At 66.4% G+C, this 52583-nt stretch carries 50 protein-coding genes, 1 rRNA gene, 1 other RNA gene and 1 pseudogene (1 of these 53 cut by a window edge); 24 read left to right on the forward strand and 29 right to left on the reverse strand.

The genetic code is table 11. The annotated features are described in order from the left end of the window. The 8 genes from NQ038_RS11330 to NQ038_RS11365 all read right to left on the reverse strand — a co-directional run. Positions 1-977: the 5' portion of an OmpA family protein gene (locus NQ038_RS11330; protein ID WP_257062603.1), read on the reverse strand. 202 nt of this gene lie to the left of the window's left edge; the window shows 977 of its 1179 coding nt (coding positions 1-977); the start codon lies at positions 975-977; its stop codon lies off the left edge, out of view. A gap of 123 nt (positions 978-1100) precedes the next feature. After that, positions 1101-2939 (reverse strand): HNH endonuclease signature motif containing protein, encoded by a 1839-nt coding sequence (locus NQ038_RS11335; RefSeq protein WP_257062605.1) that lies wholly within the window; start codon positions 2937-2939, stop codon positions 1101-1103. A gap of 400 nt (positions 2940-3339) precedes the next feature. After that, positions 3340-3711 carry a DUF5655 domain-containing protein gene (locus NQ038_RS11340; RefSeq protein ID WP_257062607.1) on the reverse strand — a complete coding sequence of 124 codons (372 nt, stop codon included), beginning with the start codon at positions 3709-3711 and terminating at the stop codon, positions 3340-3342. Then, positions 3704-4609 (reverse strand): chromosome condensation regulator, encoded by a 906-nt coding sequence (locus NQ038_RS11345; protein WP_257062609.1) that lies wholly within the window; start codon positions 4607-4609, stop codon positions 3704-3706. The genes NQ038_RS11340 and NQ038_RS11345 overlap by 8 nt, the downstream gene beginning before the upstream one ends. 20 nt (positions 4610-4629) lie before the next feature. Then, positions 4630-5412 (reverse strand): enoyl-CoA hydratase/isomerase family protein, encoded by a 783-nt coding sequence (locus NQ038_RS11350; protein ID WP_257048225.1) that lies wholly within the window; start codon positions 5410-5412, stop codon positions 4630-4632. A gap of 168 nt (positions 5413-5580) precedes the next feature. Further along, the gene (locus NQ038_RS11355) at positions 5581-6951 is read right to left on the reverse strand and encodes a sugar porter family MFS transporter (protein WP_257047022.1); all 1371 of its coding nucleotides are present in this window, start codon (positions 6949-6951) and stop codon (positions 5581-5583) included. Between the two features lie 215 nt (positions 6952-7166). Continuing rightward, a complete protein-coding gene (locus NQ038_RS11360; protein ID WP_257047023.1) occupies positions 7167-8231 on the reverse strand; it encodes a LacI family DNA-binding transcriptional regulator in 1065 nt (354 codons plus the stop codon). A 121-nt stretch (positions 8232-8352) separates the two neighbouring features. Next, on the reverse strand, positions 8353-9264 hold the full coding sequence (locus NQ038_RS11365; protein WP_257047024.1) for an aldose 1-epimerase family protein: 912 nt from the start codon (positions 9262-9264) through the stop codon (positions 8353-8355). A gap of 65 nt (positions 9265-9329) precedes the next feature. Between NQ038_RS11365 and NQ038_RS11370 the strand changes: the two genes are divergently transcribed. From NQ038_RS11370 to araA, 3 genes are all read left to right on the forward strand, one after another. Next, positions 9330-10979 (forward strand): FGGY-family carbohydrate kinase, encoded by a 1650-nt coding sequence (locus tag NQ038_RS11370; protein WP_373456816.1) that lies wholly within the window; start codon positions 9330-9332, stop codon positions 10977-10979. Between the two features lie 75 nt (positions 10980-11054). After that, the gene (locus tag NQ038_RS11375; RefSeq protein ID WP_257047025.1) at positions 11055-11783 is read left to right on the forward strand and encodes an L-ribulose-5-phosphate 4-epimerase; all 729 of its coding nucleotides are present in this window, start codon (positions 11055-11057) and stop codon (positions 11781-11783) included. Between the two features lie 51 nt (positions 11784-11834). Next, a complete protein-coding gene (araA, locus tag NQ038_RS11380; RefSeq protein ID WP_257047130.1) occupies positions 11835-13343 on the forward strand; it encodes an L-arabinose isomerase in 1509 nt (502 codons plus the stop codon). Positions 13344-13403: 60 nt separating this feature from the next. Here araA and NQ038_RS11385 read toward each other — a convergent pair whose 3' ends face one another. The 3 genes from NQ038_RS11385 to NQ038_RS11395 all read right to left on the reverse strand — a co-directional run bounded on the left by NQ038_RS11385 (position 13404) and on the right by NQ038_RS11395 (position 19783). Then, on the reverse strand, positions 13404-17171 hold the full coding sequence (locus NQ038_RS11385) for an FtsK/SpoIIIE domain-containing protein (RefSeq protein ID WP_257062611.1): 3768 nt from the start codon (positions 17169-17171) through the stop codon (positions 13404-13406). A gap of 106 nt (positions 17172-17277) precedes the next feature. Then, a complete protein-coding gene (locus NQ038_RS11390; protein WP_257047028.1) occupies positions 17278-18159 on the reverse strand; it encodes a formylglycine-generating enzyme family protein in 882 nt (293 codons plus the stop codon). Further along, positions 18152-19783 carry an arylsulfatase gene (locus NQ038_RS11395; RefSeq protein ID WP_257047029.1) on the reverse strand — a complete coding sequence of 544 codons (1632 nt, stop codon included), beginning with the start codon at positions 19781-19783 and terminating at the stop codon, positions 18152-18154. Before NQ038_RS11395 ends, NQ038_RS11390 begins: the two co-directional genes overlap by 8 nt. Positions 19784-19885: 102 nt before the next feature. On the opposite strand from NQ038_RS11395, the gene NQ038_RS11400 reads away from it, so the two are divergent. Beyond that, positions 19886-20803, forward strand: a complete 918-nt coding sequence (locus NQ038_RS11400) for a bile acid:sodium symporter family protein (protein WP_257047030.1) — start codon at positions 19886-19888, stop codon at positions 20801-20803. A gap of 26 nt (positions 20804-20829) precedes the next feature. On the opposite strand, the gene NQ038_RS11405 is transcribed toward NQ038_RS11400, so the two are convergent. From NQ038_RS11405 to NQ038_RS11435, 7 genes are all read right to left on the reverse strand, one after another. Continuing rightward, positions 20830-21249: a Tad domain-containing protein gene (locus NQ038_RS11405; RefSeq protein ID WP_257047031.1), complete on the reverse strand. Its 420-nt coding sequence runs from the start codon at positions 21247-21249 to the stop codon at positions 20830-20832. Further along, complete coding sequence (locus NQ038_RS11410) at positions 21246-21677, reverse strand: hypothetical protein (RefSeq protein WP_257047032.1); 432 nt, start codon at positions 21675-21677, stop codon at positions 21246-21248. The genes NQ038_RS11405 and NQ038_RS11410 overlap by 4 nt, the downstream gene beginning before the upstream one ends. Beyond that, the gene (locus tag NQ038_RS11415) at positions 21674-22060 is read right to left on the reverse strand and encodes a TadE/TadG family type IV pilus assembly protein (protein ID WP_257047033.1); all 387 of its coding nucleotides are present in this window, start codon (positions 22058-22060) and stop codon (positions 21674-21676) included. The genes NQ038_RS11410 and NQ038_RS11415 overlap by 4 nt, the downstream gene beginning before the upstream one ends. Before the next feature lie 7 nt (positions 22061-22067). Next, positions 22068-22328, reverse strand: a complete 261-nt coding sequence (locus NQ038_RS11420) for a hypothetical protein (protein ID WP_257062612.1) — start codon at positions 22326-22328, stop codon at positions 22068-22070. 65 nt (positions 22329-22393) lie between these two features. Beyond that, a complete protein-coding gene (locus NQ038_RS11425; protein ID WP_257047098.1) occupies positions 22394-23335 on the reverse strand; it encodes a type II secretion system F family protein in 942 nt (313 codons plus the stop codon). A gap of 10 nt (positions 23336-23345) precedes the next feature. Next, a complete protein-coding gene (locus tag NQ038_RS11430) occupies positions 23346-24218 on the reverse strand; it encodes a type II secretion system F family protein (RefSeq protein ID WP_257047099.1) in 873 nt (290 codons plus the stop codon). Continuing rightward, positions 24215-25444: a CpaF family protein gene (locus NQ038_RS11435; protein ID WP_257057295.1), complete on the reverse strand. Its 1230-nt coding sequence runs from the start codon at positions 25442-25444 to the stop codon at positions 24215-24217. The genes NQ038_RS11430 and NQ038_RS11435 overlap by 4 nt, the downstream gene beginning before the upstream one ends. 194 nt (positions 25445-25638) lie before the next feature. Here NQ038_RS11435 and prfB point away from each other — a divergent pair, with 194 nt between their 5' ends. From prfB to ssrA, 3 genes are all read left to right on the forward strand, one after another. After that, on the forward strand, positions 25639-26760 hold the full coding sequence (prfB, locus tag NQ038_RS11440) for a peptide chain release factor 2 (protein ID WP_257047100.1): 1122 nt from the start codon (positions 25639-25641) through the stop codon (positions 26758-26760). A gap of 2 nt (positions 26761-26762) precedes the next feature. Then, positions 26763-27284 (forward strand): SsrA-binding protein SmpB, encoded by a 522-nt coding sequence (smpB, locus tag NQ038_RS11445; RefSeq protein WP_257047101.1) that lies wholly within the window; start codon positions 26763-26765, stop codon positions 27282-27284. 157 nt (positions 27285-27441) lie between these two features. Then, positions 27442-27813: a transfer-messenger RNA gene (gene ssrA / locus NQ038_RS11450) on the forward strand. A 190-nt stretch (positions 27814-28003) separates the two neighbouring features. Here ssrA and NQ038_RS11455 read toward each other — a convergent pair. Next, positions 28004-28756 carry a hypothetical protein gene (locus tag NQ038_RS11455; protein WP_257047102.1) on the reverse strand — a complete coding sequence of 251 codons (753 nt, stop codon included), beginning with the start codon at positions 28754-28756 and terminating at the stop codon, positions 28004-28006. 139 nt (positions 28757-28895) lie between these two features. Between NQ038_RS11455 and NQ038_RS11460 the strand changes: the two genes are divergently transcribed. From NQ038_RS11460 to NQ038_RS11515, 12 genes are all read left to right on the forward strand, one after another. Continuing rightward, entirely contained in the window at positions 28896-29525 is a 630-nt protein-coding gene (locus NQ038_RS11460; RefSeq protein ID WP_257047103.1) for an FMN-dependent NADH-azoreductase, read from the forward strand. Beyond that, complete coding sequence (locus tag NQ038_RS11465; RefSeq protein ID WP_306427954.1) at positions 29518-30573, forward strand: arsenic resistance protein; 1056 nt, start codon at positions 29518-29520, stop codon at positions 30571-30573. Before NQ038_RS11460 ends, NQ038_RS11465 begins: the two co-directional genes overlap by 8 nt. After that, positions 30546-32195: a glycoside hydrolase family 3 N-terminal domain-containing protein gene (locus tag NQ038_RS11470; protein WP_257047104.1), complete on the forward strand. Its 1650-nt coding sequence runs from the start codon at positions 30546-30548 to the stop codon at positions 32193-32195. The genes NQ038_RS11465 and NQ038_RS11470 overlap by 28 nt, the downstream gene beginning before the upstream one ends. 103 nt (positions 32196-32298) lie before the next feature. Further along, positions 32299-33342, forward strand: a complete 1044-nt coding sequence (locus NQ038_RS11475; RefSeq protein WP_257047105.1) for a dipeptidase — start codon at positions 32299-32301, stop codon at positions 33340-33342. Continuing rightward, complete coding sequence (locus NQ038_RS11480; RefSeq protein WP_257047106.1) at positions 33335-34114, forward strand: type 1 glutamine amidotransferase; 780 nt, start codon at positions 33335-33337, stop codon at positions 34112-34114. Before NQ038_RS11475 ends, NQ038_RS11480 begins: the two co-directional genes overlap by 8 nt. Before the next feature lie 462 nt (positions 34115-34576). Then, a complete protein-coding gene (nrdH, locus tag NQ038_RS11485) occupies positions 34577-34825 on the forward strand; it encodes a glutaredoxin-like protein NrdH (protein ID WP_257047133.1) in 249 nt (82 codons plus the stop codon). Position 34826: 1 nt separating this feature from the next. Next, positions 34827-35243, forward strand: a complete 417-nt coding sequence (nrdI, locus tag NQ038_RS11490; protein ID WP_257047107.1) for a class Ib ribonucleoside-diphosphate reductase assembly flavoprotein NrdI — start codon at positions 34827-34829, stop codon at positions 35241-35243. Beyond that, entirely contained in the window at positions 35213-37375 is a 2163-nt protein-coding gene (nrdE, locus tag NQ038_RS11495; RefSeq protein WP_257047108.1) for a class 1b ribonucleoside-diphosphate reductase subunit alpha, read from the forward strand. Before nrdI ends, nrdE begins: the two co-directional genes overlap by 31 nt. A gap of 46 nt (positions 37376-37421) precedes the next feature. Continuing rightward, the gene (nrdF, locus tag NQ038_RS11500) at positions 37422-38402 is read left to right on the forward strand and encodes a class 1b ribonucleoside-diphosphate reductase subunit beta (RefSeq protein ID WP_257047109.1); all 981 of its coding nucleotides are present in this window, start codon (positions 37422-37424) and stop codon (positions 38400-38402) included. 429 nt (positions 38403-38831) lie between these two features. Continuing rightward, positions 38832-39071: a DUF2188 domain-containing protein gene (locus tag NQ038_RS15670; protein ID WP_257047110.1), complete on the forward strand. Its 240-nt coding sequence runs from the start codon at positions 38832-38834 to the stop codon at positions 39069-39071. 128 nt (positions 39072-39199) lie between these two features. After that, the gene (locus NQ038_RS11510) at positions 39200-39658 is read left to right on the forward strand and encodes a hypothetical protein (protein WP_257047111.1); all 459 of its coding nucleotides are present in this window, start codon (positions 39200-39202) and stop codon (positions 39656-39658) included. 466 nt (positions 39659-40124) lie between these two features. Further along, a complete protein-coding gene (locus NQ038_RS11515; protein ID WP_257047112.1) occupies positions 40125-40739 on the forward strand; it encodes a metallophosphoesterase in 615 nt (204 codons plus the stop codon). Between the two features lie 44 nt (positions 40740-40783). Here NQ038_RS11515 and NQ038_RS11520 read toward each other — a convergent pair whose 3' ends face one another. After that, positions 40784-41641, reverse strand: coding sequence for an SDR family NAD(P)-dependent oxidoreductase (locus NQ038_RS11520; protein ID WP_257047113.1), 858 nt, complete (start codon positions 41639-41641; stop codon positions 40784-40786). A gap of 101 nt (positions 41642-41742) precedes the next feature. Here NQ038_RS11520 and NQ038_RS15675 point away from each other — a divergent pair, with 101 nt between their 5' ends. Both NQ038_RS15675 and NQ038_RS15680 read left to right on the forward strand, forming a co-directional pair. After that, on the forward strand, positions 41743-42138 hold the full coding sequence (locus NQ038_RS15675; protein ID WP_373456817.1) for a TetR/AcrR family transcriptional regulator: 396 nt from the start codon (positions 41743-41745) through the stop codon (positions 42136-42138). After that, positions 42092-42436 carry a TetR-like C-terminal domain-containing protein gene (locus tag NQ038_RS15680; protein WP_373456818.1) on the forward strand — a complete coding sequence of 115 codons (345 nt, stop codon included), beginning with the start codon at positions 42092-42094 and terminating at the stop codon, positions 42434-42436. Before NQ038_RS15675 ends, NQ038_RS15680 begins: the two co-directional genes overlap by 47 nt. Here NQ038_RS15680 and NQ038_RS11525 read toward each other — a convergent pair. The 3 genes and pseudogenes from NQ038_RS11525 to NQ038_RS11530 all read right to left on the reverse strand — a co-directional run bounded on the left by NQ038_RS11525 (position 42416) and on the right by NQ038_RS11530 (position 44377). Then, positions 42416-42814 carry a GNAT family N-acetyltransferase gene (locus NQ038_RS11525; protein ID WP_257047114.1) on the reverse strand — a complete coding sequence of 133 codons (399 nt, stop codon included), beginning with the start codon at positions 42812-42814 and terminating at the stop codon, positions 42416-42418. The genes NQ038_RS15680 and NQ038_RS11525 overlap by 21 nt on opposite strands. Then, a pseudogene (locus NQ038_RS15685) lies at positions 42726-43025 on the reverse strand (GNAT family N-acetyltransferase); the annotation flags it as partial. The pseudogene NQ038_RS15685 and the gene NQ038_RS11525, both read right to left, overlap by 89 nt. Further along, positions 43022-44377 carry an MFS transporter gene (locus NQ038_RS11530; RefSeq protein WP_257047115.1) on the reverse strand — a complete coding sequence of 452 codons (1356 nt, stop codon included), beginning with the start codon at positions 44375-44377 and terminating at the stop codon, positions 43022-43024. The pseudogene NQ038_RS15685 and the gene NQ038_RS11530, both read right to left, overlap by 4 nt. 125 nt (positions 44378-44502) lie before the next feature. Here NQ038_RS11530 and NQ038_RS11535 point away from each other — a divergent pair, with 125 nt between their 5' ends. After that, on the forward strand, positions 44503-45396 hold the full coding sequence (locus NQ038_RS11535) for a serine hydrolase (RefSeq protein WP_257047116.1): 894 nt from the start codon (positions 44503-44505) through the stop codon (positions 45394-45396). Positions 45397-45433: 37 nt separating this feature from the next. Here the strand turns inward: NQ038_RS11535 and NQ038_RS11540 are convergent, their stop codons facing one another. The 5 genes from NQ038_RS11540 to NQ038_RS11560 form a co-directional block, all read right to left on the reverse strand. Continuing rightward, positions 45434-46417 carry a nitronate monooxygenase family protein gene (locus NQ038_RS11540; RefSeq protein ID WP_257047117.1) on the reverse strand — a complete coding sequence of 328 codons (984 nt, stop codon included), beginning with the start codon at positions 46415-46417 and terminating at the stop codon, positions 45434-45436. A gap of 156 nt (positions 46418-46573) precedes the next feature. Continuing rightward, the gene (locus tag NQ038_RS11545) at positions 46574-47350 is read right to left on the reverse strand and encodes an enoyl-CoA hydratase (protein WP_257047118.1); all 777 of its coding nucleotides are present in this window, start codon (positions 47348-47350) and stop codon (positions 46574-46576) included. Then, a complete protein-coding gene (locus tag NQ038_RS11550) occupies positions 47347-48399 on the reverse strand; it encodes an enoyl-CoA hydratase/isomerase family protein (protein ID WP_257047119.1) in 1053 nt (350 codons plus the stop codon). Before NQ038_RS11550 ends, NQ038_RS11545 begins: the two co-directional genes overlap by 4 nt. After that, a complete protein-coding gene (locus tag NQ038_RS11555; RefSeq protein ID WP_257047120.1) occupies positions 48399-49565 on the reverse strand; it encodes an acyl-CoA dehydrogenase family protein in 1167 nt (388 codons plus the stop codon). The genes NQ038_RS11550 and NQ038_RS11555 overlap by 1 nt, the downstream gene beginning before the upstream one ends. A gap of 152 nt (positions 49566-49717) precedes the next feature. After that, entirely contained in the window at positions 49718-50218 is a 501-nt protein-coding gene (locus NQ038_RS11560) for a MarR family winged helix-turn-helix transcriptional regulator (RefSeq protein WP_257047121.1), read from the reverse strand. Positions 50219-50351: 133 nt separating this feature from the next. Here NQ038_RS11560 and NQ038_RS11565 point away from each other — a divergent pair, with 133 nt between their 5' ends. Next, on the forward strand, positions 50352-51128 hold the full coding sequence (locus NQ038_RS11565; protein WP_257047122.1) for an SOS response-associated peptidase: 777 nt from the start codon (positions 50352-50354) through the stop codon (positions 51126-51128). Here the strand turns inward: NQ038_RS11565 and mmuM are convergent. Next, entirely contained in the window at positions 51089-52069 is a 981-nt protein-coding gene (mmuM, locus tag NQ038_RS11570) for a homocysteine S-methyltransferase (RefSeq protein ID WP_257047123.1), read from the reverse strand. The genes NQ038_RS11565 and mmuM overlap by 40 nt on opposite strands. 392 nt (positions 52070-52461) lie before the next feature. Here mmuM and NQ038_RS11575 point away from each other — a divergent pair. Next, positions 52462-52583, forward strand: a 16S ribosomal RNA gene (locus NQ038_RS11575); the annotation flags it as partial.

Raw genomic sequence — 52583 nt, forward strand, 5'->3', positions numbered from 1 at the left:
CTGCCCCGATCGTCCGTGTAGCCGGTGACCTGCACCGTTCCAGTGCCTTTGTCCGCCAGCCGCTTGGCCACATCGGCCACCGTCGCCTTTGCATCGGGGCGCAGCGTGGCCTTGTCGGTGTCGAAGAGCACGTCGGAGTTCAGGTCCAACCGGGTCGAGCCGCTGCGTTCGTGTTCGGTCTGCGCCCCGTTGCGACTGTTGCGCACCAGATCCCGGGTGTACTTGCGCGAATCGGCCTTGGCCAGCTGTTGTTGGTCCGGCAGGCGGGGCCAGCCATGACCCAGGGGCACGATGCCTGCGTCGACCGCAGGGGTCGGCGGTGCGGTATCGACGGGCACCCCCGTGATCAGGTTGCCGAAGCCGAACTCGACGGTCACCGTCTTCACGTCCGGCGGCAGGCTGGGCAACACGGCGTAGCCGACCAGGGGCACGGCGGTGCCGTCGTATCTCGACAGATCGCTCTGGTCGGAACAGGCGCAGGTGTTCTTGCCCATGGCCAGCGGCTGATAACGCTTGAGCCCGGCGCTGTCGATGATCGCGACGGATCTGAAGGCGGTGATGTTGTAGTCCTCATCCAGACCCGGTCGGCGATCGACCGCGCCCGCTGTCACGCCGGGACCGCCGACCGAGAAGTACACCGCCGTGCCGCCGGGGATCCGGGACACGGAATGGATCGCCCCATGGATGATGGCCCCGTCGGCGTTGCCGTCGGCATGATAGGTGAAGGTGCCGGCCAGCGGCACGGACGCAGTGCCCGGCGCCGTGGCCGAGGCTCCGGCTTGGTCTTCAGGCCCTACCATGTCTTCGGAGGCTGCTTGATCTTCGGATTCGGCCGGCGCCGCGTTCGCCGGTGGGCCGAGGCCGGGTAGGGTCAGTGCCGACAGCGCCAGCAGACCGACGGCCGACAGGGTCGAGGCCTTTGCGAATTGTCCGGTCCATTTGTGTTCGTCTGTACTTTGGTTCCGTCGTGCGACCACAGAGGTCGCCTCCCCTCGACTCGACATTGAGTGACGGACGCCATACACGGTACTCCGATATCGCAGGAATGGAATGCCTGCGGCCCTGCGACTCCGTATGTGGGCGCAGTGGCTCGCCGTGGTTCAGAAGGGTGGGACGTCGGTGTCGTCAGGGTCGGTGCCTGCATCCGTTGCGTAGGACCCATGAGTGCCCCACGGCATGCCGCCAGAACCCGCAGGGTCTTTGCTCGCAGTACTGGACAGTCCTAAGGAGTTCGGCGGGTCTGGTGGATCGGGTGGGTCCGATTCTGCGTTCCAGTCCGGTGGGGAGAAATCCTCCGGCACCCACACCGGCGGCAAACCCGCAGCGCTCCCCGCAGCACTCACATCCACCAGAGCAGCCGCGAACCGGGAATGGAATAGGGGCCGCTGCTCGATATCGACGTGTCTGGGTGGAATCCACGCCGGCAAACCACCAATCAACTCGGCCCTCCACCCATGCTGGTCATGCCACGTGTGATGGAACCGGCACGCCAAGGTCAGATTCGATACCGTCGTGGGTCCACCAGTGGACCAGGGGATCATATGGTGGGCATCACACCACCCCACCGGCATATCACACCCCGGGAACGTACACCCCCGATCACGAGCAGCAATCAACTCAACCTGCCGCCGCGTAGCAAACCGACTAGCACTGTGCACGGTGACTTCCCGGGTACCCGGCTGGTGGGCCTGGAAATACACAAGCGCACCCGGGGACAAGGACTCCAGATCCTGCAACCCGATGGGACCGGCAGTGGATTCCACCTCCGCCTTCCCCTGCGCATACTCTTCAGCAGTCGCTGTGACGATCAGGGCCATCCCCGCACCCTGCGGACCCGAACCCGCAGCCCGATCAATCAACGTGGCGAACATGTCATGCCGACGTGCCCCATCGGGCCGCTCCCGATACCCAAACGGATGATTCGCCTTCGTGGTGGGCCGGCCATCAACCGTCACCGCCGTCGGTGCTAGATCACCGGGCGGTTCATCAGCGGGTTCCGTGTCCGAGCCACTGGTCTCAGCGGCAGTGCCCGCACCCGCTCCTGTCGCGTCCTCCACCTGCATGCCGGGTTCCTGCCGGTTGGTCAACAAGCCATGCAATTTTCCGCCCGTCACCGGATCCAGTAGACCCGTGAGATTCCACGCACCATTCCTCCGCGGCGTCACGGTCACATGAAACTCATCAACCAACGGTGGGATCTCGGCGAAACGCCCATCGGGATCCAGGTAGGCTCGGATCCGAGAACCCAGCACACGAATCTGGTCCACATCAACACTCGGCACCGTGTCCACGAGCATCCGTTCGGCCGTGGCGTGATGGACATGCCGGACCTGGCGGGGGATCTTCTCGATCTCCCGGATCACCGCCTGCGCCTGATCCACCGACACACCCCCGTCCGCCAACGCGTGGGCAACATGGGGGTAGGCCGGTTCCAGACGCGCACCCGTTAGAGACCGGCCGGCACCGATCGCGTGCGCGAACCGCACCCGCCGCCTCGCGGCCGCCCCATCGATCCTCAACAGGCGAGTCACCAGGGCCGGAAGAGTCTTCGCACCATAGTCGGCCGTGGGCACCTCGTATTCGGCCCGCGCCAGAACAGCAGCTTCCGTTGAGGTGGTCATCCGGGTGACGTGTTCGATTCCCTTGAGCACCAGGAGCAGGTCGGAAGCGTCGAGACTGGGATCCGTGCCCACACCGGCACCCAGACCAGCGAGTGACTCACTGGCGTGAACGAGTTCCGGAGCGATCTCCTGTAGACGCTCCCAATCTTCAGAAGTCAAAAAGGGGTCAGCTGGGCGGGCGAAGGCCTCGGCACCATCGACCGGGTCCTGTTCCTGAGCCGGACCACCTCCCGACAGGCCCTGGCCGTTGCCGGGTGAGCCTGCGGGCTCGTCCGGACCGGGGGAACCAGCGCGTGGGAGGGTGGAATCGATAGTCATGACTTCTTCCCTCCTTCCGTATCCCAACCGAAACGCCGGCCGGACTACACACGTGTGTGCTTGATGAATGTCGGGGAAGACGAGCCGTAAAACCTGACGGGACTTCACTGTCCGATTCGGGTTTCCTGACCTACTTCAAGTGTAGCGCAGGCCACTCATGAAGGGAAGGGTTTAATCGAAAATAGTTTTCGATGTTTGCCGAGTAACGTCCCTCTGTTTCGGTGGTAGCAGATGCGCTGGGTGGCAGGGTATGCGCGCGCATCTGACACGACAGACAAGGCGCGGGAACTCAACCCGACTAGCATCCAACTCGCGAGTGCCACCGAAAAAGCTCGGGCACTCGGCCTGAGGACACATCCGATTCGCGAATACCGCCGACAAGTGATGCCGCCGGCGACGACTAGGAGGATTTCGCGCCGAACTCGTGGCCGTCTTCGATCAGGGAGCGGAGCCAATCGCTGGTCGCGGATTCCTCCGACCTCACGACCACGTGGTGGTTCCACCTGTTCTTGGAGACCTGGGTGACGTCGTGAAAGTGCGAGTCGTCCTTCTTCCGATCCAGTCTCACATTGAGGTACAGCGTCCCGTCCGCTGTCCGCTGATAGGCCCACAGCCATAGGAATTTCCGCTTCACGGAGAAACTCAGTTGCGCCTTGAGCTCGCTCTCCACGCCGCCCTGGGACCTGGCGTACTCCTCGATGGCCGCAGCGAACCCCCGAGTCCTCGGCTTATCGCCGAACTCGCCGATCATCTTGTTCGAGCCCTCAGCCATCGGCCCCCTCCATCGAAGTGGCGCTGCCACCGGGGCCTCGGATCCCAGACCAGCCGGCAACGTCGCCCCTGCCGTTCTCACTGCTTCCCGCACACACTACCGTGCCGTCGGACCGCAGGCCCAGGGTATGAGTTGACCCGGCCGCGACGGCGACAATGTCCTCCCAGCCTCTGACATCACATTGCCCCCGAGTGTTGTCGCCGACAGCCACCACCCTTCCCGAGGCGCACAACCCCACGGTGTGGTAGCTCCCTGCGGCGACGGACACGATTTCCCGCCATAGCTGAACCCCCTCTGTCGCCGAGGCGTCTCCGACTGCATCGACCCGACCAGCACGGTCGAGTCCGACGGAGTGCATATACCCGGCAGCGACTGCGATGAGATCCTTCCAGCCCGCCACCGCACACTGTCCTCTGCGGCTGTTGCCGACGGCTACAGCTCCACCGTCCGAGCGTAGGCCGATCGAATGCCAGTCGCCGCAGGACACCGCGACGATGTCCCGCCAGCCGTTCACCTCGCAGGCCCCTTCGGTGGTTCGCCCGGTCGCGAGGACGGTGCCGTCGGCGAGGACCCCCAGGGTGCAGCGCCAACCCGCAGCCACCTGCTGCACGCCTCGCCAATGCGCGACGTCGCATTGACCGTCGCCGTTCCAACCGGTCGCCAACACCGTGCCGTCGGCGCGCAGACCGATGGTGTGGGACTTTCCAGTGTTCACAGCGGTATGAACATTGCCCGCTGCTACGGAGACGATGTCGGTCCACTGATCGACCGCGCATTCCCCGGCCCGGTTGTCACCGACGGCGACCACCGTACCGTCACCGCGCACGGCAACCGAATGCCGTCGCCCGGCGGCAAGTGTGGCCAATGTGGCCGTGGCACCGCGGCTCCTCGCACTCACACCATCAGGATAGGCCCCCCTCACCCCTGCCAGTGGCTGCGGCGGAATGAGAAGTCGGGACGTTCTTTGGCGAAGAAGGCCGCCTGGCCCTGTTCGATCTCGGTCCGGTAGGCGGCATCGAGCCAGGCCGGCGGCGCGTCCACCTCGTCGAGCTCCCCCGCCAGGATGGCCTTGGCGCCGGTCTGGCTCAGGCTGGACAGTCCGGCGATCCGCTCCGCCAGCTTCCCGGCCGCCTGCAGCGGATCGGCCGCGGTCTCGTGGAAGAAGCCCAGCCGGTCCATCGTGTCGAAGTCGACGATCTTGGCACTGAGCAGTAGGTAACGCGCCCAGGACTCCCCCAGCACCCGGGCCAGGGACCGGGTGGGCCCTGGCGGGTAGACCAGGCCCAGCTTCGCCGCGGTCACCCCGAAGATCGACCCGGGTGCGGCGATGCGGATATCGCAGGCAGCCGCCAGTTCCGTGCCCCCGCCCACGCAATTGCCCTCGATGGCGGCCAGGGTGGGGGTGCGCGCTGCGGCCAGTGCGGCCTCGGCGGCGGAGTTGAGCTCCCAGAAGTCCGCCAGCGGGACGTTCAGGTCCGCGATATCGGACCCCGCGGAGAAGTGCCCGCCGGCACCCGTGATGATGAGCGCCGCGATCGAATCGTCGGCGTCCACCCCGGCCACGATCTCCGGCAGGGCGCGCCACATGGGGCGCGAGAGCGCATTGCGCTTATCGGTGCGGTCGATCGTCAGGGTCGCGACCCCGGCAACAATGTCGAAACCGAAGCCGGGCAGGTCGGTGGGACGGTACGGGCTGCTCATATGGAGATCTCCTGTCTGGTCGGATGCGTGATCGGGCCGAGGCCGGGCCCAGGTCCGGGCGGGCCTGCGCCCGCCGCGCCGGTGAACCGGGGTGAATGGCCCCGGCCCCGGCGGGCCCCCCCACAACGGGGGGCGCCGCGGCGCTGTGCTATCACCGGGCCAGGGGGCTCAGCGCTTGAGCGCGTTCGCCTCGATGTCCTCGAGTGTGCGGCCGCGGGTTTCGGGCACGCGCAGGCTGACGAAGACGACGCCCAAGACGCAGATGACGCCGAAGATCGCGAAGACCGCCTCCTGGCTCATCCGGGCGGTCATGATCGGGAACAGCAGGCCGACGAGGAAGGAGCCGATCCAGTTGAAGGAACTGGCCAGGCCCGAGGCGCGTCCGCGGATCGCCAGGGGGAAGATCTCACCGACGATCACCCAGGTCAACGGAGCCCAGGTGAAGGAGTACAGGGCGACGTAGACGCACAGGAAGACGACGATGAGCATGGGCGAGGAATTCGGGGCCACCGTGTTGATGATGGCCGGCAGCAGGAACGACGCCGCCATGATGATGCCGCCGCCGATGAGCAGGAAGCGACGGTTGAAGCGTTCGGCGATCGCCATGTAGAGCAGGGATCCCAGGACCAGGATGACGCCCTGGATGATCGGCCACATGAGTGCCGATTCGGCGGAGTTGCCGGTGGCCTTCTCGACGATCAGCGGGATGTAGTAGAAGATCGCATTGGCGCCCTGGAACTGCTGGAAGGCGGCCACGCCGATGCCGGCGATCACCAGGTAGCGATAGCGCCCTGACAACAGGGTCGCCCAGCCGGCCTTGGCCTGCGCCGATTCCTCCAGGACCGCGGTGTTCTTGATCAGGGCCAGTTCGGCGTCGATCTCGGCGGGTTTGCGGATGTAGCCGAGTACCCTGGCGGCCTCTTCGTCCTTGCCGTGTTTGACCAGGAAGCGCGGCGATTCCGGCAGGCGGAGCACGCCGAGGAACAGGATGATCGCGGGCACCGCGGCCAGGGACAGCATGAGTCGCCAGGCCCAGGTCTCCGGCAGGTCTTTGAGCAGGAAGTCGACGACATAGGAGATGAGCATGCCGGAGACGATCATCGTCTGGTTCAGCCCCGACAGGCGCCCGCGCAGGCGGGCCGGTGCCAGTTCGGACATATAGGCGGGCACCAGGGCCGAGGCGGCACCGACTGCCAGGCCCAGGAAGATGCGCACGCACACCAGGTAGATCGAGCCGTTGTGCGGGGAGAGTCCGCACAGCACCGAGCCGAGGACGAAGACGAGGGCGGAGGCCAGGATCATATTGCGCCGGCCGAAGCGGTCGGAGAGCTGGCCGGCGATAGCGCCGCCGAAGATAGCGCCGAACATCACGCCCGAGGTGATCCAGCCGATCACCCCGGCGGAATCGCCCAGGCCCCAGTCGTTCTGCAAGAACGGCAGGGCGCCGGTCATCACACCGATGTCATATCCGAAGAGGATGCCGCCGAAGGCGCCGAAGAAGTAGATGAAGGCGCTGGATATTTTCTTGTCGCTGCCCAATTGTGCTCCTCGAGGCGTGTGGGTCGGCGTTTCGCAGAGGCGTCCGCGCTGACTCTCCGCCCAGTGTCTTATGCCCAGTACTGATGGGGATGGGGTGGGACCCACGTCCGGGAGGAGCCCGGAAGTGAGCGCTAACATTCGATCGTGAGGAAGCCTAGACCCGTGTCGGCCGAGGTGTCAAAGGGGTGCGCCGGTGCGGCGCGCCGCCGCGCGGTTCAGTCCTCGACTGTGGACGCGCGCACCACCAGGGTGGGTGCGATCGGGGTGGTGTCCGGCTCCCGGCCGTCGACCAGGTCGAGTACGGCCAGGACCGTGCGGTGGCCCAGTTCCACGAAGTCCTGGTGCACGGTTGTCAGCGCCGGACTGTAGAACCCGGATTCGGGGACGTCGTCGAAGCCCGCGACCGCGATCTGGCGCGGTACCCGGATCCGGGCGCGGTTGAAGGCGGCCAGCAGTCCCAGTGCCATTCCGTCATTGGCGGCGAATACCGCAGTGGGCCGCTGTTGAGGGGCTCGGGTGGCCAGCTGCGAGCCGAGTGCGAAGCCACAAGCCGCCGACCAGTCGCCGGGGAACACTTCGAGCTCGATTCCGAAGCTGGCGCAACAACCGCGGACCGCCCTGGTGCGCGCCTGGGCATCGGTCCAGTGTTCGGGACCGGCCAGCAGGGCGATGTGGCCGTGTCCCCGGTCCCGCAGATGCTCGATCACGGCCTCGGCGCCGGCTGCCTGGTCGACGCTCAGAGTGGTCAGGCGGGGCAGGTCGGCGGCCGCCGGCCCGACGGCCACAATCGGCACGTCGGTGTGTAGGCCGGCCAGGAACTCCACCACCCGGTTACGGGCGGCGATGACGACGATGGCCTCGACGGCGCGGTTCAGGCAGGTGTCGATCGCCGCGGCGAAAGCGGTCCGGTCGGATTCGGGGATGGTCGACAGGAGGGTGGCGAAACCATGGGACCTGGCTGCCTCCTCGATCCCGGAGAGCGTGCGGGTGGGGCCGTAGAGGAAGGACCCGACTGCGATCACGCCGATCAGCCCCGACCGGGAGGTGGCCAGGGTGCGTGCGGCGTTGTTGGGGCGGTAGCCCAATTCGGCGATCGCGGCCATGACGCGCTCACGGGTCGCCGGGCGGACTCCGGGGATGTCGTTGATGACGCGGGAGACCGTCTGGTGGGAGACACCGGCCAGTCCTGCGACATCGGCCATCGAGGGCCGCCGGCCGGCGGCCTTGCGGCGGGGCGCCGGTGGAGTGGGGCGCGGAGTGTCGGCTGGAGGGGTGGGCATTGTGAAATCGGTCCGTTCCGGGGATGAACAACGGGGGGCGAAAGGGATTCGACCCACCGTCAAGACTATTACCGGCCTGCGGGCCGAAGGGTGCCAGGGTGGGTGGGCGGTCCGGTCCTCCTCATCCCGCGGCCAGGTGCCAGAGGGCCCGGTGCTCCTGCCCGGGCTCCAAGACGATGAGGTTCGTGCCCGAGTTGAAGGCGTCGGGCGGACACGTGGACGGTTCGACCGCGAGCCCGCGCCGATCCATCCCTGCGATGCCGAGGTCCGCGGTGAATACCTGCACCCACGGCATCTCCCGGGAATCCCAGCTCAGGGTGACCCGCGGTTCCTGGGCGGCGGCACCGCACAGGGTCAGTGATACCGGCGCGGGTGGCAGACCGGTGTAGGCATGATCGATCCGGGCCGGACCGATTGGGCCGCCGGTGCGCAGATCGAGCTCGCCTGCGACCGGTTCCAGGGCACGCGGCAGCAGGGTCTGCGGATCGGGGACGAGGACCTCTGCGGCGGGCAGGCACAACCGCCACTCGTCGACCCGGCCGGTCGGCAGGGTCAGATAGGGATGGACCGCGACGCCGTAGGGCACGGGACCAGGGCCCACGCCCTGCGCCTCGACCCGCCAGGTCAATCCGGAATCGTCCAGCTGATAGGTGCAGCTGACGTCCAGCGCGCCGGGATACCCCGGCTGGGCCGGCACGCGGATGGTCAGGACGACCGAATCCGAGGTGGCCCGCGCGATCCGCCACTGGGTCCACATGGCCAAGCCGTGGATCGCATTGCCGCGGTCGGGCTCGCTCAGCGGCAGCTGCTGGATGCGGCCGGCGAAGGCGTAGCGCCCGCCGCCGATCCGATTGGGCCACGGTGCCAGCACAGAGCCCTGTGCGCCGCGGCGTTCGGAGCCAGGGGCGAAGGGGAGGATCAGATCGCGCTCGGCGTGGCGCAGGGCGGCCAGGGCGGCTCCGACGGGGTCGATCACCGCGGAATAGTCCCCGTGGGCCAGGTTTACGGACTCCGGTGCGTCGCGCAGTTCCATGCTTCCCTCCCGTCCGGAACACTGGCGGCCCGGACTCCAAGGCATTAATGTTAGCGTTAACAGTCGTGTCTGAACAGAAGCAAGGTGGATCGCCCACGATGGTCGAGAACATCCCCGAAACCGCCCAGCTCATCGCCTCAGGGTCCTGCATCCTGGGCCTCGAACTCGGATCGACGCGCATCAAGGCGTGTTTGACCGCACCGGACGGCCGCCCCCTGGCCACCGGCGGACACACCTGGGAGAACCGGCTGGTCGACGGCCACTGGACCTACGCGCTCGACGCGATCTGGGAGGGCATCGCCGCAGCCTACGCCGACCTGAGCGCCCAGACCACTGCCCGCTACGGCGCGGCCCCGACCAGGCTGCACGCCATGGGCGTGTCGGCCATGATGCACGGCTACCTGGCCTTCGACGCCCAGGGCGAACTCCTGGTGCCGTTCCGCACCTGGCGCGACACCACGACCGCGCGCGCAGCCGGGGAACTGACCTCGGTCCTGGGCGTGAACATCCCCCTGCGCTGGTCGGTCGCCCACTACTACCAGGCGGTCCTCGACGCCGAACCCCATGTGCCACAGGTTGACTTCCTGACGACCCTGTCCGGCTACGTCCACTGGCGCCTGACCGGTGAGAAGGTCCTGGGCATCGGCGATGCCTCGGGGATGTTCCCCATCGACTCCACGAGCTGCGACTACGACCGCGGAATGCTCGACGCCTTCGACGCCCACATCAGGGCCCTGGTGCCCGAGTCCGACCTGTCCCGCCTGCTGCCCCGGGTGCTCACCGCCGGCACCCCGGCAGGCACCCTGAGCGCCGCCGGCGCCCTGCTGCTCGACCCCACCGGGGCTCTGCAGCCCGGAACGGCACTGTGCCCGCCGGAGGGCGACGCCGGCACCGGAATGGTCGCCACCGACTCCGTGCGCCCCCGCACGGGCAATGTCTCCGTTGGCACCTCGATCTTCGCCATGGTCGTGCTGGAGAAACCCCTGCGGGAGATCCACCACGAAATCGACCTGGTCACCACCCCGGCCGGCGAGGCCGTGGCCATGGTCCACTGCAACAACGGGGCCGACGAGCTCAGCCGCTGGGTGGCCCTGTTCGTCCAGGCCGCGCGCCTGTTCGCCCCCGAGACCGAGATCGACCCCGACACCGCCTACGCCGAACTCCTGGCGGCGGCCCTGCGGGCCCAGCCCGACGCCGGCGGGCTGCTGTCGTACAACTACATCTCCGGTGAACCCATCACCGGCCAGGCCGACGGCCGTCCGCTCATGGTGCGCGGACCGGAGACGGCACTGAACCTGGAGAACATCATGCGCTCGCAGATGTTCTCCGTCTTCGCCACCCTGGCCATCGGCCTCGACGTGCTGCGCGCCGAGGACGTCGCCCTGGACTTCCTCAACGCCCACGGCGGCCTGCTCAAAACCGCCGATGTGGCAGCCCGGCTGCTGGCGGCGGCCGCCGGCACCCCGATCGTGGTGACCGAGGGAGCCGGGGAGGGCGGGGCCTGGGGCATCGCCCTGCTGGCCGCCTACCTGGACCACGCGCAGGCGCCCCTGCACACCTTCCTGGCCAATACCGTCTTCGCCGATGCTCCGGCGCAGACCGTGCGGCCAGAGCCCGTGGACGCCAACGGCTTCCGCCGCTTCCTCGACCACTACCGCCGCGGCCTGGACCTGCAGGCCACCGCCGTCGCGGCGACCGATAGGACCGCGCACTGACGAGCTTGCGCCCTGACCAGGTTGCGCACCGACCGGCTGCCGGGAAATCGCAGTATAGAAAGGACCGAATCACCCATGTCCGAGAAGACCACTCCGCACAAGACCGCGCGCCTGTCGACCACGGTGCGCGAACGCGTGGAGATCGCCAAGCACCGGGTCGCCGAACTGCACGCGGAACTGCCCCGCTGGGGCCTGGTCGTGTGGACGGCCGGCAATGTCTCCGAGCGCGTCCCGGTATCCGAGGACGCGACGCCGGGGGCCGATGACCTGCTGGTCATCAAACCCTCCGGCGTGCGCTATGAGACGCTGACCCCCGATGCGATGGTCGTGTGCGATCTGCACGGAAACCTGCTCGAGGGCGACTATGCGCCGTCCTCGGACACCGCGGCCCACGCCTACGTCTACCGGCACATGCCGCAGGTGGGCGGAGTCGTGCACACCCACTCCACCTACGCCACAGCCTGGGCCGCCCGCGGCCAGGAGATCCCCTGCGTGCTCACGATGATGGGCGATGAGTTCGGCGGCCCCGTGCCGGTGGGCCCGCTGGCGATCATCGGCGACGAATCGATCGGCAGGGGCATCGTGGAGACGCTGACGGGCAGCCGCTCGCCGGCCGTGCTGATGCGCAATCACGGCCCGTTCACCATCGGCCGCAACGCGGAATCGGCGGTCAAGGCCGCCGTGATGGTCGAAGAGGTCGCCCGCACCGTGCACATCGCACAGCAGCTGGGCGAGGTGCAGCCGATCGACCAGGAGATCATCGATCGGCTCTACGACCGCTACCAGAACGTCTACGGCCAATAAGCCCCGCCGCCCCACCCATCCCTGCGAAGAAACCTAGGAGCACCCACCATGATGGCCAATCCATTCGAATCCAAGGAGATCTGGTTCCTCACCGGCAGCCAGGGCCTCTACGGTCCAGAGACCCTGGACCAGGTCGCCGCACAGTCCCAGCAGCTGGCCGCCACATTGGACGCCGCATCCGATATCCCCGTCAAGGTCGTTTGGAAACCGGTCCTGACGGACTCCGAATCGATCCTGCGGACCATCCTGGACGCCGGAGCGAACGACGATGTGCTGGGCGTCATCACCTGGATGCACACCTTCAGCCCCGCGAAGATGTGGATCCGCGGCCTCGAGGCGCTGCGCAAGCCACTGCTGCACCTGCACACCCAGGTCCACGAGCGCATGCCGTACGCCGACATCGACATGGACTTCATGAACCTCAACCAGGCCGCCCACGGCGACCGTGAGTTCGGCTACATCCTGACGCGGCTGAACATCCCCAGGGTTACCGTGGTCGGACACGTCACCCACGCCGATGTGACCGGGCGGATCGGCGTGTGGGCCAGGGCCGCCGCCGGCTACGATGCCGCACAGCACATGAAGATGGTGCGCTTCGGTGACAATATGCGCAATGTCGCCGTGACCGAGGGCGATAAGACCGAGGCGGAGATCCGCCTGGGCGTGTCCGTGAACACCTGGGCCGTGAACGACCTGGCCGCTGCGATCGAGGCCGTCGACGAGTCCACGGTCGACGGGCTCATCGCCGAATACCTGGAGGCCTACGATGTGGCAGCCGAGTTGCTGCCAGGGGGAGCGCGGCACGAATCCCTGCGCTACGGGGCCCGGCAGGAGGCCGCGATCCGCGGCTTCCTCGAACAGGAGGGCGCCACCGCCTTCACCGACAGCTTCGAGGACCTGGGCGCCCTCAAGCAGTTGCCCGGCCTGGCCGTGCAGCGGTTGATGGCAGACGGCTACGGCTTCGGTGCCGAGGGCGACTGGAAGACCGGCGTGCTCATCCGCATCGCCAAGGTCATGGGCTACGGGCTGCCGGGCGGGGCCAGCCTGATGGAGGACTACTCCTACAACCTGGAACCGGGCAATGAGAAGATCCTAGGCGCCCATATGCTGGAGGTCTGCCCCTCACTGACCACCGGGCGCCCCAGCCTGGAGATCCACGAACTGGGCATCGGCGACCGCGAGGACCCCGTACGCCTGGTCTTCGACGCGGATCCTGCCCCGGGCGTCGTCGTCGCCCTGTCCGATATCCGCGACCGCTTCAGGCTCACGGCCAATGCCGTGGAAGTGGTGGGACCCGATGAGCCGCTGCCCAAGCTGCCCGTGGCCCGCGCCGTCTGGGAACCCGCTCCGGACTTCAAAACCTCCACGACCTGCTGGCTGTCGGCGGGAGCGGCCCACCACACGGTGATGACCACCGCCGTGGGCATGGACGCCTGGCGCGATCTGGCCACCATGGCCGGCATCGAACTGGCCGTGATCGACCAGGACACGACGGTGGCCGGGTTCCAGGACGCCCTGCGGTGGAACAACGTGTACTACCGCGTCGCGCAGGGGTTCTAGACCCCCGGTGCTGCGGCCCGTGATCCTGCATCCCGGGCTCCGGGCCGGAGCCGATCGGGTTCAGATCACGAGGTCGATGGGCACCGCCCGTGATTCGTCGACGAACCAGCCGTCGGCCCCGTGCAGCCGCGGCAGGCTGCGGCGTCCGTCGACAAACAGGTCCCCGGCTCCGCGCGGCCACAGCAGCAGAGTGGGGCCGAGACCCACGGCGGCCATGAAGTCCGAGCCGAACGGTGGCTGCCAGCCGTGGGCTGTGAGCATCACACGCGGCGAATCCCCGGTGGCGGTCCCCGCGGACCGGGCGGTCGGGCCCGCCTGACCGGCTAAACCAGCCGTTTCCACCGGCGGGCCCAGGGCGCGCAGCCGCTCTCCCAGTTCTGTTACGCGCCCGGGCGGGACCCGGACGTTCAAACACGGGCCCATTCGGTCGGGCCGCCAGACGATGGCCTCGCCCAAGGGCCCGGTGCCCAGCAGGAGGGCGCCGGGTCTGGCGTGCGCGCCCGGTTCGGGCGGGCTCTCCAATCCCAACAATGAGCGCAGTACGGCTGTCGGCGATGTGCCCGGCTGGGTGCCGTTCACGGTCATGACTGCAGCATTGGTCGTCGGATCGTGGACGCCGTCCGCGGGCCTGGCGATCTGTGCATCCCAGCCGGACTCTGGACCATCCGGGGTCAGGAGCACGCCGCGTCCCGGCTCGGACGGGTCCGCGAAGCGCTCGGGTTGCAGACCGTAGTACACGGCCTCGGCCGGCGCCGGGGTGGGGAAGATCAATCGGTGTGGAGCCGAGCTACCCGGGCCCGTCGACAGTGACCGCCGTCCGGCGACGATCCCCATGACCGACCCGGGTACGCCCACGGTCAACAGGTGTTCCAGGCGTTCGACGAGACCGCGGTTCGCCGGGGCCGCGAGGAGGTCCTCCCAATCGTCCAGGGCCAGGACCAGCGGCCCGATGGGGCGTGCTCCGGTCAGCAGTCCCACCAGGTATTCGAGAAGATCAGTGCGCGCCGGATCGATATGCACGGCGCAGGGGACGGCATCGGAACCGCGTGTGGAACCCCGTCCCGGCACGGGGTCGGCGACGATGATCGCCGGCGCCCGTAAGGAGGAGCAGGCCGCCTGGACGAAGGTGCGCAGCGCAGTGCTGCGCCCTCGCCCGTGGCCGCCGGTGATCAGCAGGTCCCCGCCGGCATAGCACCACGGTTCGGCCCCCGGCGAGCGTGGGTCCTCGACCGATCCCAGCTGTAGGGGATCGGTGGCAGGGAGTTCGGCGGGCAGCGGTGGGGGCACGATGCTGTGCGCACCGGCCCGGTCTGCGGAAGTCCTCGCCGCCGGGCCGGTGAGTTGTTCCCACAGGCCGTGTCCTTCTGTCCCCGGCAGGGGGATGCTCGTTTCCTCGCCCGAATGCAGGTCGCGTATGCGCAGCATCTCCGGCCCCGGAACCCGGGTGAAGTCCACATGGGCACTGTGGAATGATCGGACACCGGCTCCGGCGGCGATAACACCCAGGCCGGGACGGTCCGGATCCAGTTCGGCGGCAGCGGGACAGTCGACGACCTCCAGGGAATCCTGCGGATCGCGGACCCGCAGGGCGATGCGCAGGTTGATATTGGCCTTCATCCTGGCGGTCACCACACCGGCGGGACGCTGAGTGGCCAGCACACAGTGGATGCCGAGCGACCGGCCCAGGGCGGTCAGGGACTCCAATAGGGCCACACCTCCCGGGTCGTCGTCGATCAGCGCCTGAAACTCATCGATCATCAGCACCACGCGCGGCAGGTGACCCGGTCCGGAACCATCTGCCGTGTCCACCGCGGCATTGTGTGCGTCGATGTCGGACGCACCGCTGGCGGCGAGTACCGCCTCCCGGCGCGTGACCTCGGCCCTGACCGCGCGCAGTGCCCGCACCGCCAGACGTCCGGACAGATCGCTCGTGACCGAGTCGACGTGCGGCAGCGCGGCCAGGGGCGCGAAGGCCGCGCCGCCCTTGAAATCGACCAGGACCAGGCGCAGTTCCTCCGGGGACAGCGCGGCGGCCAAAGCCGTGGCCCAGGTCTGGAGGAATACCGATTTCCCGCTGCCAGTGGTGCCCGCCACCAGTGCGTGGGGGCCCTGGCCGAACAAGTCGAGGGCGATCGCGCCATCTTTCCCCACCCCGATCGGTACGGCAGCGGTCGGCACCGGGCCGGGTGGCCCGGACAGGACGTCGCCCAACTCGACCGGTTGTTCCCAGGCGGGAGTGCCGGTGGACCAGCGGGGCCAGGAGACGGCGAAGAGTTCGGGGCGGACCAGCCGTAGGTCCACCGGGCCGTCGATCACGATGCTCCAGTCGGCCGGCCCCGGGCGCTCGCCGGTCAGGAGTGACCGGTCCGTGGAACATTCCAACCTCCACAGCTCACCGCCCGCCGGTCCGGCGGTTTCCGTATGACCGGCCTGTCCGGTACCGCGCCACAGGTCGATCCCCGTGCTGCTGAGGAACAGGTGGATTCCCGCAACGGCCGCGCCCACGCAGGAGACTACCCGCCCCGTGCACGGGCACAGGATCGCGTCGACCCCGGCCAAGAAGTCCGGCATTCGCTCGCCGTGGACGTACAGGGCGGTCCGCTGTTCTGACCGGTGGCCGCCGGCTGCAGCCGGGGGTGGCGGAGTGGAGAGGACCCGATCGGCCAGGGACTGTAGAAGCAGTGAGCGGACCAGGGCCGTTACTGTGTCCGCGGGGCCCGTCACCCTGAGGCCATCGGCCAGGTCGATGCGTACGGGCACCTGTTCGAGCAGAGGATGCCAGCGTCCGTCCAGTCGGATGCCGGGGCGTCGGGGTGCCGGGGGCAGCAGCTCGGAGTGTCCGCGCAGGGGCTGCGGCAGGTCCTGCGGATCGGATTCGCCGATCGTCATCCCGTGGGCCGCGGCGACGGTGCCGTAGCCCAGTTCGACGTGTCCGGGCGGGGCGCGGCGGGTTGAGGAGAGCTCGTGCAGTTCGTGGCACAGCCGATCGATGTCGTGCTCGCGTTCGCGCACCCGCCTGCGGTATTCGGCTGCCGCCAGCAGACAGTCGGCGCGGTGCCTGCGTCGTTCGACACACCCGGTGAGCGCTGCCGTCAGCGGTCCCGAGAGGCTGAACAGGAGGAACCACCACATGCCCGTGGTCAGCGCCAGGACGACACCCAACAGGGCGGGTACCAGGTACAGCAGCCAGTGCGCACGGGTGGGCTCCGGGACCGGGCGCAGCACGGGCCAGTCCGCGAGGGCGGGTGGGGTGGGCGCCGAGCCACCACCGGCCGTCGAGCCCGCCCGCAGCAGGACGAGGGAGTGCCCGACGCGGATCCGGGACACACCGTGGTGGTTCGGCAGCTCCACCGGGGTTCCGGCCTCATCGGTCACGGAGAAACCGTGGGAGCTGGGCGAGACCGTCAGCGGCGCGCGGCTCAGGTGCGGGTCCGCCAGGGGCAGATCGGAGGGGCCGCGCGCGATCGTCCACGCACGTGCCGGCAGCGGCAGGATGTGGCCGGAATCGGGGCCGGTGACGACCTCGGCCCGCGGGCCGACAGCCGGCGGGGCGGGTGCGGAGCCCGGGTCCCAGAGGACCGTCGCCGCGGCCCTGCCCACCCAGCGGCCCCAGGTCTCGCCGGTGTCCGGCACGACGGTGCCCGAAGTGGTGTGCCCGGTCGCGGTGTGCCCCGCCCCGGGACGATCGTTGGCCTGTGAGGTTGGAGGTGGGCGGTGGCGGGCCGTCAGCACGTGGGCGAGCACTTCGGCGACGGGACGACCGGCGGGCGCGTCGACGCACAGGGCGCGCAGGGCGAAGGGAGAGCGGAGGAGGACGATCTGTTCCATGCGCGCACCGTAGACCGGGCCGCCGGCGCGGCGGAAGCCCGGAGAGACGGGCTGTGGACAACGTCCGCCCGTCCACAGGCGGATGATGCGCCGGTGGCCGGTGGACTCACACGGCGCAGCGGAAGCCCAGATGGGTGCTTGCGGAGTCCTCCGTCTGCGGTTGTCTGGCCGCCGGCCGGTACCTGTGGCAGTATTCGGGAGCGCACAGGTGGGATCCGCCCTTGACGGTGAAGGTGTGCCGGTCCGGGCCGAGTGCGGCCGGAGCCGTTGCACAGCAGCTCCCACCGGGGACGGCACCGGGCGAGGTGCCGGCCCGGTCGAAGGGACTGGCCGTCCATTCCCAGACATTGCCGATCATGTCGAGCAGGCCGAGGCCGTTGGGAGGATAGCTGCCCACCGGTGAGGTGGTCCGCCAGCGCCCGGTGTTGTGGTGGGGGAATTCGCCCTGCCAGGTGTTGGCCATGATGCGCCCGCCGGGGCGGGGCTCATCGCCCCAGGCGTAGACGGTAGCGGCCCCGGGTCCGCGCGCCGCGTACTCCCATTCGTCCTCACTCGGCAGCCGCCTGCCGGCCCAGGCGGCATAGGCCAGGGCGTCGGCGCGGCTGATGTGCACGACAGGGTGCGAGTCCTTGCCGACAAGGTCGTCGTCGGGACCGTGGGGATGGCGCCAGTCGGCTCCCTGGACCCAGGTCCACCAGCGTTGCCAATCGTCCAGTGGGACCGGCCCGGGGGTTGGGGTGAATACCAGCGAGCCCGGGGTCCGGCCCGGTCCCAGTGCCAGATCCGGGGGCAGGGGGAGTTCGGCCGTCGTCAGGTAGCCGGTGGCGGCGGTGAAGTCCGCGAACTGGGCGTTGGTCACCGGATGGGCCTCGAGGCGGAAGGCGGGGATGTGAACCCGTCTGACCGGTTTTTCCTCAGGATAGAAATCCTCGCTGCCGAGTTGTCCACAGCCGGCCGGTACGTCGATCAGCGCGGTCAGCTCAGACATGGCGGGCATCGTCGATGACCTGTTCGGCGTCGGAGAGCCAGCCGATCTGGTGCCAGTCGCCGTCGGGTCCGGGCCAGTCATTGACCCCGTCGGGTCCCGGTGTGGAACGGCCCCGACGGATCCGTTCGGCCAGTAGTTCGGTGAGTTCGGAGACGAGCAGTGGGTGCGCGGCGATGACGTTGTCGGTTTCCCCGGGATCGCTTACCAGGTTGTAGAGCTGGGCGGGCTCATAGGACGTGGTGGTGTGCGGGTCCTTGAGCACATCCATGCCGTCTCCGGTGGTGACGAACTCGAGCTTCCAATCACCGCGGCGGATGGCCAGGCCGCCACCGCCGGAACTGGAGATCAGGTCGGGGCGCACGGCCTCGTCGCCGCCCAACCACAGTGGGAGGTTCGATATCGAATCCTCGGCGGCGTCCTCGGGCACTGCCACGTCCAGGATCTGCGCGAAAGTGGCGAACAGGTCGCTGTGGGCGACGGTTCGGTCACTGGTCGTTCCCGGGGCCACTGTGCCGGGCCAGCGGATCACCGTCGGTTCGCGATGGCCGCCCTCCCAGATATCGGATTTGTGCCCGCGCCAGCCGTTCGAGGGATCGTGGCCCTGGGCGGCCAGGGTCTCGAAGCCCGCAACGCCCGATGGCCCGTTGTCCGAGGTGAAGACGATGATGGTGTTCCCTCCGGCACCGGCGGCATCGATCCGGTCGACCAGCTGGCCCACGTAGTCGTCGAGCTGGAGTACCCAGTCGCCATAGGGGCCTTTGCCACTGGCGCCCCTGTACTCGGCATCGGGGATGACGGGCCCGTGTACGAGATGGCTGGGTACGTAGAGGAACCACGGGGTATCCGGATCGGCCAGGAACCCGTCGAGCACGTCGAGCGCCCTGGCCTGGAAGTCGGAGGCGACACGGCCGATGTCGTAGCCGGGGACCATCGGACCCTTTTGGATCTGCTGCTGTTGGGAGTCCGTCACCCGGTCGAGGTTGAATTGGTCGCCTGCGAAGACGCTGGGTACGCCCTGGGGCATGCCGTTTTCGAGGTAGACGTAGGGTGGCTGGTCCAGGCTGGCCGCCGTGATGAAGGAGTAATCGAATCCCACTTGGTTCGGGCCGCGGCGCACGGGCTGCATGTAGTCGATGTCCAGGCCCTCGACATGCCACATATCGCGGGCTGCGAAGTCTCCGTTGCGGCCCATCCGGTTGGCGGGTTCCGGGTGTTCGTCCGCTGACAGGCCGAAGGCGTCGTAGTCGTTTCCGGAATCCTTGAGATGCCAGTCCAGCCCCAGATGCCACTTGCCGACCACGGCGGTGCGGTAGCCGTTGTCCTGCAGCAGCCGGGGCAGGGTCGGCCGGTCCGCCTCGACCAGGGCCATGGAGTCCCCTGGCAGGACCAGGCTTTTCAGCCGCGAGCGCCAGTTGTACCGGCCCGTCAGGGCGGCGTAGCGGCTGGGCGTGCACAGGGAACTCGTCGCGTGGGAATCGGTCATCCGCAGTCCCTGGGCGGCCAGGGCGTCGATGTGGCCGGTGTGCCAGCCGGCGTGGGGATTGAAGCAGGAGACGTCGCCCTGGCCCAGATCGTCGGCCAGGATGAACAGGATGTTGGGGGACTGTGATGGGGTGTCCGGCATGATGCTCACCTTTGTGTACTGGTATTTACTGCTGGTATTTTCCCGACACCTGTACACTATCGTGGGAGATCCGTATTCGGCATATGAACTTGAAAGATTAACATGCTGCACTTCCTCCAGGTGGCCGTCGGCTGGCTGACTCCCGTCTTCGTCGTCAGCAGCATGCTCAACGTCGGCCTGACCCAGCATCCCCTGAAGATCGTGGCCCATCTGCGCAATTGGCGCTTCCTGGTGCGGATGCTCATCGTCAGTTTCCTGGTGGTGCCGGCGCTGATGATCCTGGCCGCCGATGTCCTCCACGTCGAAGAGGTCTATCGGATCGGCCTGGTGCTCTTCGCCTGTGCGGCGGGGGCGCCCCTGTTGATCAAGCTGACGGTGCAGAGCCATAACACCGTGGCCCTGGGGGCGACGGTCCAGCTCGTTCTGATGGTGGCCACGATCGTGTTCCTGCCCTTCCTCCTGCCGTTGTTCCTCGGCGATGTCACGGTCGACAGCTGGGCGATGACGAAGTCCCTGGTGGAGCAGATGGTGTTGCCGATGGCCGTGGGCATGCTGTTGCTGTGCTTCGCCCGAAAGGTCACGGCGGTGGTGCAGCCATGGGTGGCGCGGATCAGCAGTATCGCGCTGTATGCGATGCTCGCGGCCTCGGTCATCGGGCACGCCCCGGCGATGGTCGATCCCGGTCTGTGGGTGGCCATCGTGGCCGGCGTGGTCGCCCTGTTGTTGTCGTTCTTCCTGGGCTATGGCAACGGCCAGGGCCGTCGGGAGCTCTCCGAGATCGGCGCCCTGGGCACCGCGCAGCGCAACACCGCGGCCGCGATGATCGTGGCCCAGGGGAATTTCGAGGACCCGCGGGTGTTCATCGTCGTCGCATTGCTCAACACCTTCATGATGTTCATCCTGATGGTCCACGCCGCGCTGTTCGCCAAGGACGTCGACATGGTGTTGTTCGAACCGCTGATGGCCGATGAGCCGACCGTCCCCACCGGCACTGGGGCGCCGGCCGGGCCTGCGAAGTAGCCCCGTACGGATCCGGTGTGGCGGTCTCAGCGCCGCAGCCCGCCGCGCGAGCTCGCCGAGACTTCCAGTGTGATGCCGCGTGGAGTCAGTGGTGCGATGAGCACCGGACGGTAGTGCGCCTTGATGCGCACCTCGATAGAGGCGCCATGGGCGCTGCCGCGCACGGTGGTTGCGCTCAACCGCGGATCGGCGGCGGTGCGGGTCACGAAGCGCTTGGCGGCGGCTTCGACGCCGGCGTCCGTGAAATCGATCGAAGGAGCGTCACCCGTCCCCGGTTCGAAGGATTCGGCGGCGGCCAGTACGGCGGAGTCGGCGATGGCGTGCAGCCGGGCGCGGGCCAGATAGATATCGGTGATCTGTACGGCGAGCACGATGAACAGCAGGCCGATCGTGGTGAACCCGATGATGAGCGGCAGTGTCGAGCCGCGGTCGTCTACGGGCTTCATCGGAACCCACTCGGGGAGTCGGCACCGCTGCGCGCTATCTGGTCGGTGTGCGAGGCGCGCACCGTGACGGTGCCGGGGCCCTCGCGTCCGAAGATCAGCGCGACTCCTGGCAGAGGCACTCTGAGCGCCACCCGGGCGGTGACCAGGGTACCGGCGGCCCGGCAGTCTGTTTCGCAGTCGGTGGACAGGTCCAGGCCGGCGTGCGTGACGCCGAAGTCGGCGAAGTGCATGCGCGCGAGTTCGTGCGCCGTGGCCGAGGCCACCTCCGGAGTACGGGCGGCGGCCCTGGCGGCGTCCACCGCGGTCGCCTGGGCCGCCATGGACGCCGCCTGGATCTGTGCGAAGGCCACCAACAGGTAGATCAGCGGGATCAGCAGGACCACCGAGCCGAAAATGAACTCCACGGGTGCGCTGCCGCGATCTCTCATCGTCGGCCCTCCTGTGGATCCTCGGCCAGGGACCGGGCCGAAATCTCCCAGAGCCGTGGTCCGACCGGACCGATCAGGGGCACCGGCACCCGGACCGTCACGGTGACGATCCGCCCCGGGCCCGGCGCGTCGACGGTGATGTCGCGGGCATAGGCCTCGCCCAGGGACACCGAAAGCAGTTCACGGGCCGTATCGCGTCCCGCCGCGCCGCCCTGGTCGGCCAGGCCTGCCGTGCGCGCGCCGCTCAATGCGGAATCGATCACGGTATTGCGCACGTGCACCGCGAAGCCGATCTGCAGGACGGCGGCGAAGATCAGCGACAGCAGGCCGGCCACCAGGGCGAACTCGGCGACGGCCGAACCCCGGTCCTCGCGCAGCCTCATCGTGGCCTCACCCCGCCCGCCGGACCTTGTCCATGCTGTCGTTGAAGAACTCGGTGAAGGCCTGGCCCGCGAGTGCCCATAATCCGACTACCAATGCCGCAGTCATCACCGTTATCAGCACCCAGCCCGGGACATCGCCCCGGTCGGAGGCCAGTGCCCTGCGCACCCCTGGACGGGCGGAATCCGCGGAAGAACCGGCGGACAAGCGGGAGGACAGAGAGTGCAGGAGGGCCGCTAGACGCAGCCAGAGCAGGGTGAGGTGGGACATGGGGTCTCCTTCGGGACTTCGATGGTGCGCGGGTGGAATGGGTGGGAAGACGGGGGTGGCCGGACTCAACCTCCCAGATTCAGTACGGCCAGGGACGGGTAGACGGCGAAGACGACGGTCACCGGCAGGACGAACATGACGACGGGAACCAGCATGCCGACCTCCTTCTTGCCGGAGAGCTCCATCAGCGACCTGCGGCCCTCCTCACGGACGTCGGCCGCCTGGGCGCGCAGGACCTCGGCCAGGGGAGTGCCGCGGGCGATCGCGATGGCGATGCCGTCGACGAACTGCACCAGACTGGGAATCCCCGTGCGGCGGGCCATCGTGTCCAGTGCCTCGACCAGGCCGGTGCCGGTGCGGGCGGCGGCGAGCGCACCAGCGAGTTCGCCGGAGAGCTCCCCTGAGGCGGTGCGGCATACGCGCTGCAGGGCGTCGACGGTGCCCTCACCGGCCATAATCGACAGGGACAGCAGCTCCGCGATTGTGGGGAACTCCGCAAGGATCCGCTCCTCACGGCGCTTGACGCGCTGGGTCAGCCACCAGTCGTTGCCCAGATGGCCCGCGGCCCCGCCGAGCACGATGAGGGCCAGGGCGAGCAGCGGATGGAAGCCGCGGCTGAAGGAGACGAGGCCGGCGAGCACGGCACCTGCGAGCAGACCCGCGACGATGCACAGGATCTGGCGGGCGCGGAAGCCCTCCACCGTGGCCCCCGGCCCCAGTCGGGCCAGGCGGGTCTGGATCGAGGTATCGGTGGTCAGGCGGCGCGCCGCCCACCGCGCCGAATCGGTGATCAGGCCGCGCAGGAGGCCGCCCATACCGCCGGCCGTGGGCGCTGCCGGGGCGTAGACGTGCGGGCCCAGGGCGGTGTTCGAGCGCAGATAGGGGGCAATCCGGTCGGCCAGGGTCGGTCTGCGGAACAGCGGCAACGCGCAGACCAGGAAAGTCAGGGAGGATCCCAGCGCCAGGCCTGTGCCGATCACCACCGCAGGATGGGTCCAGGTCAGCATGATGGCCTCCTCATCGCAGCACCCGGGGTTCCTCCGGCAGCCTGCCGATTCGCTTCATCGCCGAGTAGGCCGCCAGCGAGACGACCAGCCCGCCGCCCAGTAGCAGGGATCCCTGCACGCTGTCGTAGGCGGTAGTCGTCTCCGTGCGCGTGGCGAGCAGGGCCAGGACGATCCAGGGCGCGGCGACTGCCAGCCGGGCGCCGTTGACGGTCCAGGACTGGCGGGCGATCAGTTCCGCCCTGGTGCGCGCGTCCTCGCGCAGAAAGCTCCCCAGGGTTTTCAGCATCGTGCCAAGATCTGTGCCGCCGACCTCCCGGGTGATGCGCAGGGCTGCGACGATCCGGTCGGCCACAGGGTCGGCGGCGGCTGCCTTGAATGCGTCGAGGGCGGCGCCGAACGATCCCGTCGCCCGGTATTCGGATGCGAAGACGGCGAACAGGCCCCGCAGCTGGTCCGGTCCGCGTTCGGCCAGGCCGCACACGGCCTCGGGCAGGGACAGGCCCGCCCTGATCCCGGAGTTCAGGTGGTCGATCGCCTCCGGCCACAACCCGCGGCGCTGAACCTGGGTGCGGCGGGCCCGTGCCCGAACGAAGAAGTAGGGGCCGGTGGTTGCGAACAATGCGAAACAGGCGCTGATGCTCACGACCGAGGTGAACAGCAGTCCCACGGCACCCACCAGGAGGCCGGATAGGGCACACAGGCCCAGCAACTGGGCGACCGAGGTGCGCGGAAGGCCCGCGGCGGTGAGCATATCGCGGGTCTCCGTGGTGAAGCGTGTGGGAGTGCGCAGTGGGCGTTCGATCCGCCACATGGACCACCAGATCAGGAAGAGGCCGATGCCCAGTCCCAGACCCGCCAGAACGGCCTGTGTCGATGAGCTCATGCCGCCTGCTCCAGAATGTCGTGCAGGTCGAAACCCGAGCCGGCGAACCGGTCGCCCAGATGTGAGAAGCCGGAACCGCGCAGCAGCCGGCCGGCCCGGTCACGGGTGAACAGGGTCTCCAACTCGACGACATCGCCTTCGACCCCGCCGGGTACCGCAGCGATCTCCTCGACAGTCCGGTGGCCCTGCGCGTTCATCCGCAGGTGCACGATGATGTCCACGCAGCCGGCGACTGTGGGCACGACGAACCCCGCGTCGACGTTCGACGAGGCCAACAGCGGCAGCGTGCACAGTTTCGTCACGGCGGAGCGGGCGGAGTTGGCGTGGATGCTCGACATGGCCGGCAGGCCGGAATTCATACCGATCAGCATGTCGAAGGCCTCGGCTTCGCGGACCTCGCCCACGATGATCCGTGAGGGCCGCATGCGCAGGGCCTCCTTGACCAGGGTGCGCAGGGTGACCTCGCCGGTGCCCTCCAAAGACGGCTGGCGGCACTGCAGGGCCACCCAGTCGCGGGCCCGCACAGATAATTCAAACACTTCCTCACAGGTGATGACTCTCTCGCGACTGGGGATCGAGCCGGTCAAAGCGGCCAACATTGTGGTCTTGCCGGCCTGGGTCGCGCCGCTGATCATGATATTCGCCCCGCAGGTCACCGCCGCGTGTAGGAAGTGCGCCGCAGCAGGGGTCAGGGAGCCTGCGGCCACCAGGGCGTCGAGGCCGTGCGGGCGGGTGACGAATTTACGGATGTTCACGGCCGGGTACCTGCGGGTGATATCGGGCAGGACCACGTGGAGGCGGGAGCCATCGGGCAGACTGGCGTCGACGAAGGGGCTGCTCAGGTCGACCCGGCGTCCGGTGGTGCGCAGCATCCGCTCGATCAGATCATCGACCTGGGCCTCCGTGAAGACCGTCGTGGTCAATTCGCTGACCCCGGACCGGCTGACGTAGACCGCGTGTGGGCCATTGAGCCAGATCTCTTCGACTTCGGGATCGTCCAGATACTTCTGCAAGGGGCCGAAACCCACGACATCGTCGGCGATCAGACGCCCCAGCTCGTCTTTGTCGGCGACGATTGGCAGGCTCCCGGAGAGGGTACGCTCATCGTAGTCGGCAATGGTCTCGGCGATGAGTTCACGGGTCAGCCCGGAGTCCAGCCGCGGGTCGATGCCGCGCTCGCGGATACGATTGCGCACCTCGCCGGAGATGATATCGATGGGCTCCAAGGGGACCTCGCTACGCTGATGAGTGTTGTGAGTCACGTCTATCTGTTACTGACCTTATAGAGCGTTTCGGACTGTTTGCAAGAGTTTCTTGTGAAATATTTCCGACTTCGCGTGGGACTTGCTCATGGTGGGGTGTGGCGAGTTCCAGGGGGTGCCTGTCGTGTCGACCGGGCGTCCATTAGGATTGAGGCATTATGGCCATGGACTTTGCGGCTGAAATCGCCGCCCTGCAACAGACGTTCTCCTCGATTCGCGAGGTCTCCGATGTCGACCTGCTGCGCAGCGAGGTCGCCGAGCTCACGGAACAGGCTGCTGCTCCGGACCTGTGGGATCACCCGGATGAGGCCCAGGCCGTCACTTCGAAGCTCTCGCACCGTCAGTCGACCCTGGAGCGGTTGGAGAAGTTCGACTCCCGGATCGAGGACGTCGAACTCCTCGTCGAGATGGGCGAGGAGGAGAACGATCCGGACGCTCTGGCCGAGGCGGAGGCCGAGATCGACAAGCTCCGCGAGGACTTGGGGCAGTTGGAGATCTCCACGTTGCTCAACGGCGAATACGATGAGCGCGCAGCCGTGATGACCGTGCGCTCGGGCGCCGGTGGTGACGATGCGACGGACTGGGCGCAGATGCTCACGCGGATGTACATCCGCTGGGCGGAGCAGCACGACATCGGCGTGCAGGAACTTGATACCTCCTATGCCGAGGGTGCGGGGATCAAGAGCGCCACCGTGCAGTTCAACGCCCCGTACGCCTACGGCAAGCTCAGTGTGGAGGCCGGTACACACCGGCTGGTGCGCATCAGCCCGTTCGACAACCAGGGCCGGCGCCAGACCTCGTTCGCAGCCGTCGAGGTCGTGCCCCTGATCGAGACGACCGACCACGTCGACATCGACGAGAACGACTTGCGCATTGACGTCTTCCGGTCCTCGGGCCCCGGCGGCCAGTCGGTCAACACGACCGACTCCGCTGTGCGCATCACGCACATCCCGACCGGCACCGTGGTCTCGATGCAGAACGAGAAATCACAGATTCAGAACCGCGCCGCCGCCATGCGCGTCCTGCAGTCCCGCCTGCTGCTGCTCAAGCGGGAGGAAGAAGAGCGGGAGAAGAAGAGCCTGGCCGGCGACATCAAGGCCAGCTGGGGCGACCAGATGCGCTCGTACGTCACGCACCCCTACCAGATGGTCAAGGACCTGCGGACGGGATACGAGGTCAACAACCCGCAGGGTGTGTTCGACGGTGACATCGACGGGTTCATCGAGGCCGGCATCCGGTGGCGCAAGGAACAGGAAAAGGAAGCAGCCCAAGAGGCTTGAGAATGGCTAAGAAGCATGCGGGGTCGGTCGCCGATGAGCGGCCCGCACCGGAGAAGAAAGTGGTGGCGCGCAATCGGCGCGCCCGCTACGACTATCACATCGAAGAGACCTTCGAAGCGGGCCTGGTGCTCACCGGCACCGAGGTCAAATCCCTGCGCGAGGGCCGCGCCTCACTGACCGACGCCTTCGGACTGATCTTCCAGGACGAGGCGTGGCTCGAACAGGCGTACATCCCGGAGTATCTGCAGGGATCCTGGACGAACCACTCTGCGCGCAGGCGCCGCAAGATGCTGCTGCACCGCGACGAGATCCTCAAGATCGAGCAGAAGTTGGGCGAGTCCGGGCGCACCCTGGTGCCCTTGGAGATCTACTTCCTGGGTTCACGGGTCAAGGTCGAGATCGCGATCGCCAAGGGTAAGAAGGACTGGGACAAGCGGCAGGCGATCAAGGAGCGCCAGGACAACCTGGAGGCCCGCCGTGCCATGTCGGATGCCCTGCGGAAGAACCGCGGCAAGAACCGCTGACTGGCGCGACCCCTGTTCCTGGGGTATCGTTGAGCTTCGTCGGTTTTCTATTTCGTGTGCGGGAACGCGGCGGGGAATAGTGAGCCGGTGTACGGTGTTCCACCGGTGTGCCGAATGATCGGAAGGTCGGTCGGTACACGGTTTGGTAACTGAATATGGGGATGATCGGTTTCGACGTGGGACAACGCGTCGAGAGAAGCGGGCCGAGAACGCGAAGTCATCTCGTTAATGTCCTTCGCAAACAATAGGTGCTAAGTCTAACAACCGCACCGAGTTCGCCCTCGCAGCCTGAGCTAGCGAGCGACTCCGTCAGTCCGGGTTTGCTTCCGCCCCGGTAGCTGGCGTCGTTTAGGGAGCCACTGCTGAGAACACATGTCGAGGGTGTTCTCGGGACTTTTACTCGACTCCGTTCGTTGGTTCACATGTTCGTGTGAGAACCAGGACCTAAGAAACACAGTCACGGACTGCGCCCGGAGAAGACTCGGCAACTTGCTTGCGGACGGGGGTTCGATTCCCCCCATCTCCACCAGATAGGCCTCGGAAACCTTGAGTTTCCGGGGCCTTTGCTTGTTTCATAAGGGTTTTCCCAAGAACTTCCCCCGGCAGAGAACGACATGATGTTCGTTCAGATGACGCGGAATGGTCGTGCGGTGGTCACGGTCGTGATGAAACCCGACGACCCATTCCATCATCGCCCGCGGTCAAGCTGCGAAGAGAGATCACGAGTCTCTTGCGGTTGGCCAGCCGTGCTTCTTCACATAGAACCGCTCGGCCTTCCAAAGATCGCCCACCGGTAGTCTGCGGGCCTGCTCTATTTCTCCCCGCATCCCCGGATCCCGGTTCAGCACACAGGCGAACACTTCGTCCCGCGATGCGAGGATCGCCTCCTGCTGCACCTCCGGCAAGGCGCGGATCTTCTCTCCAAGTTGCTCGAAGCCGGCGACTCGGGTGTTCCCTCGGCGCGAGGCGAAGACCAGGAGAACCAGTACGATTCCGGCCAGCGCGATGTCGAGCCAGGTCACGACGAATGCGAACGGGGAGACGTCATCGGACATGCGGGCCCACCTGGCCGTCGCACCGCAGCAGACGATGGAGACAAGAGCCGCTACAGCGAATTCGTACCTGCACAGCCGGCCCTGCTTCCACCAAGTCACGCCGATCATCAGCAGACCGATTCCACCGAGGAGCAGGCTCAGCGGCATGAGCACTTCGCTGAGGCCGCTGTTCATCGGAACGTTGTCGCTCGGAGCACGTCCCGGGGTGATCATCATGGGTCCCCAGGTCTGCACCACCCCGATGACCGCCGCACAGCAGATCAGGGTCACCATGTTCCATATGCCCTCGCGGGTGAGTTCGCCCTTGAGGTCGGAATGGTCCTTCGCCATCAGTCGTTCGAGACGCCCGTACGGGAGGTCGCCGAGCGAACCGCTACCGGAGACGTACTTCACTGCTGAGCTGCGTTCGGTTCCCATGGATACCAGCCTGTCATGATTCCTACAACTGCAGAGTGTTCTCTCTCGACAGTGCCGGCCGGTGACGTTTGCACTGGTCGGCACTGTCGGATTCGCAGCGGTGTCAGAACTCGGGCCCATCCGTCGTAGGCTTGATCACATGCCGAAACTTCTGCGTATCGATTCGTCCATCAACCCCGATTCCGTCTCCCGTGAACTCACCGGGGCCTTCGCCGCATCCTGGCAGGCCGCCGGCGGCTCCGTGGTTCACCGTGATGTGGCCGCCCAGAATCTGCCGCACCTGCCGGAATTCGCCCTCCACTTCGCCCACCGCCCCGGTATCGCCGCCGACGACCCCGCCGCGGCACTGCAGGACGAACTCATCGCGGAACTGGAGGCGGCTGACGCAGTGGTCATCGGAGCCCCCATGTACAACTACTCCCTGCCCTCGCCCCTGAAGGCCTGGTTGGACTACCTGCACGTACCCGGCCGCACCACCGCCGACGTCGCTACCGAGGGCCCCTTGGCCGGCAAGCCCGTCATCGTCATCACCACCCGGGGCGCCGCCTACGACGACCCTGCGTTCCTCGCGTCCCACGACCACATCCTGCCCGTTTTCGACGTCCTGCTGGGCGGGGCCATGGGCATGGCGGTGGAATCGATCGCGGTCGACCGCACCCTGGCGGACCTGCTGCCCGAACTAGATCCGGCCCTGGCCGGTGAACTGCGCGCGGCGGCGACGGTGCGGGCGCGGAGCCGGGCGGAAGAGCTCGCCCGCACCCTTGGCTGACGAGGCCTCGGCCCCGGCTGGGTCCACGGCCGGTCCCGGTGCGGTCACGCGCCGTGGAGGACTCGTGGCCTGGGCCGAACGCCGGCAGGTGTCGCTGTACCTGGCGGCCCTGGCGTTCGGCGCCGGCCTCGGCCTGGCACTCCCGTGGCCCGCAGCGGCGGGCCTGGCCGCGGGAGTGAACCCCACCCTGGGCTTATTGCTCTTCTCGACCTTCCTGGGCGTGCCGTTCGCCCGACTGGCCGGCGGCGCCCTGCGCGATTGGCGCTTCCTGCTGCGCCTGGGGCTGCTGAACTTCCTGGCCGCACCCGTGATCGTCTTCTGCCTGTTCCGATTCGTCGCCGGCGACGCGGCCCTGCTGCTGGGCGTGCTCCTGGTCCTGCTGTGCCCCTGCGTGGACTACGTCATCGTGTTCACCGGGCTGGCAGGGGGCGCAGCCGACCGGCTGCTGGCCGCCACCCCTCTGCTCATGTGCGCCCAGGCACTGCTGCTGCCGGGCTACCTGTGGCTCTTCGCCGGCCCCTCGGCCCTGGCCGGCCTGCACCCTGCACCCTTCGCCGAGGCCTTCGTCACCTTGATCCTGCTTCCCCTGGTGGCGGCCCTGACAGTCCAGGCCCTGGAGCGCCGCCTCCGCTGGGCGCGCTACCTGCACGGTGCCATGTCCGGTCTCATGGTGCCCATCATGATGGTGGTGCTCGCCCTGGTGGTTGCCTCGCAGATCAGCGGGGTGGTGGCCCATCTGCTGGCACTGGCCACAGCCGCGCTGGTCTTCGTCCTCTTCGCCGGGTGCATGACCGCACTGGGCTGGGCCGTGGGACTGCCCGGCGGGGACCGGATCGATGTGCCCGCCCGGCGGGCCCTGCTGTTCAGTGGAGTGACCCGGAACTCCCTGGTCGTGCTGCCACTGGCGCTGGCCACCGGCCACGCCCTGACACCGGTCGTCGTGGTTACTCAGACGCTGGTGGAGTTGTTCGTCATGGTCACCCTGGTGTGGGCCGTACCGAAGATCGTTAGCATTAAGGGATGCGAAAGACCGCGATCCTCGCCCTGACATCCCTTCTGGCCCTCGCCGGGTGCTCCGGCTCGGGTGGTGCACCCCAACCGGCTGAGACCTCGGCCGCCGCCCAGCAGTCCACACGGGCCGACGGCGGGTCCGACCCCGCCACCTCGGCCAAGCCAGGGGCGCCGGCCGCCGCAGGTGTGTCCGCTGCGGACCGGAACCGGGCCCAACAGATCGTCGCGGACATGGACACGGCAGAGCTCGCCGGCTCCGTCGTCATCGCTCAATACGACGGCACCGATCCGCAGACCGCGCAGGACCTGGTGGAGAAGAACCACCTGGCCGGGGCCATCGTGATGGGCTACAACCTGCCCCAGACCCCCACCGCGGACGCCGTGCGCACGACCACGAGAACGATCGGCGAGGCCCGCGGAGACCGCGCCTGGCCGGTATTCATCGGCGTCGATCAGGAGGGCGGTCCGGTCGCCCGGCTGAAGGACGCCGCGACCGGCTACCCGCCGCTCATGGCCGCAGGGGCCGCGCGGGACGCGAAGACCATCACGGCGGCCTACTCCGGCCAAGGTGGCGAACTGCGCGAACTCGGCTTCACCGCCGACTTCGCCCCCGACGCGGACGTCACGATCGGCGCGGCGGACCCGACGATCAACGTCCGCTCGGCCGGCGACGACCCGAAGGCGGTGGGAACGACGGTGGCAGCCGCGATCACCGGCTACAACACCGCGGGCGTGGCCTCGAGCGCCAAGCACTTCCCGGGCCACGGCGCCCTGACCGTCGACTCCCACTCGGAACTGCCCGTGTCGAAGAAATCCATCAAGCAGATGAAGAAGCGGGACCTGGTGCCCTTCACCGCGGCCGATGAAGCGGGCGTGCCGATGACGATGGTCGGCCACATCGGCCTGCCGGGCAACACGGACGTGCCCGCCTCGCTCAGCCCCGCCGTGTACAAGGCCCTGCGCGCCCAGGGCTTCGACGGGGTCGCGGTGACCGATGCCCTGAACATGGGCGCGATCAAGGAGCCAGCGGGACAGGAGACCGTCAAGGCCATCCGCGCAGGTGCCGACCTGGCACTCATGCCGGCCGACACGACCGCGGCGATCAAGGCCCTGACCCAGGCGATCGACTCCGGCGACATCTCGAAGAAACGCATCACCGAAGCCGCCGGGCGGGTCGTCGCCATGCAGCTGTGGCAGGACCGCGCCGCCGCCCAGGCACCCGACCACGGCGATGCCAAGGCCGCGACCAAAGCGGCGGACACCGCGCTGACAGGACTGTCGGAGAAATCCCTGAGCGTCCTCAAGGGTGCGTGCACCGTGACGAAGCCCGCCAAGGCGATCCACATCGTCGGGGGAGAGGAACCCGCGCGCAAAGCCCTGACCAAGGCAGCCAAGGCCGCAGGCCTGAGCGTGCGCGAATCCGCCGGGTCCGGCACGACGAGCGTTGCCCTGGGGACGGGAACCTCGGCGCGGGTGGTCGTCAACACCGGTGCGCCGTGGAAGAAGGCCCCGGCCGGGGCACGCACCGTGCTGGCCACGTATTCGGACAACCCACACGCCATGGCGGCCGTCGCGAAGTACCTGGCCGGAGAGCTCGAGGCCACCGGCCGGGTACCCGCCACGTGGCCCGGAACACAGCCGAAATGCGCCAGGGACTAGGCTGGACTCCCGGTGTCCTGGCCGCCTCGCGGCCGGCCGGCACCGCGAGCTGCGCCCACGCCGATAGACCCTCTGCACCGACAGACCCTCTGACAGGAGACCCATGACCCTGGTATTCGACGGACACAACGATCTGGCCTGGTATCTGCGGGAGGAATGCGATAGCGATATCGCCCCGGTCAACGACCCGCAGGCCGTGCCGATGACCACCCTGGACCAGCTGCGCGAAGGCGAGGTGGCCGCCCAGTTCTGGTCGGTCTACGTAGACTCCGCGATCTCCGGGCCCGCCGCCGTGACCGCCACGCTCGAACAGATCGACATGGTCCACCGGATCATCGCCGCCCACCCCGACCGGCTGGTCTACACGCCCACCGCCGCCGACATCCGTGCGGTCTGGGGCAGCGGCCGCACCGCCTCGCTGATGGGCGCCGAGGGCGGGCAACAGATCGACGAATCCCTGGGCGTGCTGCGCGCCTACGCCCGCCTGGGTGTGCGCTATATGACCCTGGCCTGGTCGACCACCCACAGCTGGGCCGATTCGGCCACCGACGAACCCGTCCACCACGGACTCAGCGAATTCGGCAAGCAGGTCGTGGCGGAGATGGACCGGATCGGAATGATCCCCGACCTGTCCCACGTATCCGCCGAAGTCATGCACCAGGTGCTCGACCAGACCCAGCTGCCCGTGGTCTTCACCCACTCCTGCGTCGCGGACATCAATCCGCACCCGCGCAACGTCCCCACCGACGTCATCGACCGCCTGCCGGCCAACGGCGGGGTTCTGGGCATCACCTTCGTCCCATCGTTCGTATCCGCCGAACGCCATGCCTGGGCACAGGCCGGCTCCACGGGGCCCGAACCCGAGGTGACCGTCGCCCAGGTCGCAGACCACTGCGACTGGGTGCGCAACCGGATCGGCGCACAGTACCTGGCACTCGGCGCCGACCTGTGCGGCACCGACTCCATGCCCACCGGCCTGGAGAACGCGGGGAAGTACCAGGCCCTGTTCACCGAGCTGCGCTCGCGGGGCTGGAGCGAGGCCGAACTCGACGGGATCGGCGGACTGAACCTGCTGCGCGTCCTCGAAGCCCACGATCCGGCGTATCTGGCCGAGTTCGGGGCCCGGGACGAGGCCGCGGATGCCTGATTCCCCGGTTCCGAGCCCGGCTGCGCGCCTGCTCGTCGTGGTCAACGACCCCGAGTCGGGTCCCGGGCACCTGGCCGGCTGGCTGGTGGCCGCCGGGGTCGAGTTCGATGTGCGCTTCGGCGCGCACGGAACTCTTCCCGCGGTGGACGAACTGGACGCCTACGACGGCATGATCGCCCTGGGCGGCGGTTTCATGCCCGATGACACGGCTCGCGCACCCTGGCTGGCCCGCGAGGCCGGTCTGGTGGCCCGCTGCCTGGCCGATGGCATCCCGCTACTGGGCATCTGCCTGGGCTGCCAGCTGCTGGCCCAGGTCGCAGGCGGCACGGTCGCTGCTGCCACCGGCGCTCCGGAAAAGGGCTCCACGCCCATCACCATGACCGAGGCCGCAGCCGGCGATACGCTGTTTCGGGGCCTGCCGCGCACCACCCGGTTCATCGAGAGTCACGTCGATCGGATCACCGCACTGCCGCAGGACGCGGTGGTGCTCGCCGGCAGTGCGGTGCTGGACTATCAGGCCTTCCGCATCGGTGAGGCGGCGTGGGGCGTACAGTTCCATCCGGAACACGAGGGCCCGGACGCGATGGAGCGGTGGAATGCCGAGGCCCTGGCCGCACTGGGATTCGACAAGGACGAACTCATCGCCAGGGCCAGGGTGGAGCAACCGGCTACGGAGGCGGCGGCCCGCACTCTGGTGCTGGCATTCGTCGCTGTGGCCGAGGCCCGGGCGCGGGCCAGGCAGGGTACCGAAGGCGCGCAGTCGGAGCCATAACCCAGCCCGCTCTGAATGCAAATTCAGACGCTGTGAGAAGAGCGACGTGGACCCGGAACGGTGTACGCATCCTGTGGAAAACTCCGCATCCGTTCGATATGTGATTCATTCCCGCGAATCGGTACCGGACGACGTGTGTTGAGCGATCCGCGAGAAACCGCGGAAGGCGGCTTCTGGGACGCGGGGGAGGGCTCAAGCCACCCGGTGAATTCTGCTGTCCACCCCCTGTGCACAGCTATGCACAGGGGGTGGTGTGATAGGGCCCGGACGGTTGAAATCGCACTGGAAAATCGGCTTATGTAGGGGTATCGTCTTCTCTTGAACACAAGATCTAGTGGTTGTCGGGGTGAAGCCCCTACTACCCGAATTCCGCACCGGCTCCGTTATCCCAGGGGCTGGGAGCTTGCGGGGACGCGGATCCTGTGACCTGCAGATACACGCCCGAATGTTGGAGGAAACCCGATTATGGTCACCGTCTACACCAAGCCGTCCTGCGTCCAGTGCAATGCGACGTACCGGGCGCTGGATGCGCGTGGAATCGAATACCGTTCGGTCGACCTGAGCCAGGATGCGCAGGCCCTGGACATCGTCAAGGCCATGGGCTACATGCAGGCACCGGTCGTCGTCACCGACGACGATCACTGGTCGGGCTTCCGTCCCGATAAGATCTCGGCCCTGGCGTCCGAAACGGAAGCGCCCAGCGTGGCCTGAGATGCTCGTCGTCTACTATTCCAGTAGCTCCGAGTACACGCACAAGTTCGCCCGCAAACTCCGGCATCCCACGCAGCGTCTGCCCCTGCTGACGCGCGATGAGATGCCGGAGATCGACGAACCGTACGTGCTCATCACGCCGACCTACGGCGCCGGGCCCAATCGGGGCTCCGTTCCGAAACAGGTCAAGAAGTTCCTCGCCACCGCAAAGGCCAATCGCACCAATCTGCTCGGTGTGATCGGGGCTGGGAACACGAATTTCGGCCAGAATTATTGCCGCGCCGCCGACCTGGTGGCAGCCAAGTGCAACGTCCCCGTGCTCTACCGGTTCGAACTCCTGGGCACCCCGGAGGACGTGGCCAAAGTCGACGAAGGGTTGGAAGAACTGTGTCAACGACAGCAGAGAAGCGAGATCTAGAGGCCGTCATCCGCGAGGACACGGATCTGGACTACCATGCGCTCAACGCCATGCTCAACCTCTACGACGCCGACGGACGGATCCAGTTCGAACGCGATAAGCAGGCCGCCCGCCAGTACTTCCTGCAGCACGTCAACAACAACACGGTCTTCTTCCACGACCTCGAGGAGAAGCTGAAGTACCTGGTCGAACACGACTACTACGAGCGCGAGGTGCTCGACCAGTACTCCTTCGAGTTCATCTCCCGGCTGTCCAAGCAGGCGTACAAGAAGAAGTTCCGCTTCCAGACCTTCCTGGGCGCCTTCAAGTTCTACACCTCCTATACGCTGAAAACCTTCGACGGCAAGCGCTACCTGGAGCGCTTCGAGGACCGTGTCGTCATGGTCGCGCTGTTCCTGGCCTCCGGCGACGAGGTGTTGGCAAGCCAGCTGGTCGAGGAGATCATCTCCGGGCGCTTCCAGCCGGCCACCCCGACCTTCCTCAACGCGGGCAAAAAGCAGCGCGGCGAACTCGTCTCCTGCTTCCTGCTGCGCATCGAGGACAATATGGAGTCGATCGGCCGCTCGATCAACTCCGCCCTGCAGTTGTCCAAGCGCGGCGGCGGCGTGGCATTCAGCCTGACGAACATCCGCGAATCCGGTGCCCCGATCAAGAAGATCGAGAACCAGTCCTCCGGCGTCATCCCGATCATGAAGCTGCTGGAGGACTCGTTCTCCTACGCCAACCAGCTGGGCGCCAGGCAGGGCGCAGGTGCTGTGTACCTCAATGCGCACCACCCGGACATCTACAAGTTCCTCGACACCAAGCGGGAGAACGCGGATGAGAAGATCCGGATCAAGACGCTGAGCCTGGGCGTGGTCATCCCCGACATCACCTTCCAGCTGGCCAAGCGCAATGAGGACATGTACCTGTTCAGCCCGTACGACGTGCAGCAGGTCTACGGCAAGCCGTTCACGGAAGTCTGCGTGACCGACGAGTACTACAACATGGTCGACAATGCGGCGATCCACAAGAAGAAGATCAACGCGCGCGAATTCTTCCAGACCCTGGCGGAGATCCAGTTCGAGTCCGGCTACCCGTACATCATGTTCGAGGACACCGTGAACCGGGCCAACCCGATCGACGGCAAGATCACCATGTCGAACCTGTGCTCGGAGATCCTGCAGGTCGCCGATCCCAGCACCTACAACGACGACCTGAGCTACGCCCAGATCGGCAAGGACATCTCCTGCAACCTGGGTTCGCTCAACATCGCCCTGACGATGGACTCCGATGACTTCGGACGGACCGTCGAAACGGCGATCCGCGGACTCACCGCGGTCTCCGAGGCATCGCACATCACCTCGGTGCCCTCGATCGAACGCGGCAACGATATGTCACACGCGATCGGCCTGGGACAGATGAACCTGCACGGCTACCTGGCCCGCGAACGGATCCACTACGGCTCAGACGAGGGTCTGGACTTCACGAACATGTACTTCTACACCGTGGCCTTCCACGCGGTGCGGGCGTCCATGGAGCTCGCGAAGGAACGCGGCCGGACCTTCGACGGCTTCGAGCGCTCCAAGTACGCCAGCGGGGAATACTTCGACAAGTACATCGACGGGGTGTGGGAGCCGCGCACCGACAAGGTCGCCGGCATCTTCGCCGAGGCCGGGATCCACATCCCGACCCAGGACGACTGGCGCGAACTCAAGGCACAGGTCGCCGAACACGGCATCTACAACCAGAACCTGCAGGCCGTGCCGCCGACGGGTTCGATCTCCTACATCAACAACTCCACCTCCTCGATCCACCCGGTCGCCAGCCGGATCGAGATCCGCAAGGAGGGCAAGATCGGCCGCGTGTACTACCCCGCGCCGTTCATGGACAACGACAACCTGGAGTACTACCAGGACGCCTACGAGATCGGCTACGAGAAGATCATCGACACCTACGCCGAGGCGACGCAGCACGTCGACCAGGGCCTGTCACTGACGCTGTTCTTCAAGGACACCGCCACAACCCGTGACATCAACAAGGCGCAGATCTACGCGTGGCGCAAGGGCATCAAGACGATCTACTACATCCGCATCCGCCAGCTGGCCCTGGCCGGCACGGAGGTCGATGGCTGCGTATCCTGCATGCTGTGACCGTACACATCACACAACTGTCTGTTACGAATAACTGGGTGGATAAATGATTTCGGGCGAGAAGCTCACTCTCGTGTCGCACGTCGACGCGATCAACTGGAACCGGATCCAGGACGATGTCGACTCCGAGGTGTGGGACCGGCTGACGGCCAACTTCTGGCTGCCGGAGAAGGTGCCGCTGAGCAACGACGTGCAGTCCTGGGCGACGCTGACGGAGGATGAGAAGACGCTGACGATGCGCGTCTTCACCGGGCTGACACTGCTGGACACGATCCAGGGCACAGTGGGCGCGGTCTCTCTGATCCCCGACGCCCTGACCCCGCACGAGGAGGCCGTCTACACGAACATCGCGTTCATGGAGAGCGTGCACGCGAAGTCGTACTCCTCGATCTTCTCCACCCTGTCGAACACGAAGCAGATCGACGAGGCCTTCCGCTGGTCTACGGAGAACCAGAACCTGCAGCGCAAGGCGAAGATCGTGCTGGACTACTACCGGGGCGACGACCCGCTCAAGCGCAAGGTCGCCTCGACCCTGTTGGAGTCCTTCCTGTTCTACTCCGGCTTCTACCTGCCCATGTACTGGTCGAGCCACGCGAAGCTGACGAACACGGCGGATCTGATCCGCCTGATCATCCGCGACGAGGCCGTGCACGGCTACTACATCGGCTACAAGTACCAGCGGGGCCTGGAACTGGAGTCGGAGGCGCGCAAGCAGGAGCTGAAGGACTACACCTTCAACCTGCTGTTCGAACTGTACGAGAACGAGGTCCAGTACACCCACGACCTGTACGACGGCGTGGGCCTGAGCGAGGACGTCAAGAAGTTCCTGCACTACAACGCGAACAAGGCGCTGATGAACCTGGGCTATGAGGCCATGTTCCCGGCGGCGGTGACCGATGTGAACCCGGCGATCCTCTCGGCGCTGAGCCCCAACGCGGACGAGAACCACGACTTCTTCTCCGGTTCCGGCTCCAGCTACGTCATCGGCAAGGCCGTCAACACCGAAGACGAGGACTGGGACTTCTAAGTGATCCCAGGTCACAGGCCCGGTGGCCTGTCAACTGGCAGGCCACCGGGTTTCACCCATAAGCCGGGCGGAAGCATCGAATTGATGCTCAGCCCACAATTTGCCCGCACTCAAATAATAGGAGGAGGTGAACATGGCAATCCGTAAAGGTCGCGCGCGTAGCGCAATCACAGGTCGCTTCGTAACGAGAGCGACGGCCGCACGCCATCCGCGTACGACCGTCGTAGAGAAGCCCGCAAAGAAATCTAAGTAAATCAACAGGCTGACAGCAGGGCTATGGACTGGTCCTCCTTGCCCTGCTGTCGCCATCGTACCTGACGTGCACCTCGGCGTGTTACACAATGCGCCGGTCGTGCGGGAAGTGCATTTCTTCTCACAGATCTGAGATCGTAGCGTCAGGCACTTTGCGACTAGAGCGAAAGGCTCACCGTGTCAGACATAAACAAGCGTGTAGTACAGCGTCAAGGCGACGGCAGTTGGGCAGTGGTTAAACCCGGTGCCAGCCGTGCAAGCGCAGTCGTTCCAACGCAGGCCGATGGTATCGATCGGGCTCGTGCCATCCTCCGGAATGACGGTGGAGGCGAACTCCAAGTCCGCGGACTCAATGGGAGGATTCGTGCCCAGGACACAATCGCGCCAGGGAACGATCCGAGGACGTCTCGTGGGTAGAGTACGTTCGGTAACAGGACGGGTGTAGTTGGACGTCTGAACTGTGCGGTCCTATGCTGACTTGAAATGTTGGCATAGGGCCGCGCCGCAGGCTATCTCAGTTTGGTCGGCACGGGAGTCCGTTTGAAGTGAGTGTTGATTTGGACAGCATCGGTGTGTTCCAGAAGGCTCGTGCTGGTTACGTTACCGCGCGCAACGCTCAGCGCAACCTTATCGCCGGTGCTCTGAAAGCCGCCGGCTTCAGTGTGAAGACGCGGGGCATTGCTGGTCGCGGGCTGCGGAACTATACGAGCGGTGGACGGCTCGATCCGCCGTTCGACCTCTCCAACTGGATGTGGGTCGCAGGGCAACGGGACGACGTGTTTGTGACTGTCAGTCTCCAGACTCTTGATCGCGACCCGAACTCGGGCAATATCCATGCGCTCATGGATCGAATCGGCATCGATGTGTATCGGGCCGATGATCCGGTCGACGCGCAGGACCCGCTGTCTGAGAAGTCCACCACCGGGCTGCAGCTTCCGCTTGACCACAAAGGCCTGAGCGATCTGATCTCGCTCGTGGAGCAGCGGGCCGCCAAGCTGCACTAGAGCATTCGCTCTACGCGCCGTCCCCACTCCTCTCCGGTGATCTCATACACGACCTCGCCCAGTTCCGCCCCTGGTAGTGGATCGTCCCAGCGCCGGACCTCGGTCCTGAAGCGGCGCATCCCGAACTTCTCCATACCCATCGGGAGGGGGGTGTTGACCGCAACCATGACTTATTCTCTGGTTCCGGCTCCAGCTACGTCATCGGCAAGGCAGTCAATACCGAAGACGAGGACCGGGACTTCTAGAGTCCCGGAATTAGCCCGAAGCCCATCAAGGCTGGTCGGAGGCCCGGACCCGCAGGAATCTGCGCGGTCCGGGCCTCTTTCGTGTCTTCTCTCGACAGCCATGGGAAGACTGCGATGACAGTGGACATCGTCAGTCGCTCGATTGACCTCAACACAGGCTCCTACATAGACTGATCGGCTCATCATTTTCAGGAAGCAGCGTTCGCGAAGGGAAACCCAGCATGACTGTGAGTGAGGCGGCTCTCGATCTCTCCACTGTAGATTTCGTCACGAGCGATACCCACTTCGGGCACGCTCGCATCATCGAACTCTGCGGCCGCCCGTTCAGTAGCGTTCAGGAGATGAACGGCGAACTGATCCGCCGCTGGAACAATGTCGTGGGTCCAGATGCCACTGTCCTTCATCTTGGCGACCTTGCGCTCGGAGAGCGAGAACGCTCGATCGGTCTCACTGCCGCACTCAATGGCCGAAAACTCATCGTGCCCGGCAATCATGACGTCTTCTGGTCGCACTACCGCGCGAGCGCGAAGTACAAAGCACTCAATGCAGAGCTGCTGGAACACGCTGGGTGGCAGTTGCTGACAGAGGAGGTCACCGCGGCGCTTGATGGGCGCGAGGTGGTCATCAGCCACTTTCCATATGCAGGAGACTCGCACGGCGAGGATCGGTATGCCAAGTTGCGTCCTACCGACACCGGGCTGCCGCTCATTCACGGGCATACTCACGACATCGACCATGGGCCACAGGGAAACTCCTTTCACGTCGGAGTCGACGCGCACGATTTCGAGCCTATGCCGATGAGCGAAATCTCCCAGTGGTTGGCACAGATGAGCTGACTACCGGGACTGCATCGGGTGATGCGTGGAGTCCACTAACGCGATTAGGACGGCCACTCGAACCCTCTGTTTGTTCCATAGGAATCACGCCGAGCTGCGTAGGCCATGGTGGCCAGCTCGGATGCGTCGTTGCCGATGAGGACACGCATCGGTCGCTCTGGGCGACGGAGGTGTTCGGTGAGTGCCCTGGCCGCAATGCGGGGGTCCGCATCCTGGGCGGACGCGGCGGCATCGTTATGGGGCCAGGGGATTTCGGAAGTTCCGAATGCGGCGGTGCGCTGGCTATCGTACTGATCCAGGGGATGGGCAAAGGGCATGCTTGAACCCGCCCAGTCTGTAGCGAATCCGCCCAACTGTGCGATCGTGACGTAGATGCCGAATGGTGCCACCTCGGCGGCAAGGGCCTCGCTGAAACCCTCTAAGCCCCATTTGCCGGCGTTGTAAAGGCCGAACATGGGCATGGAACCGATGGCGCCGACTGTCGAAATTTGCACGAGATCCCCACCTCCGGAGGCGCGGAGGTGGGGTATCGCGGCACGGGAGACCCACATAGCGCCGAACAGATTTAGGTCGAGGTGGTCCCGAGCCTCGGACTCGGTGACTTCCTCGAGGGCGCCCACGAACCCAGTGCCGGCGTTGTTGACGACAATATTGAGCCCGCCGAAGATCTTGGCAGCACAGTTGATGGCATTTTGCACGTCGGTCGCATCTCGGACGTCGAGTACGACCTCTGCCGCGGTATCCGGATGATCCCTGACGAGGTCGTCTAGAGCTCCTCGCGCACGGACCGTTCCGACGACGTTATCGCCATTGGCTGCGGCAGCCTCGGCGAATGCGCGTCCCAGCCCGCGTCCGGCACCGGTAATCAACCATGTGCGTGGAGTGGAAAGTGACATGGTCATAACAGACTCCCTAAGCGAGACGATACGTCTCGTCATTGTTACTCACACGGTCCGAACGAGTCAAGACGGACCGTCTCGTTGACTCAGTTAGGATGTTTTTCATGTCGGCCTCACCTCAGAACGCGTCAAATGAAGATGCATCCGTCGCAGCATCCACACATAACCGAGGAAAGGCGAGTGTGAACTCCAGTGACAAGCGTGCCTTTGCCCCGGGGCCCAATGTTGCTCGTCGCAGTGAACGAGCGCGCACGGCAATCCTGACGTCGGCACTTCAACTGGCCCGAGATGTCGGCTATTCTCGGATGAGCATCGAGGGAATCGCTGCGGACGCCGGTGTGGGGAAGCAGACCATTTATCGGTGGTGGCCGTCCAAGGCTGCGGTAGTGTTCGATGCCATCCTGGAGCAGAACAGTCAGGACGGCGGCGAGGTCGTCATCCCAGACACTGGGGATGTGGGGGGCGGATCTGCGGACCCTCATCCGTGCCACGGTTACTGAGCTGAGAGACGCTTCGACGGATCGATTGCAGCGTGCGCTGGTGGCAGAGGTCCAAGCCGATCTGGATGTATCCCGGGATCTTGTTGAACGACTCCTCCGACCTCAAATGGAGGCCACTGCGCTGCGAGTCGAGGCAGCTGTCGTGGTGGGGCAGGCTTCTGAATCGGTGGATTCGGAGTTGGTGGTCGAGTTGATCTTCGGCCCGATCTTTCACCGGTGGTTGTTGAGGACAGGGGAGCTGAACGACGCCTATGCCGATCGACTGACGGCGGCTGTATTACGTACGATCCGGCCTTAGCATCGCGCGCCGCTCCCACTCCTCCCCGGTGATCTCATACACGACCTCGCCCAGTTCCGCCCCTGGTAGCGGATCGTCCCAGTGCCGGACCTCGGTCCTGATGTGGCGCATCCCGATCTTCTCCATGACCCGCCGGGAGGGGGTATTGACCGCCATCGTCTCCGCCCACGCGCGCTGCAGCCCGACTGTTCCGAAGGCGTACTGCAGGAGCGCTCTGGCCCCCTCCGGCGCATACCCCTGGCCCCCATTGCGAGCGCAGCACCCGCCAGCCGATCTCAGCCTCGTCGGGTTGCAACGCTGCCTCGGGTTCCAACGTCGCGCCGGGTTCGGAGTCGCCGCGGCCCAAGTCCCACCAGCCGACGAACCGGTCGCCTGCATACCCGACCCACCAGCCGAGGCCTACGGCATCCGCGCTGGTGTCGGCGCACCTCGGCGTCCAGAACTCGTCGGTCTCCGCAAGGCTCCGCGCACGGCCCAGCAGAAACCGCATCACTTGGGGATCCGTGTCCAGCTGCCGGTGCAAGGGCAGGTGTGCCGGCGTCATCGGCCGCAGTTCGAGCCTTTGCGTGGTGATGACCGGACGTGTCATGTGGGCGTCCCTGTCTGCGCGTAGCGGCGTGAGAGCAATCGGTACTGTGGCGTGAGGGCGGCGATCCCCGCCAGGATGATGCACCCGATCCCGGTGGCCAACAGGATCAGGGCGATGCCGCGATTGTGCCCGCTGCCCAGCACCGGCGCCCAGAGGGCGGCCCCCGCCTCGGTGCGCAGGGCGGGGATGATCCAGAGTTCGGCCAGGGGAGCGACCAGCAGCGCGGTGATCGGTGCCGCTGCGGCTTCGAACGTATTGGCGAAGCCGAACACCCGCCCCTGCTTCTCATAGGGCACGACGCGCTGGATGACCGTCTGTTCGGCGGCCTCGATCGCGGGAATCAGGGCCATGAACACCCAGATCCCGAGGATGAAGACCCATCCCTGTTCGCGGATCGTGCTGAGCGCTCCGATCAGGCCGATCGCCGCGGCCAGCAGCAGCATCGTGCGAATCGGATTGCGGCCCAGCCCCTTGAGTGCGACGACCGAGCCGCCGACGATGAACCCGGTCGACATGACGGCGAACCAGATGCCCCACCCCTGCACGCCGAACATCTCGATGCCGTAGGGGTCCATCACGGCCATGGCTGCGCCGCTGAATAGGTTGTTCACGGTTGTGAACAGGACCAGGGCCACCAGCCCGGGGACGGCCACCACGGCCAGCCAGCCGCCGCGCAGGTCGACCCAGCCGGTTACCTCGCCCGCGGTCGCGATCCGGCGTTCCGGGATGCGCAGTGACAGCAGGTGGAGGAGGGTCAGTGTCAGCGCTCCGACCCCGATGAGCAGGGTCGGTCCCATGCCGAGGAATCCGACGGAGAGTCCGCTGAAGACGCTGGTGACGATCATCCCCACGCCCTGGACGGTGCCCACCAGGCCGTTGGCGTTGGGGCGGCGCTCGGCCGGGACCAGCAGGGTCACCGTCGTCGACAGCGCGATGGAGCGCAGTTGTTCGACCACAGCGCCGGCCAAGAGGACGATGGCGAACAGCCAGAACCACGGCAGGCCGAGGTCGATGATCCGTTGCTCGCCAATTGCGAAGAAGGCGGCGGAGTCGAGGGCGAATACGATGAGGGCGGCGAGCGTGGCCCAGGTCATGACCGCCTTCTTGCGGAACCGGTCGACGAGGGTGCCGAAGAACATGCTGAAAACGGAGACGAAGAGCATATAGGCCGCGGCGATGACGCCGGCGACGATCACATTGCGCGTCTGCGCATAGGCCCAGAAGGTCAGGGCGAACCAGACGAAGCTGGTCGTCACATTCGCGGCGGCTGTGTTGACCAGCACGTGCAGAAAGGTCCGGTAGCCCTGTGGCGCCGTCACTTCGTCCGCATCTGCGCTCCCGGCTGATTCCATAGGGGCCACCTCCAAGGGGCGGGCGGTAGTGAGGTCAATAAACCACAGTCGGCCGGCGGGGTCAAGGGCTGTGTGCGGGCCGGACTCGGCGGGCGCGGGCGAGGCGAACCGAATAGCATGCGGATATGCCCTCGAATCCGACCTTCCCCGTTCCTCCTGACGCTTCGGGTCTGGAGTGGTCCATCAGCATCGACGAAGTCGCCGAGCGGGCCCCTGCCTATCGGACATCACCGGATCGGCCTGCGCCCGACAGGCCTTCACCCGCCCGCCCACAGCCGGACCACAATTTGTTCGCCCACGACCGGGACCGGACACTGCGGACCGCCAGCGTGGGCAAGATCTTCCTGCTCATCGAGGTCTGCACCCGGTTCCACGACGGCCGCCTGGACCCGGCCGACCGGCTCCAGGTGCCCGCCGAACACGAGGTCGCAGATTCCGGCCTGCTCTACCTGTTCCGCGACCGGGCGATCACGCTCGACGACGCCTGCCTGCTGGTGGGCGCGGTGAGTGACAATCTGGCGACCAACGGGCTGCTGGCCCGCTGCGGGCTCGAAGCGGTGCAGGCGGTGGCGCCGGCGCTGGGACTGGAGCAGACCTCGCTGCTGGATTTCATCCGCGACGCCAGGACCCCTGAGCTGCCGTGGACCCCGTCCTATGGCACGGCGGGGGAACTCTCGCGGCTCATGCGGCTGCTGCAGGACGGCGCTGTGGTCTCCCCGGAGGTGTCCGCGCGGGTTTTGCGCTATCTGGCAGCCGATACAGATGTGTCGATGGTGGCAGGGGGATTCCATATCGACCCCTTGGCACATATCGAGGCGGACGGTTCCCTGCTGGTCCGCCACAAGACGGGCAGCGACTCCCAGATCAGGGTCGACGTCGGCCTGGTGGAAGGGCCGGCCCGCACCGTGAGCTATGCGGTGGGGGCGAACTGGCATGCCTCAGCGGTCGATCACCGCGTCGGGGTCGAGGACTATATGCGGTCCCTGGGAGAGGTCATAAGGGCCCTGGTCCTCGGCTGAGGCCAGGGCCCCGGCCCCGTGGAACGAGCTCGGAGCCTCACCAGCGGTTAAGCTTCGTCTCCAGCTCGGCGCGGGCGGCTGCGAACTGGCCGCTCAGTTCGGCTGCCAGTTCGGCCACCGGACGCGATTCGGTAATCGCGCCGATGCCCTGGCCCGAACCCCAGATCTCCTTCCAGGCCTTGGGCGCGGTCTTGCCGTCGGCCCCGGTGGCGAAGGTCATCTGGGTGGGATCGGACTGCGGGAGGTCGTCAGGGTTCAGCCCCGCCTGGCTGATCGAGCCGCGCAGGTAGTTCCCGTGCACCCCGGTGAACAGGTTGGAGTAGACGATGTCCTCGGCGCCGGAGGACACGACCATGTCGCGGTAGCCCTCGACGACGTTCGCCTCGGGGGTGGACAGGAACGCCGAGCCCATATAGGCGGCGTCCGCGCCGGCGGCCAGGGCTGCCAGGATGGAGCGGCCGTGGCCGATCGCGCCGGACAGGGCGATGGTCCCGTCGAACCAGCTGCGGATCTCCTGGAGCAGGGCGAAGGGGGACTGGGCGCCCGCGTGCCCGCCTGCGCCGGCGGCCACGGCGATGAGGCCGTCGGCTCCCTTTTCGACGGCCTTGTGGGCGAAGCGGTTGTTGATGACGTCGTGTAAGACGATGCCGCCATAGGAGTGGACGGCCGCGTTGACGTCTTCCCTGGCGCCCAGGGAGGTGATGACGATCGGCACCTTGTGGTCGACGACGACGCCCAGGTCGTGTTCGAGCCGGTTATTGGTCTTGTGCACGATGAGGTTCGTGGCGAACGGCGCCACGGGTACACCCGGATTGGCCGCGGCATAGGCGGCATTCGACTCCGAGATGTCGTCGAGCCAGTCGGCCAGGGCCTCCTGCGGGCGCGCATTGAGGGTGGGGAAGGAGCCGACGAGTCCGGCCTGGCACTGGGCCTTGACCAGTTCGGGCCCCGATGCGATGAACATGGGGGAGCAGATCACGGGCAGGGAAAGCCTGCCGTCGAGGATTTCGGGTAGGGCCATGAGCGTCTCCTTTGGGCTGCATGATCGTTCGTTCAGTCTTACTGTAGTCCACTTTCAGGGTATACAGTCCAATCTGACTGTTTTTCGTGTGAAGGAAGAGCGGGCCCGGAAGCGCATCCGGACCCGCCCCAGCCGGTCCTCCGAAACGGACCCGTGTCAGTTGTTCGTGAAGTGCGCCTCGCGCTTCTCGACGAACGCTGCCATACCCTCGGTTTGGTCGGCAGTGGCCAGCGAGGAGTGGAACAGTCGGCGCTCATAGTCCAAGCCCACCTGCAGGCTGGTCTCGAAGGCGACGTTGACGGCCTCCTTGACCATCGCCGAGGCTATCTGCGATTTGGCGGCGATCGTCCCGGCGACCTCCCTGGCGGTCGCCAACAGGTCATCGGGCTCGGTCACCCGAGCCGCCAAGCCGGAGCGCTCGGCCTCGGCCGCGTCGATCATCCGCCCGGTCAGGCACAGGTCCATCGCCTTGGCCTTGCCGATCGCGCGGGTCAAGCGCTGGGAGCCTCCCATCCCGGGCAGCACGCCCAGGTTGATCTCCGGCTGGCCGAACTTCGCCTTGGTGCTGGCGATGAGGATGTCGCACATCATCGCCAGCTCGCACCCGCCACCCAGGGCGAATCCGTTGACGGCGGCGATCACGGGTTTGCGTACATCGGTCAAGCGCTGCCAGCCGGCGAACCAGTCGTTGACGAATGCCTTGGAGAAGCCCAGGTCCGCCATTTCCTTGATGTCCGCACCGGCGGCGAAGGCGCGGCCCGCACCGGTGATGATGATCGCCGAGACCTCCGGGTCCGCGTCGAAGGCGGCCGCGGCGGTGGTGACCTCGGCCAGGATCTGATTGTTCAGCGCGTTGAGCGCCTCAGGGCGGTTCAGCGTGATGGTCGCGATGCCCTCGCCCGATTCGGTCAGGATGGTTTCATAGGTGCTCATGCGAAGACCTTCTGTTCGTGTTCGTCGGTCAGGATGGAATCGATCTCGGCGGGATCCACGGCCTCCAGGGTCGCGGGGTTCCAGGAGGGGTTGCGGTCCTTGTCGATGACCTGCGCGCGGATGCCCTCGACCAGATCGGGGTGCTCGCCCAGGTTCAGCGCCACCCGCAGATCGCGTTCCAGTACATCGTGCAGGTCCATGTCAGCTGCACTCCGGATCATCCGCAGGGTCAGTTCGACCGAACGGGGGGACTTGGCGGCGATCGCCGCGGCCGCCTCCTGCGCGCGGGGCTCGGGGCGGGAGCGCAGAGCCGTCACGACCTCGGCGGCGGTATCGTGCGCGAAGGCGGCGTCGATCCACTCGAGGTCGCCTGCCAGGGCAGGGGCGCCCGGTTCCGCGGCGAAGCGGCGCACGGTCGCCTCGGAGGCATCGGCGGCCAGGGCTTCCTGGAGTTCGGCCAGGCGCTCGGCCGGCACATAGTAGTCGGCCAGGCCATAGGCCACAGCGTCGGCTGCACCGATCGACTCGCTCGACAGGCCCATGTAGATGCCGATCCGGTGGGGCATGCGGGCCAGCAGATAGGTCGCGCCCACATCGGGGAACAGTCCGATGCCCGTCTCCGGCATCGCGATCTTCGTCGAATCGCTGACGATGCGCACACTTCCGTGGGCGGAGATTCCCACGCCGCCGCCCATCGTGATGCCATCCATGATTGCGATATAGGGCTTGGGATAGGTCGCGATCAGGTCGTTCATCCGGTACTCCTTGGAGAAGAAGTCCAGCGCGCCTCTGGTGCCCTGCGTGATGGCCGCGTGGACGGCCTTGATGTCGCCACCGGCGCACAGTCCGCGTTCGCCGGCGCCGGTGATCAGTACGGCATCGACTGCGGCATCGGTCGCCCAGGCGCGCAGGGCCTCGTCCACCAGGTGGACCATCTCCTCGTTCAGCGCGTTGATCGCGCGCGGACGATTGAGTTCGATGTGGCCCAGCCGGCCCCGTACCGTTGTGATGACGGTGGGATCGACCGGTGGTGTGGCTTCGTTGCTCATCAACCTACTCCTGTGCTTTTGCGGGAAATGATCACTTTCATGATTTCATTGGTGCCCTCGAGGATCTGGTGCACTCTCAGATCGCGGACGATCTTCTCGATCCCGTACTCCTGGAGGTACCCGTAGCCGCCCAGTAGCTGCAGCGCCCGGTTGGCCACGTCGAAGCCCGTATCCGTCGCCTTGAGCTTGGCCATGGCCGACAGCAGGGAGGTGTCGGGATCGCCTGCGTCATAGGCCCGGGCGGCCCGCCACAGCAGGGACCTTGCGGCCTCGAGGTCTGCCTGCAGCTGGGCGACCTCGAAACGCAGCGCCTGGAACTGTGTCAGGTCCTGGCCGAACGCCTGGCGCTCGCCCAAATATGCCACCGCCTGTTCGAGCGCGGCCTGCGCCCCGCCCAGGGAACAGGCACCGATGTTGAGCCGGCCGCCGTCCAATCCGCTCATCGCGATCTTGAAGCCCTGCCCCTCCTCGCCGAGTCGGTTGGCCACCGGCACGCGCACGTTCTCCAGGTAGACCTGCCGGGTCGGCTGGGCCCGCCAGCCCATCTTCTTCTCATTGGCGCCGAAGGACAGCCCGGGGGTGTCGCGGTCGATGAGGAAGCTGGAGATGCCGCGGGCCCCGGCCTGTCCGGTGCGGGCCATGAGGAGGTAGACATCGGTTTCGCCCGCTCCGGAGATGAACTGCTTGGTGCCGTTGAGCACGTAGTGCTCACCGTCGCGCCGGGCGGTCGAGGCGATCGCGGCGGCATCCGAACCCGCATTCGGCTCGGTCAGGCAGTAGCTGGCCAGGGCTTCGAAGGACGTCAGGCGCGTCAGCCACTTCTCCTTCTGTTCGGGGGAACCGTAGCGGGAGACCATCCACGTAGCCATATTGTGGATGGAGATGTACGAGGCGACCGCCGGGTCCGCGGTCGACAGGGCTTCGAACACGACGACCGCGTCCATCCGTCCCAGGCCCGAGCCGCCGTAATCCTCGTCTGCGTAGATCCCGCCCATGCCCAACTCTGCCGTCGCTTTGATGGCGTCGATGGGGAAGTGGTGTGCGGCGTCCCATTCCAGTGCATGGGGTGCGAGCTGTTCGTCTGCGAATTGGCGGCACATGGCCGCGAGCTCGAGTTGGTCCTCGTCCAACCCGAACGGGCGGGCCGCCGCGCTGCTGTGTGCCATGGAGGTCCTCCGATCATCTGGCCGACCACACCGCTGTGGTCTGGACTACAGACTAACAGAACACTAGGACGTCCAAGTAATAGGCTGGTGTGCCTGGATACGCCCCGGACGGGACGGGCGACGCTGCCACCGGCGGACCGGAGGAGCCGCCTTCAGGCGCGCTCGGCCTCGAGCCCGGAACGCAGGAGTGCCAGCGAATCGAGCAGGGCCGCGACTTCCTCCGGGCCGGCACCAGGGCGCGCGAAGACCTCGGCGTTCAGCGCAGCAGCGGCACGGGCGACCAGTTCGCGCCCGGCCGGGGTGATCTCCACCAAGGTGGTGCGCCCGTCCGTGGGATGCGGCTGCCGGCGGGCCAGGGCGGCGGCCTCCAGCCGGTCCACAGAATTCGTCGTCGAGGTGGCATGGACCTGCAACCTCTGCGTGATCTTGTTCATCGGCAGGCTGCCCCTGCGCGTGAACGACAACAGTGCCAGCACCTCGAACCGGGCGAAGGTCAACTGCAGGGGTTTGAGCACCGCGTCGATGCGGGCCTGGAACAGCTGTTGGGTGCGCATGATGGAGATGACCAGGGTCATTCCATCGGCCGCATCATCCCATCCGTGGGCCAGCCATTGCCTGCGGGACTCCGCGATCGGATCCGTCTCCTCTGCCATGGGCCTCAGTGTATTAAATCCGAGTATTGAATCCGAGGGCGCCGGTCGGTGGGAACCCGAGTGTGGAACGGATATGCGTGTTCTGCGAGGCCGTGGAGTGACGGGCTGCAGTGGGCGTGGCACGATATGAGACATGTGCGGACGTTTGAACATGCAGGCGGACCCGAGGGATCTCGCCGCCGACCTCGGCGCCGTCTACGAGGCCTATGCCGCACGGCCGCGCTACAACGTTCCGCCCGGCGCCGTCCTGCCGATCATCGTCAGCCGACCGAACGAGGACGGGGAACTGTCCACCCAGATCCGCTCGGCCCGTTGGGGTCTGGTGCCCGGCTGGGCCAAGGACGTCAAAATCGGCTTCCGCGCCTTCAATGCCAGGGTGGAGACCGTGGCGAGCAAACCGATGTTCCGCGCGGCCTTCGCCGCCCGGCGCTGTGTGGTCGCCGTCAATGGATACTACGAATGGCAGGCGCTCGCGGAACTGGGGGAAACCGGAACCGCTGCATCGAAGGCCCGGACGTTAAAACAGCCATGGCTGATGCATGCGGCAGACGACGACTGGTTGTTCATGGCGGGGCTCTACGAGTTCAAGCGGCTGTCAGACGGTGAACGCACCGGAGAGGGCGACCCTGCCGTCTACGGTGACTGGCTCGTTTCGACGACCATCATGACGTGCCCCGCCCGCGGTCACCTGGCAGAAGTCCATGACCGGATGCCCATCATGCTGGACCGGGGACAAGTGGACACCTGGATCGAACCCAGCATGGCCGGCGACGCAGCTTCCGCTGCGCTCGCGGGGTTGATCGACGGTTTCGATCCGGAGCGGATCCTGCGGTATCGGGTGGATCCGGCCGTCGGCAATGTTCGCAATGACTACGAGTCGTTGACCGCACCGCTGCCCGAACCGGCCTGAATCGCCGCCGCCAGCGCCCGGATGTCCTCGGGAGTGGTGCGGCAGCAGCCGCCGATGATGCGGGCTCCCGCCGCTGTCCAGGCCCTGGCATGGACGGCCAGATCGACATCATCGGAGCCATCGCCACTCCACGTCTGGGTTGCGGCGGAATAGACATGACCCGAGTTGGGGTAGCAGATGCCGGGCAGCCCCGCGGTGTCAACGGCCAGCAGTGCCGGCTCCACGGAATCGGCACTGCAGCAGTTGACACCCACGGCAATCGGGGGATTGGCGACACGCGCCAGCCGCCGGGTGAGCTCGGTCAAGTCCCCGCCATCTGGCAAAATCGGCCCGCTGCTGCAGCTGAGCCACCACCGCGCTGATGGGTACGCGGACATGACATCGGCGATGAGCAGGGCCTCGTCGACCCGGGGAATGGTCTCCCAGGCGAATAGTCTGCAACCCGCCTCGTACAGGAGGGCTGCGCGATCTCGGTGATAGGAATAGAGCGCGCCGCGCTCAATGGAGTATGCGCCGGAGTACTCGGAGCCGTCGGCCAGGTGGACACCATAGGGGCCCAGCGCGGAGGCGGCCCAGGTCTGGATGCCGGTGCTACGCGTATAGTCCTGGGTCGCGTTCTGCGCTAGATACCAGGAAGAGGCCATGAGCTCTTGGGCGCGCGCAGTGGAATAGCCGGCGCGCACGAATGCCGGAACCGAGGCCTGGTAGGCCAGGGATTCGACGATCCTGGCGCCGGCCTGTAGATAGTCGCGATGCATGGTGGAGACGAGCTCCGGTTCCGTGGCCAGGATGGCGGCCGACCACAGATCACCGGACACATCGACCCCCATGTCCTGCAGGTGGGTCCCCGATGCTCCATCGAGGACCAAGGGAGTAGGGGAGGCGGCGAGGGCCGCCTGCAGCGTGGGCGGGAGGTCGGGGTGGTGGTTCGTCTGTGGCATGCCCACCAGGGTATGTGATCAGGGTCATGCCCGCCCGGTTTGCGGGCCGGTTGCGGGTCGTGTAATGTTTTCTCTTGTCGCCAGGACGGCCCAGCGGTTCGCAGGGAACACGTTCTAGGCGGCGATGAACAAGAAGTTGAGCATCCCTTCACCGGGAATCATGGTGGCCGAGTGTGGTCGTGTGTTTCACGGGTGGGTGTGTGCCTGTTGTTTGAGAACTCAATAGCGTACTTGAATAGTTTTTTTCGTGATGCCAGAACTAAGTAGTACATATTTTCTGGCTGAAAATAATAATGATGGATGATATGAGAGGACGATGCTGGTTTCCGGTGTTGTTCTCTTTCTCGTCAGTCTGTTCTTTTCGGTTGGGATCGCTTGATCACAAGCATTTTTTTGTGGAGAGTTTGATCCTGGCTCAGGACGAACGCTGGCGGCGTGCTTAACACATGCAAGTCGAACGATGAAGTGGCACTTGTGTCATGGATTAGTGGCGAACGGGTGAGTAACACGTGAG

This window comes from Brevibacterium sp. 50QC2O2, from assembly GCF_024580675.1.
Classification (GTDB): domain Bacteria; phylum Actinomycetota; class Actinomycetes; order Actinomycetales; family Brevibacteriaceae; genus Brevibacterium; species Brevibacterium moorei.

Bases quoted from the DNA above. Each gene is read 5' to 3' on its own strand.
- NQ038_RS11375 (WP_257047025.1), top strand. From the start codon at position 11,055: ATGTCCGAGAAGACCACTCCGCACAAGACCGCGCGCCTGTCGACCACG.
- NQ038_RS11515 (WP_257047112.1), top strand. From the start codon at position 40,125: ATGACTGTGAGTGAGGCGGCTCTCGATCTCTCCACTGTAGATTTCGTC.
- NQ038_RS15680 (WP_373456818.1), top strand. From the start codon at position 42,092: ATGTGGGGGGCGGATCTGCGGACCCTCATCCGTGCCACGGTTACTGAG.
- nrdF (WP_257047109.1), top strand. From the start codon at position 37,422: ATGATTTCGGGCGAGAAGCTCACTCTCGTGTCGCACGTCGACGCGATC.
- NQ038_RS11540 (WP_257047117.1), bottom strand. From the start codon at position 46,417: ATGGCCCTACCCGAAATCCTCGACGGCAGGCTTTCCCTGCCCGTGATC.
- NQ038_RS11385 (WP_257062611.1), bottom strand. From the start codon at position 17,171: ATGGAACAGATCGTCCTCCTCCGCTCTCCCTTCGCCCTGCGCGCCCTG.
- nrdI (WP_257047107.1), top strand. From the start codon at position 34,827: ATGCTCGTCGTCTACTATTCCAGTAGCTCCGAGTACACGCACAAGTTC.
- NQ038_RS11545 (WP_257047118.1), bottom strand. From the start codon at position 47,350: ATGAGCACCTATGAAACCATCCTGACCGAATCGGGCGAGGGCATCGCG.
- NQ038_RS11405 (WP_257047031.1), bottom strand. From the start codon at position 21,249: ATGAAGCCCGTAGACGACCGCGGCTCGACACTGCCGCTCATCATCGGG.
- NQ038_RS11550 (WP_257047119.1), bottom strand. From the start codon at position 48,399: ATGAGCAACGAAGCCACACCACCGGTCGATCCCACCGTCATCACAACG.
- prfB (WP_257047100.1), top strand. From the start codon at position 25,639: ATGGCCATGGACTTTGCGGCTGAAATCGCCGCCCTGCAACAGACGTTC.
- NQ038_RS11395 (WP_257047029.1), bottom strand. From the start codon at position 19,783: ATGCCGGACACCCCATCACAGTCCCCCAACATCCTGTTCATCCTGGCC.
- NQ038_RS11470 (WP_257047104.1), top strand. From the start codon at position 30,546: ATGCGAAAGACCGCGATCCTCGCCCTGACATCCCTTCTGGCCCTCGCC.
- NQ038_RS11410 (WP_257047032.1), bottom strand. From the start codon at position 21,677: ATGAGAGATCGCGGCAGCGCACCCGTGGAGTTCATTTTCGGCTCGGTG.
- NQ038_RS11340 (WP_257062607.1), bottom strand. From the start codon at position 3,711: ATGGCTGAGGGCTCGAACAAGATGATCGGCGAGTTCGGCGATAAGCCG.
- araA (WP_257047130.1), top strand. From the start codon at position 11,835: ATGGCCAATCCATTCGAATCCAAGGAGATCTGGTTCCTCACCGGCAGC.
- NQ038_RS11360 (WP_257047023.1), bottom strand. From the start codon at position 8,231: ATGCCCACCCCTCCAGCCGACACTCCGCGCCCCACTCCACCGGCGCCC.
- NQ038_RS11455 (WP_257047102.1), bottom strand. From the start codon at position 28,756: ATGGGAACCGAACGCAGCTCAGCAGTGAAGTACGTCTCCGGTAGCGGT.
- NQ038_RS11350 (WP_257048225.1), bottom strand. From the start codon at position 5,412: ATGAGCAGCCCGTACCGTCCCACCGACCTGCCCGGCTTCGGTTTCGAC.
- NQ038_RS11535 (WP_257047116.1), top strand. From the start codon at position 44,503: ATGCCCTCGAATCCGACCTTCCCCGTTCCTCCTGACGCTTCGGGTCTG.
- NQ038_RS11365 (WP_257047024.1), bottom strand. From the start codon at position 9,264: ATGGAACTGCGCGACGCACCGGAGTCCGTAAACCTGGCCCACGGGGAC.
- NQ038_RS11430 (WP_257047099.1), bottom strand. From the start codon at position 24,218: ATGAGCTCATCGACACAGGCCGTTCTGGCGGGTCTGGGACTGGGCATC.
- NQ038_RS11425 (WP_257047098.1), bottom strand. From the start codon at position 23,335: ATGCTGACCTGGACCCATCCTGCGGTGGTGATCGGCACAGGCCTGGCG.
- NQ038_RS11390 (WP_257047028.1), bottom strand. From the start codon at position 18,159: ATGTCTGAGCTGACCGCGCTGATCGACGTACCGGCCGGCTGTGGACAA.
- NQ038_RS11530 (WP_257047115.1), bottom strand. From the start codon at position 44,377: ATGGAATCAGCCGGGAGCGCAGATGCGGACGAAGTGACGGCGCCACAG.
- NQ038_RS11400 (WP_257047030.1), top strand. From the start codon at position 19,886: ATGCTGCACTTCCTCCAGGTGGCCGTCGGCTGGCTGACTCCCGTCTTC.
- NQ038_RS11555 (WP_257047120.1), bottom strand. From the start codon at position 49,565: ATGGCACACAGCAGCGCGGCGGCCCGCCCGTTCGGGTTGGACGAGGAC.
- NQ038_RS11415 (WP_257047033.1), bottom strand. From the start codon at position 22,060: ATGAGGCTGCGCGAGGACCGGGGTTCGGCCGTCGCCGAGTTCGCCCTG.
- smpB (WP_257047101.1), top strand. From the start codon at position 26,763: ATGGCTAAGAAGCATGCGGGGTCGGTCGCCGATGAGCGGCCCGCACCG.
- NQ038_RS11475 (WP_257047105.1), top strand. From the start codon at position 32,299: ATGACCCTGGTATTCGACGGACACAACGATCTGGCCTGGTATCTGCGG.
- NQ038_RS11335 (WP_257062605.1), bottom strand. From the start codon at position 2,939: ATGACTATCGATTCCACCCTCCCACGCGCTGGTTCCCCCGGTCCGGAC.
- mmuM (WP_257047123.1), bottom strand. From the start codon at position 52,069: ATGCCACAGACGAACCACCACCCCGACCTCCCGCCCACGCTGCAGGCG.
- NQ038_RS11460 (WP_257047103.1), top strand. From the start codon at position 28,896: ATGCCGAAACTTCTGCGTATCGATTCGTCCATCAACCCCGATTCCGTC.
- NQ038_RS11480 (WP_257047106.1), top strand. From the start codon at position 33,335: ATGCCTGATTCCCCGGTTCCGAGCCCGGCTGCGCGCCTGCTCGTCGTG.
- NQ038_RS15675 (WP_373456817.1), top strand. From the start codon at position 41,743: ATGTCGGCCTCACCTCAGAACGCGTCAAATGAAGATGCATCCGTCGCA.
- NQ038_RS11525 (WP_257047114.1), bottom strand. From the start codon at position 42,814: ATGCAGGCGACCGGTTCGTCGGCTGGTGGGACTTGGGCCGCGGCGACT.
- NQ038_RS11560 (WP_257047121.1), bottom strand. From the start codon at position 50,218: ATGGCAGAGGAGACGGATCCGATCGCGGAGTCCCGCAGGCAATGGCTG.
- NQ038_RS11420 (WP_257062612.1), bottom strand. From the start codon at position 22,328: ATGTCCCACCTCACCCTGCTCTGGCTGCGTCTAGCGGCCCTCCTGCAC.
- NQ038_RS11520 (WP_257047113.1), bottom strand. From the start codon at position 41,641: ATGACCATGTCACTTTCCACTCCACGCACATGGTTGATTACCGGTGCC.
- NQ038_RS11565 (WP_257047122.1), top strand. From the start codon at position 50,352: ATGTGCGGACGTTTGAACATGCAGGCGGACCCGAGGGATCTCGCCGCC.